This window comes from Shewanella sp. FeAMO (genome assembly GCF_053653955.1).
This window is the reverse complement of sequence record NZ_CM132201.1, coordinates 689,347-747,017: the sequence shown is the minus strand read 5'-3', so window position 1 is coordinate 747,017 and position 57,671 is coordinate 689,347. Positions and strand designations below refer to the sequence as shown.

Sequence of the window (57,671 nt, the reverse complement as noted above, 5' to 3'; positions counted from 1 at the left end):
GTGCCAGCTCACAGCAAAGTGTTGCTGCTATAGCCTGAGGCCGGGGTTCTGGGCTATCATCTGGCCCCATAAATTCAGCGTATTCCAAAGCAGTATTCATGATCACCATTTCCGATGCCCAGTTGATCCGTGGCACCAAGACCTTGCTTGACGAGGCCTCATTGACTATTTATCCCGGCCACAAGGTGGGATTAGTCGGCGCCAACGGTACGGGCAAGTCCTCATTGCTGGCCCTGATTTTAGGGCAACTACACCTGGACAAAGGCGAGATCAGCGTGCCATCCCAGTGGCGCATTGCAACCGTTGCCCAGGAAACCCCGGCGCTGGAGGTATCGGCACTGGAATATGTGCTCGATGGCGATCGTGAGTTTCGCGAGCTCGAAACCCAGCTGGCGAAAGCTGAAGCAGAGGATAATGGCCACAGGATAGCCGAACTGCACGGCAAGCTTGATGCCGTAGGCGGCTACAGCATACGCGCCCGTGCCGGTACCCTACTGGCAGGTCTTGGCTTTACCGAGGCCCAGCAGAGCCATCCGGTGAAGAGTTTCTCCGGCGGCTGGCGGATGCGTCTCAATCTGGCGCAGGCACTGCTGTGTCGCTCGGAATTATTACTGCTCGATGAACCCACCAACCACCTGGATCTGGATACTATGTACTGGCTGGAGGGTTGGATTAAATCCTATCAGGGTACGCTGGTGCTGATCAGCCACGACCGTGACTTTATCGATGCCATAGTGGACGAAATCGTCCATGTGGAACACCAGAAACTCAACTTCTACAAGGGTAACTACAGCGCCTTTGAACACACTCGCGCCGAGCGTATGGCCCAGCAACAGGTGGCCTATGAGCGCCAGCAGCGAGAGCGTGCGCACATGCAGTCTTTTGTGGACCGCTTCCGTTACAAGGCCAGTAAGGCCAAACAGGCCCAAAGCCGCCTGAAAGCACTGGAAAGGATGACTGAGTTGATGCCTTCCAAGGCCGACAGCCCTTTCTATATGGAGTTTCGCGAGCCGGATGCGCTGCCCAACCCCTTGGTGAAGATGGAAGATGTGTCGGTCGGCTACGGCGACAAGGCTATTCTCAACAAGGTGCATCTCAATCTGGTACCCGGCGCCCGCATCGGTTTGCTGGGGCGCAACGGTGCCGGTAAGTCCACCCTGATTAAGTTGCTGTCTGAGCAACTCTCGCCCATGCGCGGCCTGTACGAGCCCAATCCCGGGCTCAATATCGGCTACTTTGCCCAGCATCAGATAGAGTTTCTACAGCTGGATGATACCCCGCTGCAGCATCTGCAGCGCCTGGCCCCCAATGCCCGCGAACAGGAGTTGAGAGACTTCCTCGGTGGTTTTGGGTTCCAGGGCGATATGGCACTTGCCCAAGTGCGTCCCTTCTCCGGTGGTGAAAAGGCCCGTCTGGTGCTGGCGCTGCTGGTTTGGCAACGCCCCAATCTATTGCTGCTCGATGAGCCCACCAACCACCTGGATCTGGAGATGCGCCACGCCCTGACCGTTGCGTTGCAGGGCTTTGAAGGCGCCATGGTGATAGTGTCCCACGACCGTCATCTGCTGAGACTCACCTGCAACGACTATTACCTGGTCGATGGCGGCGAAGTGCGGATGTTCGATGGCGATCTGGATGACTATCACCAGTGGTTGCTGGATGCCGCCAAAGCCGCAACGGCAAGTGTGTCTCAGGTTGACGAAGCCTCACCGGCCCAGGACAAGAAGCTGCAAAAGCGCCTGGAAGCTGAATTGAGGCAAAAGCTATCACCGCTGAAGAAACGTCAGGCCAAACTGGAAGCCGAGCAGAGCCAGGCTACCGACAGATTGGCGGAGCTGGAAAATCTGCTGGCGGATACTTCTCTCTACGAGGCCGAGCAAAAGCCCAGACTGACGGAGATCCTCGCCGAGCGCACCCGACTGTCGCAGGCGCTGGAAGAGAGTGAAATGAACTGGTTGGAACTTCAGGAAGAGATAGACACCATCGAAGCCGAGTCAGGCCTTTGAGCCGGGGAAACCCGGGTGTTGAGATTGCAAGCAAGGAGAAAAGCGTGCCACATACGAGTCTGTTTACCTCTAGTCTTTGGCAGGAATGTGAAACACTTTACCCGGCGCTGGAAAGCCTGCTGATAAAGCTGCAGGATGAACACGGCCTGATAGTCAACCTCTTGCTGCTGGCGCTGACCCTGGACAACAAAGGCGTTAGCCTCAACCAGGGCTCATGGGCCCAGCTCCACAGCGAAGTTGAGCAGTGGGAAAGCGGCATTCTGCGCCCCTATCGGCGGCTGAGACGCCTGGCCAAACCCAACCTGGGACAAGCCGAGTACCAACAGATGTTGGATGTCGAGCTGATGATGGAACGCAGAGGGCAGCAGCTGATATTGCACAAACTCAATGGCCTGCCTCGCAGCGTCACTGAAAACAAGCAACACAATCTCAGTACCTATCTGGCACAGTTCAACCTCAGCCCTCAGCAACATCCTGCTCTGCTGGCTCAGGCTTGAGCCTCCGGGCCAGCAAGCTGGCGTTGCGCGCAGTCAAACCATAGATACTCAGCTGTGGATTGGCTCCCAAACTGCTGGGGAATACAGAGCCATCCATCACCGACAGATTGCTGTAGTAATGCGCCTGGCCTTCGCTGCTCACCCAGGATAACTGCCTGTCTTCCCCCATGGCGCAGCCACCCATCACATGCGCCGAAGCCACTATGGTCTTCAGTGGCGCCAGCGGCATGTCGGCAATAACCTTTTTGGCCTCTTGCCAGGAGGACAAAATTCCGGCGCCCTCATTGATGGGCATAACCTGCTCGGCGCCTGCGGCAAACTGCAGCTCGGCCATGCTGGCAAAGGCCCTTCTGGCGGCGGCAAACAAGGCCGACGTCAGAGGGTAATCCAGGGCAGTGCCTTTATCTGTCAGTAATACCTGGCCACCGGGCAATTCCGGCGAAAAGCCATCCCGGATCAGGGCTATGGTGACCTGCAGATGATTGAACCAGGACATCAGCTCGGCATGCTGTGGCCCATAGCCCAAGGTCTTGGAGGCAATAAGCACAGGATGCACCGGCGGTACCTCCAGCTTATATCCTGGTTGACCAGTAGCACCATCTTGCCAAACAAACTGATCCGAATATATCGACTGCGGTGCCCCGGAGTGGGCATTGATTGCCTCCCGAAAGCGGGCGCCACTGAGCACGGTTGGGTGTAAACAGGTCTGCTTGCCGAGGCACTGATAGGGATCTGTCATTTGTGAACGCAGCAGTAATGCCGGAGTGTGGATTGCCCCGGCCGCCACCACATAATGACGAGCGCGGATCATCAATTTGACTCCAGTGGGCTTGTTATAGCCATCGAGCGCCTCGGCTCTGAGGGCAAAAACCCGCTCACCATGATGCTCGAAGCGCTCGGCGCGAACATGGCTGTATAACTCTGCTCCGGCATTCAGGGCAGCCGGTATTGTGGTGACCAGCATGGATTGCTTGGCATTCACCGGGCAGCCCATGCCGCAGTACCCCGTGTTCCAGCAGCCCAGCACATTGCGTTTGATAACAGTGTAGTCCCAGCCAAGCTCGACACAGCCATCCCTGAGGGCCTGGTTGTTGCGGTTAGGATCTATCGGCCAACGACTGATATTAAGCCTTTGCTCCATCTTGTCGAACCAGGGATCCAACTCGCTGCGGGACAAACCTTTAACCCCAAGGCTTTGCCAATAATCCAAGGTGGCTTTGGGGGTGCGAATCGAAGTGGTCCAGTTGACTGTGGTGGAGCCGCCGACCGACTTACCCTGGAAAATACTGATCCCCTTATCCTGGGTCTTCATGGCCGCCGCTTGCTGGTAGAGTTCTGGATAAGCGCGGCGCTCCTCCATGACAAAGTCAGAGGATGACTTGAGCGGCCCGGCCTCCAACAGCAAGACTCTGAGCCCAGCCTGAGTCAATACTTCAGCCGCCGTGCCACCGCCGGCACCTGTGCCTATGATGACAACATCCGTCTCCAATTCAAGATCCTCGGTCAAAGAGGCTCCATCTGTATGTTTCCAACCTGCGGCCAGCCCGGCCAAAATGGGATCAGCTATCGGCAAATGTGTCTCCAGTCGGGTATCAGAGTGCCAGTTTTGGCTTGTTATAGTTGAGTCTGTCCCAATGCTCAGGGCAGGCATAATAGCTTGCCATCAACAACTCTCTGAGACCGAGATAAGCTTGTTGCAGCAGCTCCATCCAAGAGCTGCGCCAGGATTCCAGCAACTCGACCAATTCATTGGGGCTGCGCAGCATCAGAGGCGTCATGCTGCCACTCAGCAAGAGTAAACCAAAGCGGTTTTCCAGGATGTCGAGCAGCTGTTCCAATTCCTGACGCTGGGCCTTAGGTAGCCATTTCAGGGTTTGATTGACCGCATCCAGAGTGCGATTGATGGCACTGCTTCTATGTTTGTTAATCTCCGGCAATGCCCCTTCCAGCAACACGGGGATCAAGGCACCAAGCAGAAGGTCATGGGGCTTTTCGTGCTCACTCAGGTTGGCGATTTCCTCCTCCTCATAGAGGCTGACACCCAATGCCAATGCACTGGTTCCCCCCAAAGCCCAAAGCAGAAACTGCCGTCTTTGCATGCCTGTCCTCCTGTCATTCCCCTGCACTCAGCTGTGCTGACATCTGTGTTACAATCCTGCCAATAACCAATTAACCACAGCAAAGTGCCCACGGCAATAGGCCATTTCGCAAGCGAGATCCCATGAGCAGTAGTTTTCGTCCGCCCTGGTGGGCCAGGAGCCCCCATTTTCAAACGATCATACCTGTTTTGACCAAGGTGGCAGGGCTACCGCTGCGGCGTGAGCGGCTGGAGCTGGAGGATGGCGACTTTATCGACCTCGACTGGCTCAAGACGCCAATCCCGGGTAAGCCCTTGTTGGTAATACTGCACGGGCTGGAAGGCAGCGCCGACTCCCACTATATCCGCCGCCTGCTGCGCGAGTGTCAGAAGCTGGAGCTGGCAGCCGTAGTGCACCATCACAGAGGCTGCTCGGGTGAAGACAATCGCCTGGCGCGCAGTTACCACAGTGGTGATACGGCCGATATCAGCCATAGCCTGCAAACCCTGAAGCAGCGCTATCCCCATTCGCCTCTGCTGGCGGTAGGTTACAGTCTCGGCGGCAATGTACTGGCCAAGTACCAGGGAGAATTTGCGGATAAAAGCTTGCTCAGCCGCGCCGCAGTGGTATCGGCACCGCTGGCGCTGGCATCCTGTGCCAAGCGGTTGGAGAAAGGCTTCTCCAAGGTTTATCAAAGTTATCTTATCCGCCAATTGCAGCAAAAAATGCTGCTGAAACTCGAGCGGGGCAACAGCCAGTTGCCGCTGAATGGTGAGGCCATCAAACGGCTGAACACCTTTTATGATTTTGACCATCAGGTGACTGCACCACTGCACGGTTTCAACGGAGTCGATGACTATTATCAAAGGGCCAGCGCCTTGCCTTTATTGGGTAAGATAGCCAAACCGACCCTGATACTGCATGCAGCAGACGACCCTTTTATGACTGACGCCGTAATCCCTTCATTGGAGCATTTGCCCGCCTGCGTCGAATATGAGCTGCATGCCAATGGCGGCCATGTGGGCTTTATCGAGGGCGGCACACCGTGGCAGCCACGCTATTATCTGGAGCAGCGATTGCTGCGTTATCTGACGGAGTCGACCCATGCTGATACCCTATGAATCCCTGCTGCAACTGCCCAAGGAAACCCTGGATAACCTGATTAAGGAATACCTGCTTTCCCAGGTGGAAGACGGCAGTTTCGATGCCCTGGGTGACAAGGCGTTGGAGCAGGCCATCGGCAAGTGCCGCCTGGCGCTCAAGAGCGGCCATTTACTGGTAGAATTCAGCGAAGATGACGAGTCTGTTGCCATCCGCTCCCGCGAGGAGATCGTGCGGCGTACCCCACTTGTCGACGATTGACCCGTCCCCCTGCATTCCTTTATAAGTAGTTAACTAAAGGTTAACGGGTCAGATAACCACAGCGTCGGCCTGCAGCCCAAGTTCTTTGAAACAGGTAGGAAAAATGTCTGCAAAACATCCAATTATCGCAGTGACAGGTTCATCGGGTGCCGGAACCACGACTACCACAACCGCCTTCAGTCACATCTTCAGACAACTGGGGATCAATGCGGCCATGGTGGAAGGGGACAGCTTTCACCACTATACCCGCGCCGAAATGGAAGTGATGATCCGCAAAGCCAAGGCCGAGAACCGCAACATCAGCTATTTTGGCCCGGAAGCCAATGACTTTGCCCGTCTGGAGAAGTGTTTTTCCGACTATGCTGGCACGGGACAAGGGGAAACCCGCTCCTACCTGCATACCTTCGATGAAGCCGTGCCTTACAACCAGATGCCGGGTACCTTTACTCAGTGGCGACCGCTGCCGGAAGACACGGATATGCTCTACTACGAGGGGCTGCACGGCGGTGTAGTGACCGGCGAAAGCAATGTTGCCCAGCACGTGGATCTCTTGATTGGCATGGTACCCATAGTCAACCTGGAGTGGATCCAGAAGATCATTCGCGATACCTCTGAGCGCGGCCATACCCGTGAAAAAGTGATGGGCTCAATCGTGCGTTCGATGGACGACTATATCAATCATATGACGCCGCAATTCTCCCGCACCCATATCAACTTTCAGCGAGTCCCTACGGTAGATACCTCCAACCCCTTCAGCGCCAAGGATATTCCCAGCCTGGACGAGAGCTTTGTGGTGATCCGCTTTCGCGGCATCAACAATGTCGACTTCCCCTATTATTTGAAGATGATCCAGGGGGCTTTTATGTCCAGGGTTAACACCCTGGTCGTGCCGGGAGGCAAGATGTCACTGGCAATGGAGCTTATTCTGACACCGCTGATCAAAGACCTGATGGATAAGCGCCAAGCCCTGCTGGAGCAGGATATTGAATAGGCTGGATGCAGATAAATTTTGGCTTCAGACTCGATTAAGTTTGATTTAAGTCTAAAGGGGTAAATTACTGTCATCGGGATTTCAGGCGAAATACTGATGGTTGACATACTCTTGGGGATAGATTCCCCCATCTTGATCTGTTTGTTCCCTCGAGTATGTCAACAACCTACCCTATTTTAGATGCCCATAATGGGCATTTTTTATTACCCGAATTCTTGCTCCCCATCCAAGCTTCAGTCTCTTCCTCTGACGCAAGCACAATCAATCACAGTAAAACTTCAACCAAAACCCAGCGTTCAGCAAAGGGATTATCCGTATCGGCTTGAAGCATTCACAATGGGCGTTATTCCATCAAGGGCACCACTTCACGGTAAGGCTTGTGACTGCGATAACTCTCCAGTCGCTGCCGGAATTCAAGCGCCTTACTGAGATCCTGCGACTGCTCCAGCGCTGCAATGGCCTGCTGCTGAGTCGCCACCGCGGCGGTAAAATCCCCTAATTCGGCGTAAGCTGCCGCCAAGTTATCGAGATTGGTGGGGTCCTGATTGTTGTCTTCCAGTAGTTGCTTGGCAAGCGCCAACGCCCGACCACCATCGCGGTACTTGGCTTCGGGGCAAGTGGCCAGGATCCAGGCGGCATTACCAAGAGAGATGTCATCACCGGCCGAGCTGAAAAACGCCACAGCCTTGCCGCAATGGCGGTTAACCCCTTCACCACCTGAAGCATAGAGGAAACCCAGTCTGAACCTGGCCCAATGGTTGCCCTGCTCCGCCAACGGCAGATACCAACGCTCGGCCAGCGCCAAATCCCGCTGCATCAACTTGCCTTCAAATGCCAGGTCTGCCAGGGTTTGCTGCGCCTTGGTTTCGCCCCCTTCGGCAGCCTTGGTCAGCCAAGCGAGGCCGGCAATTTTGTCCTCGGCAACGAAGCGGCCGGAGAGATACATCAAACCTAGCAGGTACTGAGCTTCCACTTCACCATTGGCGGCATTGAGCTGAATATAGGCCAGTTTGCTGGCGGCAATTTCCTTGCTTGGCTGGGGAATGGCAAAGGCCTGTAACTGTCCGCTGAACAGACTCAAGGCCAACATGGCAGCCGCTGCAATTAAGGGAGATTTCACTCTGATACCCTTTGATAATCTATGCATACAGACTCATAAATTAGCCCGAACCCGGCGTGAAAGTCGAGGTCAATCCACCAATAAAACGCTAATAGTAGCTCTCAATGGGCTTGGCGAATTGTGAGCAAGGTGAAGAAGATGTGATTTAACCTACAGACTGGAGCGATTCCAGGGGCTTTTAATCTGTATTGGTTGACATGTATCACTAAAGTATCAGAATGATAACCAAGATTAGCGATTTAATTGCGTTGATTCACTCAGTCTAAACTAAGACTTGGTTCAAAGTTTACTCTTTGATATTGACGTAAAATCCTTATTTAGAATATCCTTACTTTCGTTTTAATCAATCGAGGAACATAGGCATGGCTCTGATTGGTAAGCCAAAACCAGATCCGACTTTGGAGTGGTTTTTATCACACTGTCACATTCATAAGTATCCAGCCAAAAGCACTCTGATCCATGCTGGTGAAGATTCAGACACTCTGTATTACATAGTAAAAGGGTCTGTTGCCGTATTGATTAAAGATGAAGAAGGTAAGGAAATGATCCTCTCTTACCTGAATCAGGGCGACTTTATCGGTGAACTGGGTCTGTTTGAAGAGCAAGCCGAGCGTACCGCTTGGGTTCGCGCCAAGCAAGCCTGTGAAATTGCTGAGATCTCTTACAAGAAGTTCAAGCAGCTGATCCAGGTTAACCCTGAGATCCTGATGAAGCTGGCCGCTCAGATGGCACACCGTCTGCAAAGCACCAGCCAGAAAGTGGGCAACCTGGCCTTCCTCGACGTGGCCGGTCGCATCGCTCAGACCCTGTTGCATCTGGCTAAACAGCCTGACGCCATGACACATCCAGACGGCATGCAGATCAAGATCACCCGTCAGGAAATCGGTCAGATTGTTGGCTGCTCCCGCGAAACCGTGGGCCGCATCCTCAAGATGCTGGAAGAGCAGAACCTGATCCAGGCGCACGGTAAAACCATAGTAGTTTACGGTACCCGCTAAGCCAGCTTCAGCTTGATTTAAGCCTGATTCTATAGAGTGGCCAAGGTAATAACCTTGGCCACTTTTGTTTTTCAGGAGCATCAATTGAGAGGGCTATTTTTCATTTGCTTTATTAGCCTGACTTTGAGCACTGCAAAGGCTGAAGTGGCCAGTCCCCACCTGGAACCCGATCACGATATCGCCAAGGAATTAGTGAAATCCGGGACGATCCTCTCCCTGGATGCCACTCTCTCTCAGCTACAATGGGTGTGCCATGGCAAATTGATTGACGCTCATCTCTATCAGAAAGAGGGTGAATGGCGTTATGATTTGCAGATAAAAGTCGAACATGGCCATATCGTCAGTCTGAGTCTGAATGCAGGCACAGGTTTACACGATGATCTAATCCCATTACCGAGCGAATGTCGTCCCAATGAAACTTCTACTCGTTGAAGATAATGCCCTGCTGGTTGAAGAACTGGCAAAACAACTAAAGCAAGCAGGCTATGTCACGGATGTGACCGACAAAGCCATAGAAGCCGACTATCTGGTCAAAGAAACCCAGTATGACTGCATCATTCTCGATATCGGCCTGCCCGATGGCAACGGCTTGCAGTTGCTGGAAAAATGGCGTCAGCAGGGGCTGACCACTCCTGTGATTATGCTGACCGCCCGCAGCCAGTGGCATGAAAAGGTTGAAGGCTTCAATGCCGGTGCCGACGACTATCTGGGCAAACCCTTTCACACCCAGGAACTGCTGGCCAGACTGCAGGCGATAATCCACCGCACCCATGGCCGTGCCACTGTGCCCGGCAAGCAATTGAACTTCGGTGGCGTCAGTCTGGATGAAGCCGAGCAGACTGTGACTGTCAATGGTCAACGTTTCGACCTGACCGCCATGGAGTTTCGCTTGCTGCGGATCTTCTTGATGTCGCCCAAGAAGCTGCTTTCCAAGGCACAGATCACCGACAAGCTGTACCAGTTTGATGATGAGAAAGAGAGCAATGTGGTCGAGGTCTATGTCACCCATCTGCGCAAGAAACTGGGTAAGACAGCGATAGAAACCCGTCGCGGCCAAGGTTATATCTTTCACGGCAGCCAATCCTGATGATGTCCATCCGCACCAAGCTGAGCCTGTGGCTGACAGCACTGGTGTTACTGAGTACCCTGATAGGCCTGGCGTTTATGGAATCCATGCTGCGCCAGGCATTTCACGACTCTATTATCAACCGCTTGCAGGAAGATCTGGAGCAAGTGGCGCTGGCCACTCACCTCAATGACGGTGAGATCCTGATAGATCAGAGCCTGCTTTCCGGCTTCTACAAACCCGCCTATTCCGGGCGCTACTACCAGCTCAATCTGCCGGATCAGGAGATCCGCTCCCGCTCCTTGTGGGATCAACGCCTGGAAATAGTGCAATTGGAGCCAGGGCAAACCCGTGCCTGGCAAACCAAGGGGCCACAGAATCACGACATTCAACTGTTGTCTTTGGGGCTGACCTCAAGTAGCAAGAAGATCAATGCCACCCTGACGGTGGCACAGGATCTCAGCATAGGCCGCAAGGTATTTACCGAGGTTTATGGCACCAAACTGAGTGTCAATCTGGCCATGTTGCTGGCAATGATCCTGGGAATATTTCTGGTATTGCGGCAATCCTTCAAGCCGGTGAAGCAGATAAAACAGGCGCTGGCCAAACTCAGGGAGGGGGAGATCAACTCGCTGTCGCTGGAGACCATTCCCCCAGAAGTCAAACCTCTGGCCGAAACCTACAACGAGCTGCTTGAATACACGAGTAACCAAATTCAGCGCAGCCGCAATAATCTGGGCAATCTCAGCCACGGCCTGAAGACGCCACTGGCAGTGATGCGCCAGCAAGTAGAAGCGCTGGGGCTGAAAGATCCCGATACCGCCAGGGCACTGGAGCAACAACTGGATCAGATCCACAAGATGATAGAGCGTAAACTGGCGGCGGCGCGGATCACAGGCGATATGCTGCCGGCGGCACAGTTGGTACTGCCAAGGGATTTGGAGAGCCTGTGCCAGACCCTGGACAAGGTGCATAGACACAAGCAGATTAGCTGGCGCTTCGATATCAGTGATGGTATTCCCAGGCTACCAATCCACAGAGAAGACGGCATGGAACTGCTCGGTAACCTGTTGGACAACGCCTATAAGTGGGCCTCAAGCCAGGTGTTGGTGAGGGTGTGGCAACATCAGGGACTGGTGTATGTCAGCGTCGAAGATGACGGCCCTGGGGTGGCAGAGGAAAACATGCAAACCCTCACCCGCCGCGGCAATCGCCTGGATGAAGAGATCAATGGTCATGGGCTGGGGTTGTCGATAGTCAAGGATATTGCCGAGCAGTATCAGTTGGATATCGACTTCTGCAAGAGCCCGGCACTGGGCGGACTCAAGGTTTCACTGACCTTCAAGGCCTGAAGGTTAGCCTGGCTCCTCAAGGAGTCACTCAGACAAAAATAAAGAACCCAGCCTAGGCTGGGTTCTTTGTTATCAAGCTGTCAGGCCTTGGCTCAATCAAGCACAGGCAGGTAGCTCAGAGCCAGGCGGTCACGGCTCAGTTGACCATTGAGTATCTCACCCACAGTGCCGCCCTTGAGCTGCTGCGCCAGCAGTTCAGGAGAAGCCGAGGCGATAAACTGCTCCACTTCCTTAATGCGGGCAATCAGCGCCAGCGCCAACTTATTCTCGGCTGTCGCGGCGTAGATTTTACCGTTCAGGGACACTTGGGCCTGCATATCCAGCCCAGGGGCAGCCTGATGAATACCGACATATTCACGCCATACCCTGGCCTTCTGCTCACCCTGATAGTCGCTGTCGACCGATGCCAACACCACTTGTCTCAGCATCATCTGCAGCAGGTTGCTCTTGCCTTTGGGTTGACCATTGACGGTATCAAAGCCGAAGAAGCGTGATACTGTGCGGTCATAATTGGGCAGAGGCTCTATGCTCTGGCTGGCAAAATCGCTGTAGTAAGGCAGATACGTTTCCAGATCAGGGCTACTGTTGCAGGCATCGGCAAACAAAGGCTTGCCATTGCTGACCAGATCCGGGCCATTACCCAGCGCCATGCGGCAAAGCATATCTTGGAACAGCTTGCCGGTTTGTGGCAGATCCACCAGCGCCTTGTGACCACGGCTGGAAGTCGATCTCGGAGTCGTGCGACTTACCAAGGCACGCACTGCCAGCAGTTTGTCCGGCCATACCCCAAGCACATCACGCTCGTTGACATAAGGATGGTTGGGCGAGCCTTCAGGCGCCTTGATCCCGTTCAGCAAACGACCGGCGAAGGTCACATCGGCGCTCAACATATCCCGGAACTCTTCCTTGATACCATAGTTGATGATCAGTTCCTTCAATGCCTCTGGAGAGTCGGCAAACCTGCTGATCACTTCACCCGGAGCAAACTTCATGGTCATGTCGGCGCTCTTGAAGCGATACTGTTCCAGCAACTTGGCAAAGTTGTACTGCTGTCTCAGGGCTGCCTGGCCATCTGCAGTACGGAAGGTGACATCTACCACAGCATCGTTCTCACCGGCAAGGCGCAGGAACAGGTCGGCCGCCTTGTTCATCGCCCTTTGGTTGGCACAATACCAGGCATCCTGGCCGGCTGCGGCTTTCAGCTGACAGTCGTTGGCGAAGAAGTTTTCCGGCAAGTCGAACAGCCCCTCGAGGAAGCTGACATCTTCAATAAACTGGCGGATCTCATCAAACTGACGTTTGCGGGCAATGGTGTAACCCAGGCTGTGGTCTTCATAAAGCGACTGACGGTTATGTCTCAGGTTACTGGTTTCATAGCTGTCCTGATATCTGTCGATATAGAACTGGGCGATGTCATCCAGGTTCTGACCGGCATCACTGCGGTTACAGTTGCTGTTGAGCGACACATGCTCGTCGGTACAGAAGGCATAGCTGCGCAGCTTGTGGTCGCGGGCAATGTTGTAGAGCGCACCGAAACGTGTCTCGCCCTGGATCACTCCTTTTTGCAGCTCATCACGACGCTTGGCATCTTCGTCTTTAAGGGAGACAAAGTCGCCGTTGTCGGCCTCAACTTCACGGGCATAACCGAAACGCAGCGCCGCCAGGTCATAGGGCTCAAAAGTGGTCGCAAAACGGTTGACGTTGTAGTCCATCTGGCTGGAGAACTCGGCGTTCACTTTCAGATCAGGATAACCGGCACCGGCAAAGGCCTGGTTCAGTGTTTCCATTTCCTGTTGGTTGAAGGTGTTGTCACCATCGCGGCTACCGGCGAAGTTGTGTCTCAGGCCGAAGTTGTGGCCCAGTTCATGGGTCAGGGTACCGGCAAAGGCCTGGGCGGCCAGCGCAGTGCTCAGGCTATCCTGCAGATCCAGGCTCAGCTTCTCGAATGCCTGCAGCTTACCGCCAACATCACCATTGACCCACAACTCGGCATTCTGCCAATCAATCTTGTGGTCCTTGACACCGGCCGGCAGCATTCTTTGCTGACCACCTGCGGCAAACACAGTGTCGACATGCATCAAAGTATGCTCGGACCAATAGTCACGGCTGGCTTCATCGAAGTCGGCCAAGGCGTTGAACTGCTGCTCAGCGGGCTTGAGTGGCAGAGCTGCCGGAGTGGCGGCGACCATCACATCGGCGGGCTTGTCCAGCGCCGCAGGCACAGCTTGCAATGTGGTGGAAGCCGCTGGCTTAACCACGGCTTGCTGATAAGGCACGCCGGTGAGCGCTTCGACCGAAGCCGCATCCAACTTGCCGCGGTTATAATCCAGCATCAGTTGCCGATAGTAACGCACCGCGCCTTGCTTGAGGTTGGAGCTGTATTGGTTAACCCTGGCGCTGACAATCTCCCCTGTCAGTGGGTTGGCTGCTGATGGACCGTAACCGGCCAGACCGTTATCCAGAGGCTCATCAAACAGAGTGATATGGTTATAACGCAGATCACCATGGCGTTTATCGCCCGCCTGCTCCAGCTTAATCTGTGGCAAGCCGGTATGATAACGACTGTTGGCGATATTCATCGCGGTCACAGATTCGATAGCCGCATCCAGGAAAGGCTTGTTCTTGGCTTCATAGAAGTTGTTGGACAAGTAGTACACCAACTCACTCTTAGCCGGGTTGAAGCGGTTCAGGTAGGTACGAACATAGCCATCCACCCCTTCTGAGTCGGTTCTGTCCCGATAGCTGTGACTGGAGTTGAAGAAACCAAAGGTGCCCTTCTCATGCTCGCTGTAAGGAATGGCTTGATAATCTTCACTGGCCAGCTGATCCAGCGCCACTATGGAGATAAATTCCGTGGTGGTGAACGACAGATTATCCAGATTGCCACCGTAAAACTGATTGAAACACTGGCCCGATGCCTGATAGGTGTGTTCAATCTCGAAGTTGATCACGCCCTTGTCCAGGTCCATTTCATAGCCTTTGTAGGCTCCGGCATTGACCAGTTTTGGGGATTCAGTTTCGGTGACGCACTCACCAAACATAAAGATATCGTTGATCCCCAGCTCGGCAATCTTGGTGTCGGCAAAGTCAGGCACAAAGAAGCGCTTATCCTGCCAGGTCAGGTTGGCATCTGTATTGACCTGCTCAACGTTGATGCATTCACGCCACTTGTCTTCGGTACATCTGAAGTCTATATACTCACCGGGGATAGTCAGTACCGGGGCCTGGTTGATGCCCTCCTGGTAGCGGCTGTCATGACCAAGACCTATGGCGTCCCGGTCCAACTGGCGAACCTGAATACCATTCTCTGTCTTGTGCAGGGTCACCAACTTGGGATCCCCCTGGCTGAAGCCGCGGATAGCGGCGGCATAACGCGGCGCCTTGCCGACACTGCGGATATAGAGGTATTGGCGCTCACCGGCCTTCTCTATCGAGTCGCTGCTAATCTGTTTCTCATCTTTGGGCAACTCCTTGTACGGTTCTTCTCCTGCCCCACATCCTGCGAGTGCCAGGCTGGCTGCTATCGCCAGGCTCAGACTTGACTTCTTCATTTAATCCTCTGAATAAATTGAGTTTATAGGTATTTTGTTACTGAGAAATAGAAGGTGGAGCTGCGCTTGTCATACAGCTCAAAGCCTTCGGAAGGCCCCAGTTCCGGGTGGTAGAAACGGCCGCTGTTGTTATGACCAATGGCCAATGTCCAGCTCTCGGCAGGCATCCATCCCAGTTCCTGGGCAAAGGTGAATTGGTCATCCATACGACGACCACGGTAATTCTTCGACATCCGATAGCGACCGCTGATATCCAGGTACCAATTATTGGCAAACTGCCAATAGGCATCGGCCACCAGATCGACCTGATGTTCAATCAGCACCCGCTCACCGGCGGTCTTGTACTTGTAGGCGTTGTACCTGTATCTGGGAGACAGGTAGAAGCTGAAGTTGCCCTCAGGGCGATAGAAGAGATAGGCCGCCACTCTGGGGGCATACTCCAGCCTATCCAGCTTGGTGTAATGCGCCGCCGGCAGATAGACACCGACACTGCCCTTGAGCGACAGAGTGTCGGTCAGAGAATAGAGTGGCGTTCGATACTCGAGCAAGGGGTCAAAAAAGCTCGACTCCCTACCGTGCAGCGTCTCTTTTTCACCGCCAAAGGTCAGCAGCACACTGCCCCAATCACTGTTGTAATCGACTCTGGCATCCAGGCTATAAGCCCGATACGCATCGAAGGCCGACTCACTGTAGACATTGCGGGTATAAGACGCATTGAAATAGGCAGTCCATTCGCCGAATTCTTCCTGTTTGAGTTCAAACTCATTAACCGCCTGAGCTTGTCCCGCAAGCAATAGTAAGCCCAGCAAAGGGAAGCTCGTCTTTGCTTTTTTACTTTTTATTATGCGTGACAAGGCCAGATCGCGGTGATATTTACCGGATCTCATATTTAAAAGCCTTAATTTATTTAAAACGAATTAATCTGGAGATAATTCCAGTCTAAGAGGTACTGCCACGAATAGGTTTTACCCATTCGAGGAGTAATTGCGCCCAATAGGGCATCCAACCAAAGGAAAGTTGCGGGACACCCAGGTTGGGAATACGGGGCCCGCATAAGAACAAAATAAACCAACTGACTGTAATGGCTTTAAACACTTCGGCCAAGACGGCGTTATCCGCCAGTTTAACGGCCATAATACAAGGCAAGGAGAGTGAATAGATTGCCAACTGATTTACCGGTGACGCGTTCTGTTTGGCAATAGATATCAGCGTATTAACTTCTTCAAACTCATTAGATATCGCTGCATTAGAAAAAGCCAAAAACAACAGCAAAGGCATGGCCAACTTGACCAAGCTCTGCAATTTACTATTCGACTTATTTCTCTTATTCATGTGATTTTCCGCCGCCCCAAACGGAATAGCGTCTCGATATTAGCTCGAATGCATTCAATACATATTGTTACTTATGTAAACAGCATAATCATGAAAAACACAGTGATCAACACCAACACTTAATGACTAGTCTAAATAGATTAAAAACTGGGTATATATCATAAAAAACATCATAAAAATAAATTAACCTTGGCAAATTAACACCAATATAAAACATAATCAAAACATCATAAAAACATTAATGCTTCACTATATTAAGCATGATGTTTTGTTTACTTACAAAAAAGCCTCCTTAATTAAGGAGGCCATTCTGTAACTAATTAAGCACTGTTACGACTTGACGTTGGTACTCTCAAAAATCTTATCTGCCGAGGCAGCAACAAAGCCGGTATAGAGTTCACCATCGGCTTTGGGATAACGCAGGGCAAATTCATAGAAACAACTGGGGATCTCTACCGTCTTGTCATCGAAGGCGACGGGGATTCTGTCGGCCATGGTGGAAGACTGTTCCAGCAAGACTTCGGCCGAGCCCTTGATCTCACCGCCAACACTGTTGAGGGTAAAACCAGCCTCCTTGAGCGCGGTATTGACGGCAGCCAGGGTGCTGAATTCGGCCAGGTGGTTCACAGACACGGTAAAGTGGTTGGCACGATAACCAAAGGCGGCAACCCAGGCAGCATACTCACTCTCGGCGAGCAGGGCTTGGTAGGTGTCATAGTCAAGCTGCCAGTGTCTGCCTGAATAAGTAAAGTTATCTGCGGTCAAAGCCTGGGTTGGGATCTGCTCAACCAAGTCGGCAACCCGCTGTTGCAACTCTGGGCTGAACTCTTCCACCAGCAGCTCAGAAATAAAGACCTTGGGCTGAGTCGGGTCCGGATGCTCAAAGTGCTTTGCCACCAGCTTTTTCTGCTCAAAGCGATAATCGCCGCAAGCCACATAGCCCAGCGCTTCGAAATGGGCTGCCAGCACATCCAAGCCCACCTTGGGCAGATTGAATGTACGCAAGGCGATATGGTCGTTAATAATCGCCTTGCCTTGCCCCAACAGCTGGTGCACTTTGGCCGCCGATGGCGTCATCTTGATATAGTCCTGCCACATGGCATTGAACAGCGCATTGATATCTGTATGCATGGTTATTCCCTGTGTAATGCAGTTTGCCCAAAGGCAAATGGTATGTTCAAAAAAGGGAAGCGCCACTGCGCTTCCCTTCACTGTCAGAGGCTAAGTCCCGGACTCAATGCCTGTGGCAAACTCAGACCATCGGCCTCCATGGAAGCCACGGGATAAGCACAATAGTCGGCCGCATAGAAGGCGCTGGCTCTGTGGTTACCCGATGCCCCGACACCGCCGAATGGCGCCGCACCTGAGGCTCCGGTGATCTGCTTGTTCCAGTTCACTATGCCGGCACGAATCCGTGCTAGGAAATAGTCATAGTCTTCACGGCTATCGGCCAGCAATCCGGCAGAAAGGCCATAGCGGGTATCATTGGCCAGCGAAATCGCCCGGTCAAAGCTGCTGTAACGCACCAGTTGCAACAAGGGTCCGAAATACTCTTCATCAGGTAGTTCAATCACCTCGGTAACATCAATCAACCCTGGAGACACCAGGCCGGTACCGCTCTCAATATGGGTTAGTTCCACCAGCGAGACCCCGCCGAGATTCTGCAGATTACGCTGCGCCGTGACCATTCCCTTGGCTGCTGCTTCAGAGATCATCGAGCCCATAAAGGGCTGAGGTTCGGCATTCCAAGGGCCGACAGCTATCGCTTTGACCGCCGCAACCAGTGCGGCAATCAAAGCATCGCCCTGCTCACCTTTCTCTATGTAGAGTCGGCGGGCACAGGTACAGCGCTGGCCACTGGAGATATAGGCAGATTGAATTATTTCGTGCACGGCCGCCTTGATATCACTGATCCCTTTGACGATGAGCGGATTGTTACCGCCCATTTCCAGGGCAAGGATCTTGCCCGGATGACCGGCGTACTGCTGATGCAGCAAGTGGCCGGTGCGGGAGCTGCCGGTAAAGAACAGACCATCAAGCTGAGGATGTGAAGCCAGCGCTTTGCCGGTTTCCACTTCGCCCTGCACCAGATTGATAACCCCGGCGGGCAGGCCGGCTTTCTCCCACAGCTTGAGCATCAGCTCTGCCACTTTTGGCGTCAGTTCCGATGGCTTGAATACCACGGTATTGCCCGCCAGCAGAGCCGGTACTATATGGCCGTTGGGCAGATGCCCAGGGAAGTTATAAGGCCCGAAGACCGCTACTACGCCGTGTGGCTTGTGTCTCAGCACGGCCCGCCCGGCAGGCAGTTCATTTTCAGTTTCGCCGGTACGCTTGTGATAAGCCGCGACCGACAGACCGATTTTGCCTATCATGGCACCCGCCTCGGTGGCCGTTTCCCACAGTGGCTTGCCGGTTTCCTGCGCTATGGTGTCGGCGATTTCCGCCTTATGGGCTTCCAGCTGATCGCGATAGGCCTCTATCACCTGCAAGCGGCCGTCAAAGCCGAGCATAAACCAGTCAAACTGCGCCTCTCTGGCGGCTGCAACGGCAGCTTCAACTTGAGCCGGGGTAGCGGCATTACCCTGCCACAGGGTTTCGCCGTTGGCCGGGTTGCTTGAACTCATTGCCTGGCCTTCGCCAGCGAGCCATTGGCCCTTGATAAATTGTGTCATTATGCTGTTCCTATATTGCCAATACCCTGACCGATTGCCCGTCTGCCACCAAGAGTGCGGCGGCCAACTCGCTCGACAGGATCACTTCTTCACTGTCGTCTGTCAGCGCCAACTTGGCCGAACCGGCACGGTAGTCTGCCAAATGGGTGTTGGAGAGAATAAAGCTGTCCTTTGATTGGGGCATATCGCCGATACGCACCGTCAGCAGGCGACTCTCGCGCACGGAGCGAATGTCCGCCAGATTGCATTCAACCGTGGGGCCACCATCAAAAATATCCACATAGTTGCGCCAGCGGAAACCTTCCGCCTGTAACAGGCTCAGGGCCGGGCGTGTATTGGTGTGCACTTCACCGATAACCTTCTGCGCCGCTTCGGGCAACAGGCAGACATAGACAGGGCTGCGGGGCATCATCTCGGCCATAAAGGCCTTCTGCCCCAGACCTGAGAGGTAATCGGCTTGAATAAAGTCTATGCCGAGGAAGTTTTGCTGCAGCCAGCCGTAGAAAGGGGAATTACCGTTTTCATCGCTGACCCCGCGCATCTCGGCAATAACAGTTTCACCGAACCGATTGGCATGCTGGGCCAAAAACAGAAAGCGGCTGCGTGACAGCATGCGGCCATTGTTGCCCTTGCGGTAGGAGTCTCTCAGAAACAGGGTGCAGAGCTCGGCGGCACCAGTGTAGTCATGACACAGGCTGAGGGTTTCAACCTCGTTACGCACTTCTATCTGCGACGAATGATAAACCTCTGTGCCCAAACGGTAATGGTAGAAGGCATCTTCCATTCCCACCGCGGCTTCCAGACCACAGGTGCCCACGACCTCCTGGGTCTCTGTGTCTTCCAACACCATGAGGTAGCCTTCATCAAAAGGCGTTTCCACCGCCTTGGCGAAAGAAGCTTCCGAACGGGCAATCTTGCGGGTCAGCAGCTCATCATTGACCGGCAGCGAGGTGAATCCATGGCCCGATTCTTCGGCGATACAGCGCAGCGCCGGGAAATCTGAGGCTCGGATAGGCCGTATGATTAACATGGTTAAATCTCCACTCATCCACAGTTGCTGCTCCGTCGGGCCGGCCCGTCAGAACAGCAGCTGTGAGTCTATTGCGCTAAGTGGGCCTGGGCCCACGGGGATCAGGCGGCAACCACCTTGGCGACCGCTTTTTCAAAGCGTGCCAGACCCTCGGCAATATCACTTTCAGGGATGATCAAAGAAGGAGTAAAACGAACCACATTGGCACCGGCCATCAGTGTCATCAGGCCATTGTCGACCGAGGCCAACAGAAACTCACGGCTGCGTCCCTGATACTGTTCATTCAACACGGCGCCGAGCAACAGTCCCTTGCCGCGTACCTCGGAAAACACCTGGTACTTGGCATTGATTTTTTCCAGGCCATCACGCAGCAGTTGCTCACGACGCTTAACGCCCTGCAGCACTTCGGGGGTATTGACTACATCAAATACCGCGTTGCTGACGGCGCAGGCCAGAGGGTTACCACCATAGGTGGAACCATGAGTGCCCACTTTAAGATGAGCGGCAATCTTGTCAGTGGTCAGCATGGCCGCGATGGGGAAACCGCCGCCCAGAGCCTTGGCAGTGGTGAGAATGTCCGGCACTATATCTGTCCCCATGTAGGCATACAGCTCGCCGGTACGACCAACGCCGGTTTGCACTTCATCGAACACCACCAACGCATTGTGCTTGTCGGCCAGTTCACGCACCTTGGCCAGAAACTCTGGAGTGGCGTTTATGATACCGCCCTCACCCTGCAGCGGCTCCAGCATGATGGCACAGGTCTTGTCCGACACCGCGGCTTCCAATGCGGCAACATCGTTGAATGGCAGGTGTGTGATCCCCTGCGGCTTGGGGCCAAAACCATCTGAGTAGGCGGCCTGGCCACCGACACTGACGGTAAAGAAGGTTCTGCCGTGGAAGGCCTTGTCGAAGGCGATAATCTGATCTTTTTCGGCGCCGAAATTATCCAGAGCATAGCGGCGGGCCAGTTTCAGGGCCGCTTCATTGGCTTCGGCACCTGAGTTGGCGAAATAGACCTTGTCGGCAAAAGTGGCGTTAACCAGTTTGGTCGCCAATGCCAGTGCCGGCTCATTGGTCATCACATTGGACAAGTGCCAGAGTTTTTCGCCCTGCGCCTTAAGCGCCTCAACGGCGGCTGGATGACAGTGGCCCAAACAGTTAACTGCAATACCACCGGCAAAGTCGACATACTCTTTGCCTTCCTGATCCCAAACACGACTGCCATCGCCACGAACCGGGATAACGGGTGACGGTGCATAATTAGGCACCATGACTTCATCAAACTGGGCACGTGTCAAATTCATGTTTACACTCATTCCTTCTCATCCTTTGTGTTGTCGGCGGCTCTGTCGGCCACCGTTTTAAGCAGTTAATCTTTATTTTTTGTGAGTAAAACTGCACTTACTTGTGTTGCTTAGGTGTCATTATTAGCGAAATTGTGATCAAAATACCAGTTTGATCAATATGCAGGAGCAATGCCTTGGCCTATAAGTGCATAAAGATCTGAGTTTGAGAATTAAGCAGGCAAATATCTGCCGTTTAACGGCATAAATAGTCACAAAAAATCTCAACTGACACCGAATCCGTTAACTATTCACCTATTTTGAATAGTTAACGACAATCATAACAGTAGATTATTGCGTATAAAAGCAGCGATTTGGCCCCTGGCTTCCATGGCCTCGGGCAAGAGTTCAAATAGTGGAAAGACATGAGGCATATTGAGGTAGAAGCCAGCTTCTATCCGGCCTCCGTCGCGCAATACCGCCTGTTGCAGGCGCTCGGCATCCTGTAGCAGCAGCTCACGGGTACCGGCCAGCAGCAAGATGGGCGGCAAGTCCTTAAAGCAACCATAAAGCGGCGAAACCCGCTCAGACATGGGGTTACTACCGGCGAGATACGCCCCTCTGAGTCTGAGCAGTGATTCAATGGTGAACAAGGGATCATCGGCAGCCAGTATGCGCTCGGTATCACCTGTGATGGCGAGATCCAGCGCTGGAGAGAGCAACACGCAGGCTCTCGGCAACGGCAACTCGAGCTGTTTCAGCTGCAATAACAGGCTCAAGGCCAAATTGCCTCCGGCAGAGTCGCCCATCAGCACCAGTTTGCCCGGGTCACAATGCTCAAGTGTCATCCGATAAGCTTCCAGCACATCATCACAGGCTGCCGGAAACGGGTGCTCCGGCGCCAGACGATAATCGGGCACATAGCAGTCCGCCAGACTGCGCCGCATAATATCGGCCAGGAAACGGGCATGGGCATGGGGAGTCTTGAAACAGAAGCCGCCGCCGCGAATATAGAAGAGGCTGACTTCTCTTGGCTGCGGCAACTGGTAATGGATGAGCGGCGAGTGGCTCAGCGGCCAGTGCTCGACCTTGAGCTCCTGCGGCCAGCCCAACCAGCGGCGATCCATCTCCAGTAAGCGCCGGCGAATGCCGCACAGAGGCACTTTGGCACTGCCGCGACTGACCGATGGCCGCGCCACATAAGTTAACAACCGGTTCAATACCGAGGCTTGCCAACTGGGCATAGCTCCTCCATGGAAGGCCTACAAGCTCCGCAACGGCTTAAAGCAGCTCGGGTTTGCGGTAATTCTGGCCTTTGAGACGAATGAGTTCCTGTTCCGTGAGCTCATGATACGCCATCATGATCCGCCTGTCCCTGAATTCCAGTTGCCGCATCTCTTCCAGTAAAAAACACTTGGCAAAACAATCGGCTTTGGCCAGCACTGCCGCATTGGGTGACAACTGACTGAAGCCAAGGGCCGTGTCCCGCTCCTTGAGCAGAGTCACCATGGCCGCATCCGCAAACCCAAGCTGGGTTGGCAGTTGCCAATTGAGTGATAGCGCATGCTGCTTGACCAGGGAATAGACCAAGGCGGCGGGGAAATCACACAGGGCTATGGCATCATAGAGCGCCTTATCCCTGTCGCTGCTCGCCTCTCTGAGCCATGAGCCGCGCAACTGCTCAAACAGCTTGGCGCTCATGGAGAGCAGCACTGAGCTCCCCAGTTGCTGCATCAAGGAAACCGCGTACAGCATTGGGGCATCCAAGTCATGCAACTTGGCCAGGGTTCTGGCGGCAATGCCCTGCACCTGAGAGAAACGCCATAGCTTGCGCACAGTCCAAAGCAAACTGGCGTGGCCTGTAGGCAGCCAATGACGACAGCTGTAGTAAGGGAGCAATACCCGCAAGTGCTCAACGCCTATATAGCTGAGCACCAGCTTGAGATCTGTCAGTTGCACATCCAGATTCTGCGGCCTGCGGGCCCTGAAGGAAGGGCTGTTCACCAGAGAACTCAAGTCTCTCACCAGCCAACTCTGCTCGGCAACGACCGGACGAAGGCGTGCCAGATCAAGCCTTGGGTGCTGCAATAACTCCAGCAGCAAGATCTGTTTATCTGTGATGCCCGACAGGCGTGTCACTTCTTCGATGGAAGCCAGACGGTTGCCAAGCTCAGCCGCCAGGGTATCGGTCAATTGAGCCGACACTCTTTGATAAAGCGCCTTGGCCTGTTGCTGCCTGGCGAGCCGCTCCAGAGTCGCCTCGCGTTCAACCTCAAGCTTGAAGGCCACCGCCTCCAGCTCAGGTTCAAGCTCATCGTCACCACTGTCAATGCGTTGCTTGCCCAGTATCAACTGCTGATACAGACGCTGCTCTATCTCTATTACACTGCCGGGTTTGACCCCACCCGCTACCGACAAGCCCAAAATGTTGCCTTCCTGCCACGCCCGCACCCGGGCCCTGTGTTTTTATGTTAGTCCCTTTAGGGTTATATATATAGCGGTCACACCGGCAAAATCTTGATACCAAAAAGAAACAGGCCTCGAATGAGGCCTGTAAAGTGACTATTTCAGCTCTTGTTCAAACAACTTATAGATGCGGCGATACTCGTCCAGCCAGCTCGATGGCTGTCTGAAGCCATGGGGTTCAACCGGGTAGATAGCCGTCTCAAACATCGGCTTTTCCAGCTCTATCAGTCGCTGCACCAGGCGGACACTGTCCTGGAAGAACACGTTGTCGTCCATTACCCCGCTCATGATCAGCAGCGGCTTTTGCAAGCCCTCGGCATGATAGATGGGCGAGCTGCGTTCATAGGCAATGTGGTCAACGTCCGGGGTGTTGAGTATGTTCGAGGTATAAGGCGCATTATAGTGAGCCCAGTCGGTCACAGGCCGCAGCGCGGCGCCGGCCTGGAACAACTCGGGTTCGGTAAACAGTGCCATAAAGGTCAAAAAGCCACCGTAAGAACCACCATAGGTGCCCACACGTTTGGCATCAACATTGGCATGCTGGCTCATCCATTTGACGCCATCGGCCAAGTCTTCCACTTCCGGATGCCCCATATTACGGTAGATGGCGGTGCGCCAGTCGCGGCCATAGCCTTTGGAGCCGCGATAATCCATGTCCATCACCACATATCCCTGCTGTGCCAGCAGGTTATGGAACATGAACTCACGGAAATAACCGGAAAACCCATAATGGGCATTCTGCAGATAACCGGCACCATGATTGAAGATCACCGCCGGATATGATTCGGCGCGATCCTTGTCGAAACCAGCCGGCAGATACACCCTGGCATAGACGTTACCTGCGCCATGGCTGGAAGGCACGGCAACCACCTCAGGCGCCTGCCAAGGATAGCTCTTGAAGCTGTCGCTGGTGTAATGGGTCAGTTGGGTCAGCTCACCGCCTATGGCTTGAATATAGAGCTCATCCGGCTGGGTCAGGCTGGAGGCGGTCAACAGCAGCGAACGGCCATCCGGGCTCAGGCTGTAGTCGAGCACTCCGTTCCACTGGGTCAACTGTTCATCCTTGCCGCTACTTATCTCAACCCGATAAACATTGTACTTGCCGGGGTGTTCTTTGTTGGCCTTGTAGTAGATATAACGGTTATCCGGGCTCAGGGTGATGTCACTGACCACGAACTTGCCCGAGGTCAAAGCCCGCGCCTTGCCACCGAGCGGCTTGAGATACAGCTGCGAATAACCACTCTCTTCCGACAGGTAGTAAAGGGTGTCACTGCCGGGTAACCAACCGTACTGATTGTAGTCATAGTTGACCCAGGCATCGTCATGCAGTCTGTGCTCAGTGACCAGCTTGCCCTTGGCCAGATCGACACTGGCCAGCCACCGGTCTTTGTTGTCCACGGCTTCCAGCATTACGGCCAAGCGCTTGCCTGAGTCTTGCCATTGAATGGCGCTCTGACTCCAGCCCCAATCCTGCATCAGTTGGATCTTGCGCGGGGCTTTTTCACTTTCGTAGCGTTCCCCCTTCGCCTTGGCGTTTTCTGCCTTGACGCTGGCCAACACATCCTGGTTGTAACCGAGCAAACCTTCGATGGTTATCTCTTTCTTACTCTGCTGCTGCAAGTCCAGCAGTACCAAGCGCTGCCCCGGTGCCTTGTCTTCAGCCACTCTGGCTCGCACAGGCACAGGATCGACATAGCCATCTTTGCCAAGATAGTTGGGCATGATGTCATGTTCGCCACGCCAGTTGTAACTCTTGTCCTGCAACGCCAGCAGCACATAGCGGCCATCCGGCGACAGGCTCAGTTCCACCAGCTGCTCACTCTCACCCAGATACCAAGGCTTGGCCGACAGGGTCGGGTCTTCATTCCGTAACTGCTGCTGATATGTCTCCCGAGCCTTGGCGTTTTCCTGCTGCTTTGCCACATAGCGGATCAGCTTGTGTTGCTCCTTGGCGAGATAAGTTTCCGGCTCTTTGGTCTGTGCCGGCTCTTTGGTCATCTTGATATCCGCGAGCTGCTCCACAAGGCCTGAGTCTGCATGCAATCTGAATATCTGCCCCGCCTGCCAATAGGCAAGATCGCCATTCGCTAAAAAACGCAGCCCTTCAACCTTGGTATTTTGTCGGGTCAACTGAGTGATCTCACCACTATCGAGCGCCTTCACAAACAGGTTGCCTTGATAGATATAAGCCTTGCGGCGCTTATCCGGGCTCAGAATACCGTCTCGTTGTGAGACGGTATGCAGTTCAGACAACGCCAGCTCCTGCGCCTGTTTGTCTGTCACTCCCTGACGATAGTAACTGCGCAGCACAGATGCACTCTGCTGGCGGGCGAACAGCACAGCGTGGCTGTCATCGCTCCAGTAGGCACCTTTGGGGGCGAGTCCCATCCAATCTGGATCCGCCATAATTTGATTCAGAGTTAACGGCTTGTCGGCCACAGGAGGCGCTGCCAAGGGTACTGTTTGGCTGGGGTTGGTGATCTCTTGGGTGGTGAGTTGCGGCTCGGTGGCGGCGCAGCCGCTGAGAACGGCCAGAGTCAAAACACTCAGACCGGCATGACGCATCAGGCTTTTCATCATCCTTCCTTTTTTATAGTTATCTTGGCCGCCGGGAAGCGACATATGACAGAAAACAAGCGATTGCGGCCTGTTATACCATATTTGCCAGAGGATGTTGTTCTGCAAAAGCTGAAAACTTGTAAAGGCTTGTTAAGGATGGAGCCTTGGTACGAATCCGGGACTGACTCACTGCTCCTTAAGCCAGACGCAGGAAATTATTGAGCAGTTCAAGCCCCTGTTGGGTCAGAATGGATTCAGGATGAAACTGCACGCCGTAGAGGCGTTTTTGTGCATGGCTGATGGCCATGATTTCCCGCCCGTGTACCGGGTCATCATACCAGGCATCCAGACTGAAGCCTTCGGGCACGCTGTCAATCAGCAGCGAGTGATAGCGGGTCACGGTCAAGGGGTTGGCCAGACCTTGAAACAGCCCGCGACCATTGTGACTGATTGCCGATGTCTTGCCATGCATCACCCGCTTGGCCCGAACCACCTTGGCACCGAATACCTGAGCCAGCGACTGGTGTCCAAGACAGACACCCAAGATAGGCAACTTACCGGCAAAATATTCGATGGCGGCCAGCGAGATCCCCGCCTGATCCGGGCTACAGGGCCCGGGAGAGATCACCAGATAATCCGGTGCCAGCTCGCGGATCTCATCGAGCCCAATCTCATCGTTGCGCTTGATAACAGGCTGCTGCCCCAACTGCTGAAAATACTGCACCAGATTGAAGGTAAAGGAATCATAGTTGTCGATCATCAGCAGCATATAACGGGAACCGATTGATTTAAGAGATAGGGCTTACAGTGCCGCAAACAAGATACCGCTGTAGGTATTCCATCTTTTTTCAGGCGCCATCTTTTTGCGCACGCTATGTTACGTTTAACGCTGAGCAGGTTCAACCTGGGGATGAACAAGGATAGCTTTATTCGGTCAGCTATTGGTTCATTCAAACGACAAACTTATTGTATCCCGAATAGATGCCTTGGGCCGGTTCTCCTCGAGGCCAGTTCAATCCTTACCCTCATACCTGAGTCTGTCGATAACCAACCTGAATGCCGAACTGATATTACGCCGCCCGGAATAACACAGGCAGTATCCTTCAAACGGCGGACACCAATCGGCCAACACCCGCCGAAGGGATCCATTCTCTATCTCTTCCGTCACTTCGGCTTCGGTAACAAAGGCAATGCCGTGCCCGGCCTTGGCCGCTTCAATACACACATCACTCTCACTGAAAATAAAGGGGCCGGATACGTGTTTGACTATCTCTTCGCCCTCTTTTTCAAACTCCCAGTCATAGACAGGTGCATGAGCATGAAACCTCAATACCAGGCAAGCATGCTCGTCCAAGTCATGGGGGTGCTTTGGCACGCCATGGCGTTTGAAGTATTCAGGGGTGGCCACGGCTGCCAATCGCACAGCGGGGCCAATTTTCACGGCAATCATGTCCGGGCCGACAAACTCCCGCAGCCTTACCCCGGCATCGAAACGTTCTTCGGTCAAATCCGTGAGGCGACTTTCCAGATTCAGCTCAATCTGCACTTCCGGGTAGTCACGCACTATCTGTGACAAATTGGGCCACAGCAGGGTTCGCAGCGCAGGTTTACTGGTAGCCAGTCTCACCAATCCTCTAGGGGCATCACCCAATAGTCGCAACTCTTCAATTCTCGCATTGATCATCCCCAGCCCGGGCTTGAGGGCCGCCAACAATTTTTCACCTGCATCTGTGGTGGACACTTTACGGGAAGTACGATTGAGTAATTTGATACCAACCCCCTCTTCCAGGCGCCTTATTGCATGGCTGACCGCGGATTGGGACAGCTCGAGTCGGGTCGCCGCGCGAGTAAAACTGCGCTCTTCAGCGACCGCCATAAATAGAGTTAAATCACTCAATTCTTCCCGCTTCATATTATTCCCCTGCTTGGCCTTCAGCTCACCAAATCAATCAAATATTCACAAGAATACTTCGAAAACTGGGCCAATATAACCGAAAAACATCCGTTATTAATGAATTGGATTCATAGTTTCAATGAATTTAGAGCGCTTGTTACCACAGGCGTCCAGGCCTATTCTGCTGGTCATAAATTCATCCAACAACGGCTACCAGCGCCAGCTACTCCAGAGGGGAAATTCTCAATCTATGAGCCATTCAGTTACAGATCCGCTTCCAACCACTGAAGATACCGCCTGCTGGAGTGGTGTCTTTGCCATGTCGTTATGTGTCTTCGTCCTAATTGCGTCTGAATTTATGCCGGTCAGCCTGTTGACTCCTATAGCCTCATCCCTGCAGATAACCGAAGGAATGGCCGGCCAAGGGATAGCCATTTCCGGCATATTGGCCGTGGTGACCAGCTTACTTATCCCGGTACTGGCCGGTAAGATAAACCGTAAAACACTGCTTCTGGGACTGACTGGGCTGATGGGGATTTCCGGCCTCATCATAGGTCTGTCCGATAGCTATGCCAGTTACTTGCTGGGCCGGGCACTGATCGGTGTCGTCATAGGTGGATTCTGGTCCATGTCGGCAGCTATTGCCATGCGCTTGGTACCGAGTGAACAAGTCCCCAAGGCGCTGGCCATCTTCAATGGCGGGAACGCCTTGGCGATGATTTTGGCAGCCCCTCTCGGCGCTTATCTGGGCTCACTGCTTGGTTGGCGTGGCGCCTTTCTCTGTTTATTGCCAATAGCTGTCATCACCCTGATTTGGCAATGGCTTAGCCTGCCGTCCATGCCGGTTAGAGAGCGTTCAGCGAGGATCCGCGGCACTTTTGCGGTACTGGGCTTGTTACGCACTCCAGTAGTACTGTCCGGTATGCTCGCGATTGCCAGTTTGTTTATGGGGCAGTTTACCCTATTCACTTATGTTCGCCCGTTTCTGGAAAGCGTCACACAAGTGGCTGTAAAGCCATTATCCCTGATCCTGTTGCTCATAGGCCTGGCCGGGCTCATAGGTACCAGCCTTATCAATGGGGCTCTGAAACGACAATTTTATCTGACGCTGAAAATCATGCCCTTGTTGATGGCTGTCAGCGCACTCGGTTTGGCGTTCTTTGGCACTCAATTGATCTTGGTGATTGTGTTGTTACTCCTCTGGGGACTTATCGCCACAGCCGCCCCTGTGGGTTGGTGGGCCTGGGTGCCACGGACTATTCCGCAATCGGCCGAAACAGCCGGTGGCCTGATGGTCGCAGTCATTCAGCTCTCTATCGCCTTGGGTTCTACCTTGGGAGGTGTGTTATTCGACATTGGTGGCCACCAACTCTGTTTTGGTATCAGCGCCCTGCTGCTGTTGCTATCCACAGCTTTGGTCGGGGTAACACAAGGCTACGAAACCCCGAAAAGCCAAAAGGATAGGGTCTAACGATGACATGGACAAAGCCTTTGACCAATACAGCCTGTTTAAAGATAACCAAGGCATTTATGTTTGTCCTGCCTTTCCTTGGAGGACAAATGTCTCTGGCTCAAGACCAGTTACCCACTCAGATTGAGGAGACAAAAATCATGCACAGCATAACTCTGTTACTGGGCTGCAAAACCCTGGTCGCGAGCCTGGAAGACAACTCTGCCAGCCGGGATTTTCTTGCCTTATTACCCCTTGAACTTGAACTGAGCGACTATGGCGCCAGTGAGAAAATAGCGGACTTACCCAAAAAGCTCTCCACCTTGGATGTCCCCAGCGGGCATTCGGCCAAAGTTGGCGACCTCACCTATTACGCCCCTTGGGGAAATCTGGCCATTTTCTATCGTGATCACGGCTACGCCCAAGGCTTGATCCCGCTAGGGCGGATAGACACTGGCAAAGAGCTGATGAAATTTTCAGGCAAGCAGGAAATTCGCATAGAAAAATCGGGGCTTATCGAAAGTAAACAGCTCAAGTCTCACTTTAACAAGGAGTAAAGCAATGAAACTCAACTTCATATTCACTTGCACATTATTGCTCATTTCGCTGCCAAATGTGGCTGCTCAGCCAAAGCAAAGTATCTCAGAAGCAGGTTCCCGGCCTTCAATTGCCGGGCCAGAGCAATTTTTCACTGGTGCAGCACGTATCGACCCACTGTTTCCTGCGACCGATGAAATCAATGCATCTGCAGCCTATGTCACCTTTGAGCCTGGTACCCGCACAGCCTGGCATATCCATCCCAAAGGCCAACAAATTATTGTGACTCAGGGCGTAGGCTACACACAGGAATGGGGCAAACCTCGACAACAGATAAAGCCAGGCGATGTGATCTGGTGTCCTGCAGGCATAAAGCACTGGCATGGCGCAGCTCCCAAGACTGCGATGACACATCTTGTGGTCACGGGTCAAGACAATGAAGGCCGTAATGTCAGTTGGCTGGAAAAGGTCAGCGATGAACAGTATCTGGGACAGGATCAAGCAGACAAGACAGGGAAGCACCCATGAAACCCGGGATTAGTTATTGGCCGCTGATACTGTGTCTTTGCATCCCAATATTTCAGACTGCCGGACAAACACCCCATACGTTCCAATCGAGGACACCCACTATGACAGAACCAGAGCCTTTAACCTCAAGACAGCAAGCGATAGTACCTATTGCGGCTTTTGCCGCCGAAGGTAACTTGGCCAAGCTGGATACCGCCCTGGAACAGGGACTGGATGCCGGACTCACTATCAACGATACCAAGGAAATACTGGTACAGGTTTATGCCTACGCCGGCTTTCCCCGTAGCCTCAATGCGCTGGGAACTCTTATGTCAGTAGTAGAGACACGCAAGGCTCGCGGCGTGACAGATGAAATTGGCAAGTTGCCCAGTCATCCGCTCCCCAAAGGTGATGCGTTACTCTCAACGGGTACAGCCAACCAGACACAACTGGCTGGAGGCGTTGTCCAAGGCCCTCTGTTTGACTTTGCACCGGCCATTGATGAGTTTCTCAAGACCCATTTATTCGGTGATATTTTCAGCCGCGATAACCTGAGCTGGCATGACAGGGAAATCGCAACGCTGGCCATGTTGGCGGTTTTGCCTGGCGCTGAACCCCAACTTCAGGCCCACATAGCCATTGCCATGAATCTGGGACTAACACCTGAGCAACTCACATCTGTGATCACCGGCTTGAAGCAACTGGTGAATCAAGCCAGCGCCGAGCGCGCGCAAACCGCGCTGAACCAGCACCTGGAGCACCAGCCCTACAACCAAGAGTAACACCAGCATGAACAACCTAGACACAGCAAAATCCCCCTCTGAGACGCTCGATAATGGGCGTCGTGAACTATTGAAAATGACAGGAGCCGGTATCGCCATGACCATTGCAACCACCATCCCCACTCCGGCATTGGCCGAGTCTGAATTGAAGCTCAGTGACAGTTGGGACAAGACCTTCAGCAAGAGTGACAAGGTCGAACATCAAAAAGTCACCTTTAAAAATCGCTACGGCATCACCCTGGCCGCCGACTTCTACCTGCCAAAAGCAAGGCAGGGCAAGCTGGCCGCAATCGCAATAAGTGGCCCCTTCGGCGCGGTGAAAGAACAATCATCAGGCCTATACGCCCAAAAGATGGCCGAATACGGCTTTGCCACATTGGCGTTTGACCCCTCCTATACAGGTGAAAGTGGTGGAGAACCCAGGAACGTCGCATCCCCGGATATCAATACCGAAGATTTCAGTGCCGCCGTGGATTTTCTCGGCTTGCAAAGCCAGGTGGATCGCCAACGAATTGGCATTATCGGCATATGTGGCTGGGGTGGCATGGCACTGAACGCTGCCGCAGTGGATCAACGCATCAAGGCCGTGGTAACCAGCACCATGTATGACATGTCCCGGGTCATGTCCAAGGGCTACAACGACAGCATGACTCATGAGCAGCGCAAAGAAATTCTGGGCCAGTTGAGCCAACAGCGCTGGTTGGATGCCGAAAATGGCTCACCCGGCTATGGCCCAATCTCTCTGGAACTTAAGGGAGGTGAACCCCGGTTTGTGCAGGAATACGCCGATTACTACAAGACCTCGCGTGGTTTTCACCCAAGGGCCATCAACTCCAATGCTTCCTGGACCATCACCAACCCTATGTCATTTATGAATCAACCTCTGCTGACTCATATCGCCGAAATCTCTCCCAGGCCTATTTTGTTGATCCACGGTGAGAAGGCGCATTCCCGCTATTTCAGTGAAACAGCTTTCGCTGAAGCCGCCTCTCCCAAGGAGCTGCTGATTATCGAAGACGCCAACCATGTTGACCTCTATGACCAATTGGAGCGGATCCCCTTCGATAAGTTGAACGCATTCTTCGGTGAGTATTTATAACTTTCAAGCGGACAGAGGCTCTCCTCTGTCCAGCCTTCATCTTTAATGGAGTTTGTTGATGCACATTTTGTTAATCGGTGCCAATGGCCGTTCGGCGCAAGCCATCTTGCCGCGTTTGTTGGAGATAAAGGAAGTGCAACTGACGCTTTTTCTTCGAAGATCTGAACGACTGCAACACCTTTACAATGACAGAGTTCGGCTGGTAGAGGGGGATGCCAACAAAGTCGATGACCTGGTCTCGGCATTGACCGGAATCGATCTGGTGATAAACACCATGGGTGGAATGGATTTGGACCGCAAGACCCGAAATCTGGTGCACGCCATGGAAAATGCTCAGGTGCAGCGCCTCGTTGCACTCAATGCCGGCGGTATCTATGAAGAACTTCCTGAACCCTTCAATAGCTGGGACAAGAGTATGGTGGGTTTCACCCGGCCTGTTAACCTCAGAAGTGCCAATGTTATCGAAGCTTCATCACTCGACTACACCATACTGCGCCCCGTCTGGTTAACCGATAAACCGATAGAAGAGTTTCAACTTACTCAAAAAGGCGAGTGCTTTCTGGGGACCGAAACTTCCCGCGCCAGCTTGGGTAGATTTATTGCCATTTTGGCCAAGAATCCTAACCTTTATAGCCGCTGTAATCTGGGAATAAGCCAAAGTGGCACAGAGGGGGAGATGCCTGCCGCTTACCGCTGAAAGACATTGGCCGTTCCGCCAAACTTCACCGGCAATCCGCTGCTATCTGGCGCCAAGACTGGTTCAACAACGGGGTTTGAATTAAGCTGATATTTCGAGTGGCTTATAAAAGTGCTTTGCCTATGCCCAATATGACCAGGTTGCTGAATTTTTTGCTGATGCTGGGGTGTGATAGATGTGCTATCAAGACCCGGGAGCGTAAAGTCATTCAGGTCAACTTGGGCGTACTGGTTTCCGTAACAACTATATTGCTGTTTATTTTGGGTTTTTATATCAGCGGTAACCAAGGCTTTATTCTTTCCGGCTTGAATCAGCTGCCCTTTATTGCCCTGCTGCCTCTGGTGTTACTGCTCAACTACAAAGGAAAGTTCTTTGCCGCCAGGTGGTGTTTAATGTTGCTGTTGATGGCCGATGCCGCCACAGCTTTAATGACGGCCCAAGGTACCAGTATCAAAATCCACAGCTATTACCTGCTGTTTGCCATCATGTTGGTTGTACTGTTTGAGATCCGTGAATGGCGTTCCATCCTGATCCTGATGTTAGCCAATCTGGGATTGTTCAGCTTCTTTGAGCTGCATGGCTGGCCATCCCACCCTGATATCGCCCTGCTTTCTACACACACTCTGGCCATTTTAAAGGCCTTGGTGATCTGCTCATGTATTATCAGCTCCTGCGCCATACTACTGATCAGCGAAATGTATGCCGAGCGCGCCGAGCTGGTACTGCAACATCAGGCCGACACAGACACCTTGACCGGATTGCTTAACCGCCGCGCATTCATGCGCCAAGTCGCACTGCAAAGAGAGCAGCCGGGCTGCTGGGTACTTGCCCTGTTGGATCTGGATTTCTTCAAGAAGATAAACGATAACTTTGGCCATGATGCCGGCGATGTCGCCCTTATTCATGTCAGTAAGCTGCTCAAGAAAGCGCTCAAGCCTCAGGAGCGACTGGCCAGAATAGGCGGGGAAGAGTTTGCCTTACTGCTGAGGCTGGATGAAACCGGGACTCAGGCCCTGCAGCAAAGAGGCGAGCAACTCCTTGAGTCCCTCAGACAACAAGGCCTGGAATATCAAAGTCATTACCTACAACTGACAGCTTCTGTTGGCCTGGCAACTCTCGATCCTGGAGATAGTGCAAGCGAGGCACTCAAACAGGCTGACAAGGCTCTGTATCAGGCCAAGATAAATGGTCGTAACCGAGTGGAGCTGGCAGGCGCGGTATTGCAGCCACTGAAAAGAAAAAGCCAGTCATAGTGACTGGCTTTTTGCAATGCTTTAGCTGAAGCGTCAACCCGGCTTTATTTAACCAAAGTCAGGTGGCCACGCCGTTTGGGCTTGTCTGCTGTAGGTTCAGTTTCGGCTTCAGTCCGTGGCTGTTCAACCTCTTCAACCACATTCAGCAGTGATTCTTCACCCTCTTCAAGCAGATAGGCGTCTTCCATATCGAATACTGTGCCGGCACCATTTTCACGGGCATAGATGGCAACAATAGAAGCCATAGGCAGCAGCACTTGCTGTGGCACACCACCGAAACGAGCATTGAACTCGACAAACTCGTTGCCGAGCTGCAGGCCACCGACAGCACTGCCGGCGACATTCAGTACTATTTGACCATCCTTAACATACTGCAGCGGTACCTGAATATCCGGCACAGTGGCATCCACTACCAGATGTGGGGTCAGCTGATTATCCATCAGCCATTCATAGTAAGCTCTAAGCAGATATGGACGACTTGGGGTCAAATCTTTCATCAGATACCCATGCGCATTTCGCGCTCGGCTTCGGTCAGAGAGGCCTTAAAGGACTCACGCTCGAAAATACGGTTCATATAGGCTTTGATGTCTTTACCCGCGCGGTTATCCAGTTCGATACCCAGCACTGGCAGACGCCACAACAAGGGGCCGAGATAACAGTCAGCCAAACCGAACTCTTCACTCATGAAGTAAGGCATTTCGGCAAACACAGGCGCGATAGACAGCAGGCTTTCCTGCAACTCTTTACGGGCCGCATCGGCGCGGTCACCCTTACGGATACGGTCGACCAGGCAATACCAGTCTGTATCGATGCGATGCATCATCAGACGGCTTTGACCACGGGAAACTGGGTAAACGGGCATCAGCGGCGGGTGCGGGAAGCGCTCGTCCAGATACTCCATGATAATACGGCTTTCGTACAACACCAGTTCACGGTCTACCAGTGTAGGCACTGAGTTGTAAGGGTTGAGTTCCAGCAGATCCTCTGGCATATCATTGGGATCCACCTGCAACACATCAACAGTTACCCCTTTTTCAGCCAATACGATGCGAACCTGATGGCTATAGAGATCATCGGCACCTGAGAACAGGGTCATGATAGAGCGTTTATTGGCAGCAACAGCCATTGATACCCTCCGGAATTGAAAAAAACAAATGTAAACGAGGGGCAATGCCCCCCGTTTACATTATGCGGATAATATATTCTACCCCTTTCTAAGGGTTAGTGTACATCCTTCCAATATTCTTTCTTGAGCAGGTATGCGATCACGAAGAATATGAACAGGAAGCCGAGTACCCATTTACCCAGGTTTTCGCGCTCCAGTTTAACCGGCTCAGCCGAGTAAACCAGAAAACCGGTAAGGTCGCGAACAACCTGATCGTACTCTTCCGCAGACAGACTACCACCTTCAGCTGGATTCACACCTTTAACCTTAGTAACTTCTTTGCCATCAACAACTTCAGTTTCAATAACTGGAGTTGCGATGCCTTGCAGGCCTTCCAGCACATGCGGCATACCGACTGACGGGAACACAGTGTTGTTCACGCCGAAAGGACGACTTGGGTCTTTGTAGAACCCTTTGAGGTAGGAATATACCCAATCTTCACCACGGACACGGGCTACCAGAGTCAGGTCCGGTGGCGCAGCACCGAACCACTTGGCCGCATCTTTGGTTTCAATCGAGTTTTCCATCAGCTCGCCGATCTTGGCATCTGTGTGGATCAGCTTGCGCATCTCATCGACAGGAATATCCAGATCTTCGGCGACACGTTGGTAACGTTGATATTGAGTGCTGTGACAACCGGCGCAGTTGTTTTGAAACAGCTCCACACCACGACGCAGCGACTCTTTATCGGTCAGATCAATATTGGCATCTTCCAGGTGCACATTGTGACCACTGGCGGCAGACACCATACCAGGCACAAAGGCAACCAAAGCAATCAATAACTTTTTCATTTGAATGTCACCCTTTCTGGTACTGGCTTGGTCTTTTCACTCTTGCTGTAGATGAACAACAGCAGGAAGAAACCGAAGTAAGTGAAAGTAAAGATTCGGGCAACAATGGTCAGCGTTGGTGTCGCAGGCACCGCCCCCAGGTAACCCAGGACGATAAAGGACACAGCAAACTGAGCAATGTTCAGCTTGTGAATCATGCTGCGGTAGCGAACCGACTTGACCTTACAGCGATCCAGCCATGGCAGAACAAAGAGTACGGCAATCGCCAGACCCATCATAACGACACCACCCAGCTTGTCCGGTACAGCCCGCAAGATGGCGTAGAACGGAGTGAAGTACCATACAGGTGCAATATGCTCAGGCGTCTTCATTGGGTTAGCAGCTTCGAAGTTAGGCTTCTCGAGGAAGTAACCACCACCTTCAGGCATAAAGAACAGCACGTAGCAGAAGACAATCAGGAAGCCGGCAACGCCCATGATATCTTTTACAGTGAAGTAAGGATGGAATGGGATGCCATCGACAGGCCAGCCATTTTCATCTTTGTTCTTCTTGATTTCGATACCATCCGGGTTGTTGGAACCCACTTCATGCAGCGCAATCAGGTGCAGGAATACCAGTACCACAAGTACCAGAGGCAACGCGATAACGTGCAGAGCGAAGAAGCGGTTCAGGGTTGCACCTGAGATCACATAGTCACCACGGATCCACAGGGTCAAGTCATCACCGATAACCGGAATAGCACCGAACAGTGAGATAATTACCTGAGCGCCCCAGTAGGACATCTGGCCCCATGGCAGCAGATAACCCATAAAGGCTTCGGCCATCAGCACCAGGAAGATCAACATACCGAACAGCCACAGCAGTTCACGAGGCTTCTGGTAAGAACCGTAGAGCAGGCCACGGAACATGTGCAGGTAAACCACCACAAAGAAGGCCGAGGCCCCGGTGGAATGCATGTAACGCAGCAACCAGCCGTACTCGACATCACGCATGATGTATTCGATGGAGGCAAATGCACCTTCGGCGGTAGGCACATAGTTCATGGTCAGCCAGATACCGGTCAACAGCTGGTTTACCAGAACCAACAGTGCCAGAGAGCCGAAGAAATACCAGAAGTTAAAATTCTTGGGGGTGGCGTACTGACCAACATGGCGGTTATAAGTTGCCGTCATAGGGATACGCGCATCGATCCAGTCAATTATATTCTTAACCATTATGCAGCTCCCTGGTCTACGCCGATGAGCACGTTACCATCATCAATGTATTGATGTGGAGGAATCACCAGGTTCAGTGGAGCAGGTACGCCCTGGAAGACGCGACCAGCCATATCGAACTTGGAACCGTGACATGGACAGAAGAAACCTGAAGTCACACCTTCAACCTGCTCTGAGAAAGAGTCTGGCAGGTAAGTAGGTGAACAACCCAGGTGAGTACAAATACCTACGGCAATAAAGTACTCAGGCTTAATCGAACGTACGCCATTTTGGGCGTAATCAGGCTGCTGTAATTCGTCAGAAGCCGGGTCCCGCAGTCTGTCATCGTGGGTTGGGAGCTCGTTAAGAACTTCCTCTGTACGGCGGACAATCCATACGGGTTTGCCACGCCATTCCACACGGATCAGCTGACCTGGTTCTAGCTTACTGATATTTACTTCTACCGGCGCACCTGCAGCTTTCGCTTTGGCACTCGGATTCCATGACTTTATAAAGGGAACCGCTACAGCGACGGCACCAGCACCGCCCACTACGGCGGTTGCAGCTGTCAGGAATCTGCGACGTCCGGTATCGACTGGCGCATTGCTCATCCACTTATCTCCCAGAGGGTGTTGGAATTTTTGTTTTTCAAGACTTTAGGCCTCTTAGTTCTCACTAAAGGGAAAAGTCGAATTTTGAGGCGGGGCTCATTATAGCGAAAAATTAGAAGCAGATCATAGTCAAAAGACACAAGTTGGTTAGGGAGATTACAGTTTTTTAGCAGATGGGGTTAAAAAAACAGCAGATTTAGGCTGCAAAATCTGAGCATCTCGAGAGTAATTTAACCATAGCTAAAACATAACCAATTGACTATTAACAGTATATTTTGGCTTTACACATTAATGCCAATAATTCTGTGACTTTCGCATCAAGCCGAGAAAAAGATAAAAAAAGACCCGGAACCAGTCCGGGTCTTTCAAGCAGTGCAATTACTTGCCTTTTTGCTTCATGTATTTGAAGAATTCGCTGTCCGGCTCCAACACCATGACATCAGACTTACCGGCGAAGCTGGCCTTGTAGGCCTCCAGGCTACGCAGGAAACTGAAGAATTCAGGATCCTTGGTATAAGCATCGGCGTAAATCTTGGCAGCAATGGCGTCGCCTTCACCGCGGATGTTCTCTGCATCGCGACGGGCATTGGCCAGAGTCACTACCACGTCGGCATCGGTCAGTGCACGGATTTTCTCAGCCGCTTCCTTACCTTCTGCCCTGTGTTTCTTGGCTACCGCCTGACGCTCGGCACGCATCCGCTGGAAGATACTGTGGCTAACGTTGGATGGCAGATTAATCTGCTTCACCCTGACATCGACCACTTCTATACCCAGACCTTCAGCACTCTTGGCAGCATTTTCCAGGGTGATACGCATCAGGTCATCACGACTGCTGCTCTCAGACAAGCTTGTGCTGCCTTCACTGGTACCGGAAACAATCTGTTTAATGGTCAGCTTACCGAACTCGGTACGCAGGTCACTGTTAATCTTACGCTGCAACAGTGACTCGGCCTTGGACTTGTTGCCACCATCTGTAGCCAGATAGTACTTTTCAAAGTCTTTGATCCGCCATTTGACATAAGAGTCGACCATAAGGTCTTTCTTCTCAGAGGTCACAAAGCGGTCGGCGGCGCCATCCAGAGTCTGGATACGGGCATCCATATAGCGGACTTTGTCGATCAACGGGATCTTAACGTTGAGACCCGGGCCATAGACTCGGGGCACCATTTTACCGTCGACCTTGTCTTTCAACACTTCACCAAAGCGGGAAACAATAGCGCGCTCCCCTTCGTTGACGACCATCAGCGAAGACACACCAACGACCGCCAGCAGGGCAATAATAATGAGTACGAATCTGCTCATGGTTTACTCCCTTCCCTGACGCATACGCTCTTCGCGGGACATGCGTCCGTTGAAACTGCTGCTGTTAGTGTTTCTTTGACTACTGACGGCATCCACTTGCTGCTCGGGTTCCTGTTCAGTTTTGGGTTTAGACTTGCCTTCCTGAGACATCAGCTTATCCAGTGGCAGATACATCAAATTGCCATTATTCTTGGCATCAATCAGTACCTTATTGGTATCACTGAACACCTGCTGCATCGCATCGATATAGAGGCGATCGCGAGTCACTTCAGGGGCCTGCTTATACTCGGGCAGCAGCTTGTTGAACTTGGCCACGGCACCTTCGGCATCCTGGATAACACGTTCTTTGTATGCACGGGCGTCCTGCTTGATACGCTCCACCTGACCACGGGCCTTAGGCTCAATTTCCAGCTGATAAGCTTCGGCCTGACGGATATAAGTGTGCTCATCTTCCTGTGCTGAAATCGCGTCATCGAAGGCGTCTTTCACCTCTTCAGGCGGTCTGGCCGGCAGGAAGTTAACGTCTTCAATCTGCAGTCCCAGGTTGTAAGGCGCGATAATACGTTCAATCTCGGCGCGGGTGTCGTCACGAACTTTGGCACGCCCTGTGGTCAAAATGTCATTCATTTTTGAATGACCTATAACATAACGCAGCGCACTGTCGGTAGCTTCACGCAGGCTCGAGTTGGCATCAACGGCACTGAACAGATACTGGTAGGCATCTTTCACCTTGTACTGCACATCGAGTTCAACCACGACCATGTTTTCATCGGCTGTCAGCATGCTGCCGGAAGCAGGAATAGAGCGAACCGTTGAGACATCTACCGGTAAAACCGAATCGACAAAAGTAGCTTTCCAGTGCAGGCCGGGACCAACTTCGCCGACATGTTCACCGAAACGCAGCACGACACCCTGCTCCGCTTCCTTGATAGTGTAGAAACCGGAAAAACCCCATACTGCCAGGGCAATACCTGCAACTATGGCCAGAGTCCCCATGCTGAAGCCAGAACCACCGTTGCCCTTGCCGCCAAAGCGTTTGGTCAGATTGCGAAATACATCGTCCAGATCCGGTGGCCCCTTGTCGTTGCCACCTTTGTTTCCCCAAGGATCATTACCCTTGTTACCGGGCTCGTTCCAAGCCATTTAACTCTCCATAAGTGGATGAATAAACGAGATTATTAACAAACTACTTTATCAATCTCGGGTTCGAGGATAAAGGTTTCCAACTCACCTTGACTCTGTTTAACCAGCCGATGCCAGTCCGGCTGTGGTAAACGAATAGACAAGATACAGTTCCCCAGGTCGTCATACTCTTTCTGCTGTATCGCATCCAGTCGATAAAACTGGCCAAGATAATGTCCGGCCATTGCCGGTATTCTCAAGCTAAGCTCAACTATAGTGGCAGCGGTCAGTTGATCCACCGCCTGCTTGAGAAGGTCCAGTCCCAACCCTTTTTGGGCCGAAATCCATACTCTGTATGGCCGGCCTTCGGGGTCGAAATCTATTTTTGGGCCTATCTCTTCCAGCAGATCTATCTTGTTGCAGACCAGAAGCTGCGGAATTTCATCGGCCTCAATCTCTTTGAGCACTTCTTGCACCTGCTCAAAGTTGTCATTCATATTGTCGTCGGCGCAGTCCACCACGTGCAGCAGGAGGTCAGCCTGGCGGGTTTCCTGTAATGTCGCCTTGAACGCCGCCACCAACTCATGGGGCAAATGACGAATAAACCCCACAGTGTCGGCTAAAAATACGGCGCCGTTGTCCAACTCCAGCTTACGCAGCGTCGGATCCAGGGTCGCAAACAACTGATCGGCGGCATAGACCTCCGATGTTGTCAAAGCGTTGAATAGAGTGGACTTTCCGGCGTTGGTATAACCGACCAGTGACACAGTAGCCAAGTCGCTTCGCTGTCTGGCCCGGCGACTTTGTTCCCGCTGTTTGTCCACTTTTTCCAAACGACGATTGATGGACTTGATCCGCCCCCGCAGCAATCGCCGGTCAGTTTCCAGCTGGGTTTCCCCGGGGCCGCGCAAACCTATCCCGCCCTTTTGACGTTCAAGGTGAGTCCAGCCCCGTACCAGGCGAGTCGACATGTGGCGCAACTGCGCTAGCTCCACCTGCAACTTACCCTCATGGGTACGGGCCCGCTGAGCAAAGATATCGAGGATAAGCGTGGTTCTGTCCAACACCCGGCATTGACACAGGATTTCAAGATTTCTTTCCTGTGCAGGACTCAATGCGTGGTTGAAGATCACCACATTTGCCTCGGTCGCAGCTACCAAAGCTGCCAGTTCTTCCGCCTTTCCCGTCCCCAAGAAAAACTTGCGGTCAGGTGCCCGGCGGCTTCCTGTTATCACCCCTACCGAACGTGCTCCAGCCGAATCGACCAAGAGTTGCAATTCGAGAAGGTCTTCCCGACTGTCTTCGTCGGAAAAGTCGATATGAACAAGTACTGCAGTTTCTCCCGCCTCATAGCGATCAAACAAGAAGTGAACTCCTTAACTTATTACTGTTCGCTGCTATCATCATGCTGCGAGTTATAGCCCTGCTGGCCGCCGCCCTGGTGATTGCTCACGTTGAATGGACGAGAAGGCACAACAGTTGAAATGGCATGCTTGTATACCATCTGGCTAACCGTGTTTTTCAGCAAGATAACGAACTGGTCAAAAGATTCCACCTGTCCCTGCAACTTGATACCGTTGACCAGGTAGATGGAAACAGGAACGCGCTCACGGCGTAGTGCGTTCAGAAATGGGTCTTGTAAAGATTGCCCCTTAGCCATGTTTTTATTTCCTTTTTTTAATTTATATAAAATCTAACAAAAAGCTTTCTTGTTCGGTTTGAGTATTATACAGCAAGGGCTATTAAGCTAGCGGCAGTGGCGTATAAGCTGAACTATATTCCCTTGCGCCCCGCTCTCCAGCCAATTCAACTCTGGCCATCCTCGCAACCATGTTAATTGACGCTTTGCCAATTGCCTAGTAGCAGCGACGGCTTTTTCGACCATAGTATCATGGTCAAATTCACCCTCCAGATATTGCCAACACTGACGATATCCAACACATCGCATAGAGGGCATATCCAGGTGCAGATCGCCCCTTTGCTTCAGCTTGGCCACTTCGTCTGTGAATCCGGCCTGCAGCATCTGCATAAATCTTGTCTCAATCAGCCCATGCAGCGTCTTGCGCTCCTGTGGCGCAATGGCAAACTGCACCACATCATAGGGAAGCTCTGGAGATTTGGATTGAGTCAGCTCAGTTAAACTCTTACCGCTGATACGATATACCTCCAGTGCCCGAGCCAGTCGCTGTGGGTCATTGGGATGAATGCGTGCGGCCGAAACCGGGTCAATCCGCGCCAACTCCTGATGCAGCATTTGCCAGCCTTGCTGCTCGGCTTCCTGCTGTATCTGAGCCCTTATCCCCTCATCGGCACTGGGAAGTGGCGATAAGCCTTCCAATAATGCTTTAAAATACAACATGGTACCACCCACCAAAAGCGGGGTTTTTCCCATGCTGATTATCTGCTCAATCTCCCGCAGACAATCGCTGCGAAAATCGGCAGCTGAATAACTTTCGCGGGGATCGCGGATATCTATCAGCCTGTGCGGCCCGCGAGCCAGCTCTTCCGCGCTGGGCTTAGCCGTGCCTATATCCATTTCCCGATAGATAAGTGCCGAATCTACCGAGATGATCTCGCAGTTGTGATGTTCGGCGAGTTCCAGCGCCAACGCTGTTTTTCCTGAGGCAGTGGGCCCCATCAATGTCAGCACTCTTGGCTGTTTCGCCTTACTCACTGCCTTCTTCTTCCAACCATTGCTGCCAGGGCAATACCTTGGCCAGCTGTAAAATTTCTTGTCGAGCTTGCTCGTCCAATGCAGAGATCCCCTGCCATATCAATGGTGCCGAAACAAAGCTACTTAAGCTGCTCTGCGCCAGCCAATTAGCCAAGGCCGCTTCCTGGGGCTGCTCAAATCTGAGCCATTGCAGCAGCTCAGGGATCAAACTCGCCAGCTGCGTGTCCCTCAGATATGGGGGCACTTTTTTGATTATCAACTGCGAATGACGAATACTGAGATCCAGCCCTAGCTGCCTCAGCAGAGTAGCCCTTTCACCCAGTAATACCGGCCATTCAGGGTCGGCATCCACAGCAACCGGCATCAACAGGGGCTGACCGGTCAACCCGGTAGGGAGGCGAGCGATAATCTCAATATATCTCAATCGCTTGGCAGCAGCTTTCACCTTGAGCAGTTTAATTTGCTCATCTTCGACCAACACCCAATGCTCGCCATCCAACAGAGGTGGCATGACGGTCATCTTAGCTTCTGGGCTTGCTTCATTGACCACGCCAGGCGTCGACAATAAGGCGCCATAACTGCTGATGGCCGACTTGGACGGGGCAGCGGCTCCCTGACGGGGATTGCCCCCAGAATATGAACCCGATGCCTTACCGCCTAAAGGGGGGCTGTCGCTATATTGGCTTTGATATCCAGCGTTGCCGCCGCTTGACTCGGGCTCTCGAAAACGTGGCTCGGCACGGCTGCCATCTGTCGTCCCACCTTGGGTGAAGCTTGTGCCAGCAGCGTCTGAACGCGTATCAATGGGCGCAGCATAATCTGTTTGGCTTAAATGCGGATTAACGTCATCGACCGGCAGTTGCTGCGCTTGCTGCAGGGCAGAGCTCAAGGCCTGCAGAATATAATCGTGCACATATCTGGCCTGATGGAAACGCACCTCATGCTTGGCCGGGTGCACATTGACATCTACCTGGTGGGGATCCAGCTCCAGCATCAGCACATAGCCGGGTTGTTCCAACTCGGCCAAACCGGCAAAGGCCTGCCTGACCGCATGGTTCACCAAACGGTCTCTGACCAGGCGGCCATTGACATAAAAATAGTGAGTATCACAAGGCTCAACTTGCCAGGGTGACTGCAGGTAGCCACTGAGGCGCATGTCGTCATGCTGACATTCCACCTTCAACGCCTGCTCGGCAAACGGACGACCACAAACCTGAGCCAGACGCTGCAGATATTGGGCTTCATTCTCTGCCGGACGATAGTTGCGCACCTGTTTGCCATTGTGTTTCAAAGTCAGGTGAATTTCCGGCCTGGCCAGCGCAATCCTTTTCAGCCACTCATCGATATGGGTGAATTCTGTCTTGTCACTCTTGAGGAAACGTCTGCGCGCCGGGGTATTGAAGAAGAGATCGACCACTTCAATACTGGTACCCACTGGATGGGCCGCAGGCAGTATCTTAACCCCCATATCCGTGCCTTCGGCGTAAGCAAGCCAGGCCTCGGATTGTTCGGCCGTGCGAGATGTCAGGGTCAGGCGGGAAACCGAACTGATACTGGCCAGCGCCTCGCCTCGAAAGCCAAAGCTGAGAATGGCTTCGAGATCATCCAGTGTATGCACCTTGGAAGTGGCGTGACGGGACAGCGCCAGTGCCAGTTCCTCCTTGGCGATACCGCCGCCATTGTCCTGAATTCGAATAAGCTTGGCACCGCCCTTATCGATCTCGATATCGACTCGGGTTGCACCGGCATCCAGGCTGTTTTCCACCAGCTCCTTCACAACGGAGGCCGGCCTCTCTACCACTTCGCCCGCCGCAATCTGGTTGGCCAGTTGTGGGGGTAATATCTGAATTGCCATTTCTTCCTCAGGCTCTGGGGATAACCAGTTGCTGACCTATACGCACTACATCCGATTTCAGGTTATTGGCTTTCTTGATATCGGCCACCGACACCTCATAACGATTGGCGATTACCGACAGAGATTCACCTCTGACAACCTTGTGTTTAATCACGCCCTGTTTGGCCAGCATGGTACCGGCCGGCGGATTGGCTTCAAAATACTTGAGCACGCCTTTATGAATCGCCTTGGCCAGCTTGTCCTGATGGTTGGCATTACTGAGCAACTTCTCTTCCTGAGGGTTGGAGATAAAACCAGTCTCCACCAGAATGGACGGGATATCCGGCGACTTGAGTACCGCCAGGCTCGCCGACTCGGGCTTGTGCTTGTGCAGTTTGGTCACCTTACCCAAACCAGAAAGTATGTCGCTGGCCACTGTGTGACTCATCGCCATGGATCTATCCATCGACATATCCAGCAAGGTCATCGCCAGATACTGCTCATTGTCGGTATTTTGAATAATCTCACCGGCACCGCCGAGCAGCTCTGAATGTTTCTCTTTCTGCTCCAGCCAGCGGCCGATCTCGGTATTGGCTCTGCGCATGGAGAGCACCCATACAGAGGCGCCTCTGGGCTGAGGTGAAGTAAAGGCATCGGCGTGGATTGAGATCAGCAGATCGGCCTTACTCTGTCGCGCCAGTTCCGAGCGACGGTTCAGGTTAACAAAGTAGTCACCGGTGCGAATCATCACGGCTTTAAGTCCGGGAGTCGCGTTGATTTTCTGCTCGACTCGCTTGGCAATCGCCAGTGATACCTTTTTCTCGTACAAACCGGAAGGCCCGATAGAGCCTGGGTCATCACCGCCATGACCGGCATCGATGGCAATAATCACATCCCGCACCGCTTCAGTGGCTGTCGGGGTTACCCTGGCTTTGGCCGAAGTGCTCTTGTCATCGAGATCCACCACCAAACGGTTGCCGTATGGTGCAGTTGGCGGCAGGGAGAACAGATTAGCCTTAGCGGCCCGCTTGAGATCTATGACCACCCGCAAGGTGCCTTTCTCCGGCGGCTGGCTCAAACGCACCCTTTTGACCAAGGGGCTGTTGTTTTCAACTTTTTCCAGTTTGACGCCATTGGTGCTCTTTTTCAGATCCACCACAAGTCTGTCAGGGTTGCTCAGTGTGAAATAGCTGTAATCAGGCGCCTGGCTTAAGTCAAATACCACCCGGGTAGACTCGGGCGCCGCCCAAATACGCACACCGTCGAGTTTATTGGCTGCCCAAGTTGGCGCCGCCATTACCCAACAGATAACAAAAAAAGTCAGTTTAAATAAGATGTTATTAGTCTTTACCATTGTTTGTTATTTTTCTTAATAGCACCTTACCCTTGTCGGAACCGGCTTGCAGAGAGACTTCGCGACCAGTATTAGCATATTTGATATGCAGATGTATATCGGCAGCGGGCAAGCACCCCATTCCCTGTTCCGGCCATTCAATAATGCAAAGGCTGCGCTCGTTGAAGTAATCCCGGATCCCCATAAACTCCAGTTCTTCAGGGTCGCTGAGTCGATAAAGGTCGAAATGATATACTTCGATTCCTTCAAGCTCATAAGGTTCCACGAGTGTATAGGTCGGACTCTTAACCGCACCTTGATGACCCAAGGCTTGAATTAAGCCACGGCTGAAAGTTGTTTTGCCGGCACCAAGTTCTCCGGTCAGATAAATGGTCAGCGGCGCACTGATCAAGGCCGCCAATTGCCGCCCGAAGGCGACAGTTTGAGTCTCATCTGCCAATTGCAGAGTCAAGCTGTGTTCGATAGTCATTTAAGTGTGGATCCACGCCTTACATTGGCCCATTAAGCTTACAAGTCAGTGTTTACCAGATGGCGGATCCAGGGCATAAGATCGCTGGCGAGCATGCCTCTCTCCCCGTCACGGGCAGCAAGGTCGGCAGCGCCGCCGTGAACTATCACGCCTGCCACAGTCGCGCGGGTGTTGTCCAGCCCCTGAGCCATCAGCGCGCCGATTATACCAGATAACACATCGCCGCACCCACCGCTGGCGAGCCCGGGATTCCCCACAGGGGCAACAAACAGCTGTTTACCATCATAAATGAGAGTACCTGCGCCCTTGAGCAGTACCACACCACCATATTGAGCCTGCAGCTTTCTAACCGCTGCAAACCTGTCGGCTTCGACATCAGCAATATCCGTTGCCAGCAACCTGGCGGCTTCCCCCGGATGAGGGGTCAGAACCCTGTTGTCCTGGGAGCGTTTTTCCTGGCTCAAGAGATTGAGCGCATCGGCATCCAGCACGCAGGGCTTATCGCTCAGACTGACCGCCTTGAACAGATTGTATCCCCAGTCGGCGCGGCCAAGCCCTGGCCCCAACACCAGTACCTGTGCCCAGCCAAGGCGCAGATAAACTTCCATATCCACCAATTCACAGCCCCAGAACATCAGTTCCGGCCTGTTGGCATTGACCGTGAGCTGATGCTCCGGCCGGCTCACCACAGTGACCAAACCGGCGCCGGCCCGGAGACAGGCTTCGCCCGCCAGTCTGACTGCCCCCCCCATGCCATAATCGCCGCCTATAACAGTGACCTTACCCGATTTGCCCTTGTGGCTGTCCCTGGGACGGGAATCGAAAAGCCCCTTGAGATACTCAGCGCCGACTCTGACCACATCCGATGGTGGCAGGAAGTCACTCAGCCCCAAGTCAACAAAATGCAGTTCGCCGCAGCAGTGCCTGGCCCTGCCGGTCAGTAGCCCTTGCTTAAGGGCCGCAAAGCAGAGTGTCTGCTCGGCTTCGACTGCCGCCCCTAGAGCTGCGCCGGTATCGGCATCTATGCCGGAAGGCAAATCCAGACTCAGCACCTTGGCCCGCGCGGCATTTATCCGGGCTATCATGACGGCGGCTTCCGGCCGGACATCGCCCTTGAGGCCGGTTCCCAACAGGCCGTCCACTATCCAATCATATTCGGCTGCGGTTATCTCTGATACCTGAGCCACCTTCGGCGCGGATTGCTGCAACTTATCCCAGGCTTGCTGCCACTCGGTGCTGTGCTGACTGGCGGGAAAGATAAACAGGCTGGCGTTGAAACCCGAGTTCAATAACCAGCGCAAACAAACCAAAGCATCGGCGCCGTTGTTTCCCTGCCCGGCAATGACCAGTACCCGGCTGCCTTGAGTCAGCTTGGCCGCCAATAACTCAAAGGCAGCTCTCCCTGCCCGCTCGACCAACTCATAGAGGCTGCCCTGTCCGGCAGCCACCCAGTCCAATTCGGCCTGGCGCACGGCCTTGGCGCTATACAGCTGACGGGGCATATCTGACAAATCCTGGGCCATATCGATTCTCCTATATCCTGACTGACAGATACTGATGACTTGTTAACTCGAAAAAATCCACTCGTTCACTAAACTTATGCTGTGGCAAAGGATGCCGGAAGGAAGCACAGGGATGATGCTGCTGACACTGCTTATTTTAATACTCTGCGTATTACTGCTGGGATTACCCTTTAACGGGGCATTTCCCTGGTTCTGGCTCCTGGCTCTCTGCGCCTTATTGGTCGCCGTTGGCATCTTTCGGGCGCTGACACTACCGATAAAAAATCAGCATAAAGACTGTGATGATTGATAACACACTAGCAGCAAAGTTAGTGAGTATTTATGACTTGAATCAGAACAAGTTGATAAAAATGAAAAAGCCCGGTCTGGGCCGGGCAGAACTAACGGCAGACCCAAGCAGATCCGCCAAGTCTGGGAGACGTTAAATATCGTCCATACGTATGGTACTGTGCACCAGTCGTTGCTGCTGGATCTTCTCGACCCGCACCAAATCCTCCAAAGCCCCTTTTACCTCGGCCGAAGCCGACGAACCGGCAGTTTTTTCCAGTAAGGCAATCAAGCGGTTTTCCAGATCCAGATGCAGATTCAGCACATCATCCTCTGTCATATTGGCCGCCAGCATGGTATCGCGGCAGCGCTTGCCAAAGTCATCAAAAACAATGTCTTTGTACCAGGTATCGAGGATCTTGTTTGGCGCATCATCGATATAGTCTTCGAGAGTTTCAGCAATATGTTTCTGATGCTGTTCAAAATATTCCAGCATTAGTTTGACCCTGGATGAGTCGGCCTGAGTGTGTAATCTGTGATAGAGCTGAGCCATATCAAGACGACATTTCGCTACAAATTCAAGGAGTTCACGTAACTGTTGAATACGCATCTGCCTATCTCCATTCTTCTGCCGTCAACGGCACAATTCAATTCGGTATGGAGACATTATGGAAGTAAAAAAAATGGGAATATTTGAACAAGGTCATAAATCAGTGCTTACAAATGTCGCTACATTAGACAAAACGCAAGAAACCTGCGGCAGATCACGAAAAGCACTTTTTAAGAATTTTGAAGGGGAAATAAAGATTGGAGCGACATATCGGGTTCGAACCGATGACCTGTACCTTGGCAAGGTACCGCTCTACCAACTGAGCTAATGTCGCATTGCTTATTTGCTTCATCATCCGAGCTGATAATCAACAAAGGTACCGACCTTCTATTTTATCAACTGAGCTAATGTCGCATCGCTTATTTGCTTCATCATCCGAGCTGATGCTCAACAAAGATACCGACCTTCTGTTTTATCAACCGAACTAATGTCGCATTGCAATAATGCATCCACCTTTAAAGACAGTGGGAGTCTGGAATTTGGAGCGACATATCGGGTTCGAACCGATGACCTGTACCTTGGCAAGGTACCGCTCTACCAACTGAGCTAATGTCGCATCATTTAAGTCCACATTTAAAGACCGTGAGCGTCTGGAATTTGGAGCGACATATCGGGTTCGAACCGATGACCTGTACCTTGGCAAGGTACCGCTCTACCAACTGAGCTAATGTCGCATCGCTTGTTTGCTGCATCATCCGAGCTGATAATCAACAAAGGTACCGACCTCTGTTTTATCAACTGAGCTAATGTCGCATCACTTAAGTCCACATTTAAAGACAGTGGGTGTCTGGAATTTGGAGCGACATATCGGGTTCGAACCGATGACCTGTACCTTGGCAAGGTACCGCTCTACCAACTGAGCTAATGTCGCATCAAACTGTAAACTCTTACCACTTTACCAATTCACACTAGTTACCACCAGCGGAAAGGTGAGGCCGCATTATATGGAAATTTCCATCTGCTGCAACCCCCTGAAACAGATTTATCTACCGATCGCTCAAATTTTAAATACCCGTTCACGATAGAATTTCAGTTCGGCGATCGACTCCTGAATATCCATCAAAGCCTGGTGAGTATTTTGCTTTTTGAAATCCTTCATGATTTCCGGCTGCCAACGCTTGGTCAGTTCCTTGACCGTACTGACATCGATATTGCGGTAATGGAAGTAATCTTCCAGCTCACGCATATACTTGTTCAGAAAGCGTCTGTCCTGACCAACACTGTTGCCACACATGGGGGACACGCCTTTAGGCACGTACTGGCTCAAAAAAGCTATGGTCTCGGCTATGGCGTCAGCCTCTGTGTGTTTCGAAGCTTTCACCCGTTCAATTAGCCCGGAAGCGCCATGATGCTGTTGATTCCAATCATCCATGGCAGCCAACACTTCATCGCTCTGGTGAATCGCTATCACAGGCCCTTCACCGATAATGTTCAGCTCCTTGTCTGTAACCAAGGTGGCTATTTCCAGTACTCTATCGGTTTCAGGCTCCAGCCCGGACATCTCGAGATCTATCCAAATCAGGTTATTTGCATCCGCAACCATAGCTCAGCCTATCGCTCCTGTTCGCCTAAATTCAGGCTTTTTTGTTTAAGACCGTGTATCATACTGCTTTTTGCCAAGACACAAAATCACCTTATACCGCGAAGAACAGCCTGTGAGTAAAAAGAAACCATTGAGTCATGGCCAACTGCGCCGTATGAAAGCCAATCATCAGAAGCGTCTGCAACGTGGAAAGAACGCTACAGAGGCCGCTCCTGAAATACAGGATAGCTCACTCGGCCCCGAGCTGGAGGCCACGGTTATTTCCCGTTTCGGTCAGCATGCCGATATTGAAACCCATGATGGCCAACTGGTTCGTTGTAATCTTCGCCGCACCATAGGCAGCCTGGTTACCGGCGATAAAGTAGTGGTACGTCTGGCGACCGATCCACAAACTACTGTCGCCGGTGTGGTTGAAGCCGTCCACCCGCGTAGCTCGTCACTGACCCGGCCCGATCTCTATGATGGCGTTAAAGTCATTGCCGCCAATATAGATCAAATTTTTATAGTGTCATCTGTGCTGCCGAGCTTTACTACCCAGATTATTGACCGCTATCTGGTGGCGGCTGAAGACACAGAAATTCCGCCGGTGATCATTCTCAACAAGGTCGACTTGCTGGACGAGACTCAGGCTGTTGAAGTGGAAACCGCCCTGGCCCGTTACCGAGCTATCGGCTACCCGGTCTATAAAGTCAGCAGTAAAACCGCTGAAGGGATAGAGCAACTGAAAACCCTGTTGCAAGGCAAAACCAGTGTATTTGCCGGGCAATCCGGGGTAGGTAAATCGTCTATTGTCAATGCCCTGCTGCCACAGGCGCAGTTACAAACCGGGGAAGTCTCGGAAAACTCAGGCCTGGGTCAACACACTACCACCACGGCCAAACTGGTTCACCTTCCCAGCGGCGGCGATCTGATTGACTCTCCCGGAGTTCGCGAATTTGCCCTCTGGCACTTACCTGCCGACCGTGTCGGCTGGTGCTTCGTGGAGTTCAGGGATTTTCTCGGCGGCTGTAAATTCCGCGATTGCAAACATCTGGACGATCCCGGCTGCGCATTGCGTAAAGCGGTAGAGGAAGGCAAAATTGCCGAAGACAGATTCAACAATTATCACAGAATTATCACCAGTCTGGATGAACAGCGTCACGCCCGCCACTTCCGCGCCGGCATGGACGACATTTAAGCTGGCAAAGCCCATTTGAAGGAAGCAAAAATTGGATAAAGTGAAGATTGCACTGCAGTACATGCTGCCAAAACACCTGTTGTCCCGTCTGGTCGGGAAACTGGCCGCGGCCGAAGCCGGCAAGCTGACCACCTGGGCTATTCGCTGGTTTATCAAACAGTACAAGATAGATATGTCAGAAGCGGCTCAGAGTGAGCCTGAAGCCTACAAAAGCTTCAACGCTTTTTTCACCCGCGCCCTGAAGGACGGCGTTCGCCCTCTGCATCAGGACGCAGAATATATAGTGCACCCGGTCGATGGCGCCGTGAGTCAGTGTGGTCCCATTGAAGACGGCCGCATTTTTCAAGCCAAAGGTCACCACTATTCGGCTCTGACCCTGCTGGGCAATCAGGCCAAAGACGCCGAACGCTTCGAAGAAGGTGACTTTGCTACCATTTATTTGGCGCCCAAGGACTATCACAGAATCCATATGCCCATCAAAGGCACGCTGTCGAAAATGACTTATGTGCCCGGCGAACTCTTCTCGGTCAATCCGTTAACCGCCCGCAATGTACCCGGGCTGTTTGCCCGTAACGAGCGAGTGGTAGCCATATTCGAAACCGAGATTGGCCCCCTGGCCATGGTATTGGTCGGCGCCACCATAGTGGCCAGTATAGAAACCGTTTGGGCCGGCACTGTCACTCCGCCAACAGGCAAACGCGTCTTTACCTGGGAATACCCCACCACAGGGCCGGATGCGATCACATTGGAGAAAGGTGCCGAGATGGGCCGCTTCAAATTGGGCAGTACCGTGGTCATGCTGTTTGCCAAAGACGCCCTGGATGAATTTGCCGATGGTGTTGAGCCCGGCGCCGTGACCCGTATGGGTGCACCTTTTGCCAAAATAGAGGACTGAACTTGTCTGCCAAGGGGCAAGCTCGTACAGGCCTGGCAGAACTGCATCTGGCGGTACTCCTGTTCGGGGGAACCGCCCTGTTCTCCCGACTTATTCCCTTGAGCGCCCTCGATATCACTCTGCTGCGCTGCGTTATCGCCGCCATCGTTCTGGCGCTGCTGGTTAAACTCAGCCGTCAACGCCTGCGCTTGCTGCGCGGCAAAGATTACCTTATTGCCCTGTTACTTGGAGTGATTGTCAGCCTCCATTGGGTGACCTACTTTGCGGCGATGCAACTCTCCTCTGTCGCCATCGGCATGATAGCCTTTTTCACCTATCCCGTGATGACAGTGCTGGTCGAACCCTGGTTTACCGGCAGTCGCTTGCACCTTAGAGACATTGTCAGCGGTTTGGCGGTGCTGCTGGGGGTGATTCTGCTGATCCCCGAGCCGTCATTGGGCAATGATGTTACCCTTGGGATCCTGGTTGGCGTTGTTTCCGCCATCTTGTTCACCGCCCGTAACCTGTTGCACAAACGCTACTTCACCGCCTACAGCGGCCAGCAGGCGATGTTTTATCAAACCGCGGTGGCAGTGCTGGTGTTGGCTCCATGGCACAGTCTTGATACCGCTGACATCAGCAACCAAACCTGGGGATTGCTGCTGCTTTTGGGAGTCGTCTTTACCGCGGCGCCCCATGCCTTGTTTACTTCGGCACTCAGATACCTGAGCGCCAAGACTGTCGGTTTGGTTGCCTGTTTACAACCCTTCTATGGCGCCATGCTCGCCTGGTTGCTGCTGGATGAATCGCTGACTCTGGCAACCGCTATCGGTGGCACTTTAGTGGTAGCTACCGCCTTGTTTGAAACATCACAGAGTCACAAATCACAAGCCCCGAAAAAGAACCTTGGCTGACATATCAAAACCCGCTTAACTTAGCTAATATGAGCTGTCGATTAACTCTTTGAATTTAACTATGGTTCGAGCCTGCCTTCTGCTGTTTTGTCTATTTATCGCCTCCGCCCAGGCCAACTCACCACTGGGGTTGGATAAACGTCTGGGTCTCAACCAACAAAACACTGAAACCCTGTCGCAGGAGCAACAACTGGCGCAGCTGGAAAAGAGCATTCAGCAACTTGCCAACACCAACCGCAGTTATCAGGAACTGCAACTCAATTTCGAAAGCCGGCGCCAGCATCTTTATGATCAGCTGCAGGAAGCCGCCGCGCCACTTAAGCCCGAACTCCATCAGGATCTGGATCAGCAGGCCTCCATGGCCTACCTGCGTCTTTCCGAACTGAAAGAGAGTGAAACCAGCCTAAGCCAGGCCAACAGCGCCATGCTCAAGCGCCACAGCGAGTTACCTGCCGAAATAGTCAAAATCAGACAGGCACTGCTGCAACAGCAAAAGGCCCAGGCAGTGGCCACTGACAATGCCGCCAAAGAGCTGCAACAGGCACAGTTGTTATTGCTGGAACAACAACTCACCACGCTGGAAAGCGAACTGGCAGTCAGCCAACAAAAGCGCGAACTGCATCAGTTACAACTGCAACTGGTACGCAAGCAGTTGCAGCAACAAGAGCTGCTTATCGAACAGCTTAACCGCGCCATTACCGATGCCAGGCAGCAGCAGGTCAATGCCACACTGGCCGAAACCCTCAATGCCGAGGCTGATGGCCGCGATCGCCTGACCACAGAGCTGAGTCTGGCCAACCAGAGATATGGCCAGCAATTGCAGCTACTGACTGAGCAGACCGCGCAGACCATAGCCCTGCAGGAACAAGCGGAGAAGCTGGATCAGTCCCACAGCAAGCAACTGGACAACATCAAGGAGCAGATAAGCTGGGTCAAGATGAACCCGGTTTTCGGTGAGCGTTTTTTGCAGATCCTGCAGTCACTGCCAAAGCCCCCCAACCAAGAACACCTGCAGACCCAGATAGCCGATGCCAGACTCAATCGCTATCAGATTGAGCAGCAGTTTGCCGCCAATGAGCAACTGCTAACGACCCAGGCCTACAGCAATGAATCTCAGCTGCGGCTGCTTGAGTCGCAACAGGCTTTGCTGAATCAACTATTGAAAGGCTACGACACTTATCTCAGTGAACTGGCCAAGCTCAAGAGCAAGTATGAGCTGCTCACTGACAGCTACCAGAGGCTCAAGTCCACCCTCAATGAACACCTGTTCTGGGTACCCAATGCCTACAGCATCAGCAAGCTGTGGCTGACGGATCTGCAGCGCTCCAGTCTCTGGCTCTGGCAACAAACAAGTCTGCCTGAGATAAAGCAGGGACTGACCGAACTGAGTCCTTACTGGTCCTGGTGGATCATCCTAGTGGTGTTGTGTCTGGTGGCCCAGGATATCCTCACCCCCAGATTCAAGACCATGATGCGCGAATGTGAGGCGCCGGTCGGCAAGGTGACCCAGGATAAGTTCATCTACACCATCCAGACATTAGTGATCAGCGCCGGTTACAGTCTATTCAAACCCTTTCCCATAGTGGCTGCTGGCTTGATTATGCTGCAGTCAGACAGTAATCCCATTCAGGCCATAGGCATGGGTGTACTGGCCATAGGCAGCCTGTACCAGCTCTATCGCTTCATCTATCTGCTGGCGCTGGACAAGGGCCTGCTCATAGGCCATTTCAAACGGCCGCAAGAGGTGATCCGTCAAGGCCAACAGCGTTTTCGCCGCTTTGTCATCATGGCCATGCCTCTGGTGGGCGTCATGGGCTTTACCGAAATTCTCGACTCCTCTCTGGTGCGCAACAGCATAGGCCGCGGTGCCTTTATTCTGTTCTGTATCATGCTGTTTATGCTCTATCGGGACGTACTGACTCTGTCCCGTCGCTACCGTGAAAGCCATCTGGACGACAAGAACAAGCGCCTGCTGCAAAAGCTGCTGTGGCTGCTGCTGTTGCTGGTGCCGCCACTGAGCGCCGTGTTGGCATTCAGGGGCTACTATTTCACCGCCTTCCAGATGCTGCTGCAGCTGCAGCTTTCTTTACTGCTGGGACTCGGCTTCCTGTTGCTGTACCAGTTGCTGAAACGTTGGATGTTGATTGAAAGGCGCCGCATCGCCTTCGATCGCGCCAAGGCCCGCCGAGCCGAACGTCTGGCGCAGCGGGAAAAAGGCGATACCTCATCGGGCACCAACGATCATCAGGACACCTATGAAGAGCCGGTAGTCGATTTGGAAACCATGTCCAGCCAATCACTGGGTTTGGTGAGATCCCTGCTGCTGCTGGCGTTTCTCGCCTGTTTGGTCGGCCTGTGGACCCAAACCCATACCGCCCTATTCAGCTTCCTCGACGGCATTACTCTTTGGACAACAACGACTACCGGGGTAGGCGGAGTCGAGCAACCTCTGCCCATCACCATGAAGTCGCTGGTATTTGGCGCCATTGTGGTCGGCTTTTCCATGATGATAGCCACCAACCTGCCCGGCCTGTTGGAGCTGACTGTGCTGCAAAAGCTGGATCTCACCCCGGGAACCGGCTTTGCCATCACCACTGTGACCCGTTACCTAGTGGTCTTTATCGGTATCGTCATCGGCTTTGCCACCCTGGGGATGGAGTGGTCCAAGCTGCAATGGTTGATTGCGGCCTTGACTCTGGGTCTGGGTTTTGGTCTGCAGGAGATCTTCGCCAACTTTATCTCGGGCCTTATCATACTGTTTGAAAAGCCGGTGCGTATCGGCGATACCGTCACTATTCGCGAGCTAACAGGCACGGTTTCCAAGATCAAAATTCGCGCAACCACCATCATAGATTGGGACAGGAAAGAGATTATCATCCCCAACAAGGCCTTTATCACAGAGCAGTTAATTAACTGGTCGCTGTCAGATCCCATTACCCGGGTGATCATCTATGTTTCGGTCGCCAGGGATTCAGATCCTGCCCGGGTGGAGGCCGCGCTCTATCAGGCAGTGAAAGAGTGTGAGAACGCGCTGGAAACCCCTGAGCCGGAAGTCTGGTTTGCCGGTTTCGGCAAACACACTCAGGACTATGAAGTCAGGGCTTACGCCAAAGATATGTCTTCCCGCTGGCCGCTGCGCCACGATCTGCACAAGCGGATCAGCAAGAAGCTCAAGGAGAACCAGCTGGAGCTAGCTTATCCTCAGTTGGAAGTGCATATCAGCAACACGCACAACAAAGACACCAGCGGTATTATCAGAGGTTAATCGCAGATGTTGATTTTCGCGCACCGTGGCGCCAGTGGTTATGCGCCGGAAAACACCCTTAAGGCTATGGCGCTGGCACTAGAGCTTGGTTGTGAGGCAGTTGAGCTGGATGTACATCATGCCGATGGTGAGCTCTGGGTCTTCCATGACCGCCGCCTGAGCCCCAAGAGCGACGGCAAAGGGCTGCTCGCGCAGCAAAGCAGCAGCTATCTACGGCAGCTGAGGGTCGAGGGAGAACCTATCCCGACCCTGCGCCAGGTACTTGAGCTTATCAAGGGGCGCATGACGGTCAACATAGAGCTCAAGGGAGTGGGTTGCGTCGAGCCTTTTATCCAGCAATACCCTCAGCTACTGCAACTCGGCTACCAGCCAGAGCAGCTGCTGGTGTCTTCATT

The 57,671-nt window shown here is 52.9% G+C and carries 53 protein-coding genes and 4 tRNA genes (1 of these 57 running past the window's edge); 22 read left to right on the top strand and 35 right to left on the bottom strand.

The genetic code is table 11. The annotated features are described in order from the left end of the window. Positions 1-98: 98 nt before the first annotated feature. Positions 99-2,006 carry an ABC transporter ATP-binding protein gene (locus ACWAU4_RS03465; RefSeq protein WP_107110094.1) on the top strand — a complete coding sequence of 636 codons (1,908 nt, stop codon included), beginning with the start codon at positions 99-101 and terminating at the stop codon, positions 2,004-2,006. Between the two features lie 44 nt (positions 2,007-2,050). Further along, positions 2,051-2,503 carry a DUF2390 domain-containing protein gene (locus ACWAU4_RS03460; RefSeq protein WP_208125494.1) on the top strand — a complete coding sequence of 151 codons (453 nt, stop codon included), beginning with the start codon at positions 2,051-2,053 and terminating at the stop codon, positions 2,501-2,503. On the opposite strand, the gene ACWAU4_RS03455 is transcribed toward ACWAU4_RS03460, so the two are convergent. Next, positions 2,463-4,076 carry a GMC family oxidoreductase gene (locus ACWAU4_RS03455; protein WP_144224939.1) on the bottom strand — a complete coding sequence of 538 codons (1,614 nt, stop codon included), beginning with the start codon at positions 4,074-4,076 and terminating at the stop codon, positions 2,463-2,465. The genes ACWAU4_RS03460 and ACWAU4_RS03455 overlap by 41 nt on opposite strands. Before the next feature lie 19 nt (positions 4,077-4,095). Continuing rightward, entirely contained in the window at positions 4,096-4,602 is a 507-nt protein-coding gene (locus tag ACWAU4_RS03450; protein WP_028779710.1) for a hypothetical protein, read from the bottom strand. A gap of 122 nt (positions 4,603-4,724) precedes the next feature. On the opposite strand from ACWAU4_RS03450, the gene ACWAU4_RS03445 reads away from it, so the two are divergent. The 3 genes from ACWAU4_RS03445 to ACWAU4_RS03435 all read left to right on the top strand — a co-directional run bounded on the left by ACWAU4_RS03445 (position 4,725) and on the right by ACWAU4_RS03435 (position 6,934). Beyond that, positions 4,725-5,702, top strand: a complete 978-nt coding sequence (locus ACWAU4_RS03445; RefSeq protein WP_144168361.1) for a hydrolase — start codon at positions 4,725-4,727, stop codon at positions 5,700-5,702. Beyond that, positions 5,686-5,943 carry a YheU family protein gene (locus ACWAU4_RS03440; protein WP_107110097.1) on the top strand — a complete coding sequence of 86 codons (258 nt, stop codon included), beginning with the start codon at positions 5,686-5,688 and terminating at the stop codon, positions 5,941-5,943. Before ACWAU4_RS03445 ends, ACWAU4_RS03440 begins: the two co-directional genes overlap by 17 nt. Before the next feature lie 103 nt (positions 5,944-6,046). Continuing rightward, positions 6,047-6,934: a phosphoribulokinase gene (locus ACWAU4_RS03435; RefSeq protein WP_025011301.1), complete on the top strand. Its 888-nt coding sequence runs from the start codon at positions 6,047-6,049 to the stop codon at positions 6,932-6,934. 343 nt (positions 6,935-7,277) lie between these two features. Here ACWAU4_RS03435 and ACWAU4_RS03430 read toward each other — a convergent pair whose 3' ends face one another. Then, entirely contained in the window at positions 7,278-8,060 is a 783-nt protein-coding gene (locus tag ACWAU4_RS03430) for a tetratricopeptide repeat protein (RefSeq protein ID WP_025011302.1), read from the bottom strand. Positions 8,061-8,416: 356 nt separating this feature from the next. On the opposite strand from ACWAU4_RS03430, the gene crp reads away from it, so the two are divergent. The 4 genes from crp to ACWAU4_RS03410 all read left to right on the top strand — a co-directional run bounded on the left by crp (position 8,417) and on the right by ACWAU4_RS03410 (position 11,470). Continuing rightward, on the top strand, positions 8,417-9,052 hold the full coding sequence (crp, locus tag ACWAU4_RS03425) for a cAMP-activated global transcriptional regulator CRP (RefSeq protein ID WP_025011303.1): 636 nt from the start codon (positions 8,417-8,419) through the stop codon (positions 9,050-9,052). 84 nt (positions 9,053-9,136) lie between these two features. Continuing rightward, positions 9,137-9,484 carry a PepSY domain-containing protein gene (locus ACWAU4_RS03420; RefSeq protein WP_025011304.1) on the top strand — a complete coding sequence of 116 codons (348 nt, stop codon included), beginning with the start codon at positions 9,137-9,139 and terminating at the stop codon, positions 9,482-9,484. Beyond that, entirely contained in the window at positions 9,465-10,139 is a 675-nt protein-coding gene (locus tag ACWAU4_RS03415) for a response regulator transcription factor (RefSeq protein WP_025011305.1), read from the top strand. Before ACWAU4_RS03420 ends, ACWAU4_RS03415 begins: the two co-directional genes overlap by 20 nt. Further along, positions 10,139-11,470: an ATP-binding protein gene (locus ACWAU4_RS03410; RefSeq protein ID WP_208125493.1), complete on the top strand. Its 1,332-nt coding sequence runs from the start codon at positions 10,139-10,141 to the stop codon at positions 11,468-11,470. Before ACWAU4_RS03415 ends, ACWAU4_RS03410 begins: the two co-directional genes overlap by 1 nt. Before the next feature lie 92 nt (positions 11,471-11,562). On the opposite strand, the gene ACWAU4_RS03405 is transcribed toward ACWAU4_RS03410, so the two are convergent. The 12 genes from ACWAU4_RS03405 to ACWAU4_RS03350 all read right to left on the bottom strand — a co-directional run bounded on the left by ACWAU4_RS03405 (position 11,563) and on the right by ACWAU4_RS03350 (position 28,281). After that, positions 11,563-15,021 carry a zinc-dependent metalloprotease gene (locus ACWAU4_RS03405; protein WP_096141985.1) on the bottom strand — a complete coding sequence of 1,153 codons (3,459 nt, stop codon included), beginning with the start codon at positions 15,019-15,021 and terminating at the stop codon, positions 11,563-11,565. A 23-nt stretch (positions 15,022-15,044) separates the two neighbouring features. Continuing rightward, entirely contained in the window at positions 15,045-15,908 is an 864-nt protein-coding gene (locus tag ACWAU4_RS03400; protein ID WP_317058508.1) for a hypothetical protein, read from the bottom strand. Positions 15,909-15,960: 52 nt separating this feature from the next. Next, positions 15,961-16,353 carry a hypothetical protein gene (locus ACWAU4_RS03395; protein WP_025889173.1) on the bottom strand — a complete coding sequence of 131 codons (393 nt, stop codon included), beginning with the start codon at positions 16,351-16,353 and terminating at the stop codon, positions 15,961-15,963. Positions 16,354-16,683: 330 nt separating this feature from the next. Next, positions 16,684-17,484, bottom strand: coding sequence for a DUF1338 domain-containing protein (locus ACWAU4_RS03390; protein WP_025011309.1), 801 nt, complete (start codon positions 17,482-17,484; stop codon positions 16,684-16,686). A gap of 83 nt (positions 17,485-17,567) precedes the next feature. Next, positions 17,568-19,028 (bottom strand): succinylglutamate-semialdehyde dehydrogenase, encoded by a 1,461-nt coding sequence (gene astD, locus ACWAU4_RS03385; RefSeq protein WP_454290451.1) that lies wholly within the window; start codon positions 19,026-19,028, stop codon positions 17,568-17,570. Between the two features lie 10 nt (positions 19,029-19,038). Then, a complete protein-coding gene (gene astA, locus ACWAU4_RS03380; protein ID WP_025011311.1) occupies positions 19,039-20,058 on the bottom strand; it encodes an arginine N-succinyltransferase in 1,020 nt (339 codons plus the stop codon). Positions 20,059-20,159: 101 nt separating this feature from the next. Beyond that, the gene (locus ACWAU4_RS03375) at positions 20,160-21,377 is read right to left on the bottom strand and encodes an aspartate aminotransferase family protein (RefSeq protein ID WP_028779706.1); all 1,218 of its coding nucleotides are present in this window, start codon (positions 21,375-21,377) and stop codon (positions 20,160-20,162) included. 305 nt (positions 21,378-21,682) lie between these two features. Continuing rightward, the gene (locus tag ACWAU4_RS03370) at positions 21,683-22,588 is read right to left on the bottom strand and encodes an alpha/beta hydrolase (RefSeq protein WP_071239090.1); all 906 of its coding nucleotides are present in this window, start codon (positions 22,586-22,588) and stop codon (positions 21,683-21,685) included. A 37-nt stretch (positions 22,589-22,625) separates the two neighbouring features. Further along, positions 22,626-23,768 (bottom strand): HDOD domain-containing protein, encoded by a 1,143-nt coding sequence (locus tag ACWAU4_RS03365; RefSeq protein WP_208125489.1) that lies wholly within the window; start codon positions 23,766-23,768, stop codon positions 22,626-22,628. A 138-nt stretch (positions 23,769-23,906) separates the two neighbouring features. Continuing rightward, on the bottom strand, positions 23,907-26,387 hold the full coding sequence (locus tag ACWAU4_RS03360; protein WP_208126087.1) for a S9 family peptidase: 2,481 nt from the start codon (positions 26,385-26,387) through the stop codon (positions 23,907-23,909). A 178-nt stretch (positions 26,388-26,565) separates the two neighbouring features. Further along, positions 26,566-27,138 (bottom strand): aminodeoxychorismate/anthranilate synthase component II, encoded by a 573-nt coding sequence (locus ACWAU4_RS03355; protein WP_025889168.1) that lies wholly within the window; start codon positions 27,136-27,138, stop codon positions 26,566-26,568. 243 nt (positions 27,139-27,381) lie between these two features. Then, positions 27,382-28,281 carry a LysR family transcriptional regulator gene (locus ACWAU4_RS03350; RefSeq protein ID WP_208125488.1) on the bottom strand — a complete coding sequence of 300 codons (900 nt, stop codon included), beginning with the start codon at positions 28,279-28,281 and terminating at the stop codon, positions 27,382-27,384. A 232-nt stretch (positions 28,282-28,513) separates the two neighbouring features. Here ACWAU4_RS03350 and ACWAU4_RS03345 point away from each other — a divergent pair, with 232 nt between their 5' ends. The 7 genes from ACWAU4_RS03345 to ACWAU4_RS03315 all read left to right on the top strand — a co-directional run bounded on the left by ACWAU4_RS03345 (position 28,514) and on the right by ACWAU4_RS03315 (position 34,588). Then, positions 28,514-29,734: an MFS transporter gene (locus tag ACWAU4_RS03345; protein ID WP_454290450.1), complete on the top strand. Its 1,221-nt coding sequence runs from the start codon at positions 28,514-28,516 to the stop codon at positions 29,732-29,734. 140 nt (positions 29,735-29,874) lie between these two features. Beyond that, positions 29,875-30,270 carry a cyclophilin-like fold protein gene (locus tag ACWAU4_RS03340; protein ID WP_208125487.1) on the top strand — a complete coding sequence of 132 codons (396 nt, stop codon included), beginning with the start codon at positions 29,875-29,877 and terminating at the stop codon, positions 30,268-30,270. Between the two features lie 4 nt (positions 30,271-30,274). Next, the gene (locus tag ACWAU4_RS03335; protein WP_101059276.1) at positions 30,275-30,778 is read left to right on the top strand and encodes a (R)-mandelonitrile lyase; all 504 of its coding nucleotides are present in this window, start codon (positions 30,275-30,277) and stop codon (positions 30,776-30,778) included. Positions 30,779-30,879: 101 nt separating this feature from the next. Further along, a complete protein-coding gene (locus ACWAU4_RS03330) occupies positions 30,880-31,539 on the top strand; it encodes a carboxymuconolactone decarboxylase family protein (protein WP_071239094.1) in 660 nt (219 codons plus the stop codon). Between the two features lie 7 nt (positions 31,540-31,546). Further along, positions 31,547-32,638 (top strand): alpha/beta hydrolase, encoded by a 1,092-nt coding sequence (locus ACWAU4_RS03325; RefSeq protein ID WP_025011317.1) that lies wholly within the window; start codon positions 31,547-31,549, stop codon positions 32,636-32,638. Positions 32,639-32,696: 58 nt separating this feature from the next. Then, positions 32,697-33,335, top strand: coding sequence for an NAD(P)H-binding protein (locus ACWAU4_RS03320; RefSeq protein ID WP_208125486.1), 639 nt, complete (start codon positions 32,697-32,699; stop codon positions 33,333-33,335). A gap of 122 nt (positions 33,336-33,457) precedes the next feature. Further along, entirely contained in the window at positions 33,458-34,588 is a 1,131-nt protein-coding gene (locus ACWAU4_RS03315; RefSeq protein WP_071239095.1) for a GGDEF domain-containing protein, read from the top strand. Between the two features lie 44 nt (positions 34,589-34,632). Here ACWAU4_RS03315 and ACWAU4_RS03310 read toward each other — a convergent pair whose 3' ends face one another. From ACWAU4_RS03310 to ACWAU4_RS03245, 14 genes are all read right to left on the bottom strand, one after another. Further along, positions 34,633-35,085, bottom strand: coding sequence for a ClpXP protease specificity-enhancing factor (locus ACWAU4_RS03310; RefSeq protein ID WP_025011320.1), 453 nt, complete (start codon positions 35,083-35,085; stop codon positions 34,633-34,635). Further along, complete coding sequence (sspA, locus tag ACWAU4_RS03305) at positions 35,085-35,714, bottom strand: stringent starvation protein SspA (RefSeq protein ID WP_025011321.1); 630 nt, start codon at positions 35,712-35,714, stop codon at positions 35,085-35,087. The genes ACWAU4_RS03310 and sspA overlap by 1 nt, the downstream gene beginning before the upstream one ends. A gap of 95 nt (positions 35,715-35,809) precedes the next feature. Further along, positions 35,810-36,544, bottom strand: a complete 735-nt coding sequence (locus ACWAU4_RS03300) for a cytochrome c1 (protein ID WP_107005505.1) — start codon at positions 36,542-36,544, stop codon at positions 35,810-35,812. Continuing rightward, on the bottom strand, positions 36,541-37,758 hold the full coding sequence (locus ACWAU4_RS03295; protein ID WP_025011323.1) for a cytochrome b: 1,218 nt from the start codon (positions 37,756-37,758) through the stop codon (positions 36,541-36,543). The genes ACWAU4_RS03300 and ACWAU4_RS03295 overlap by 4 nt, the downstream gene beginning before the upstream one ends. Continuing rightward, positions 37,758-38,348 (bottom strand): ubiquinol-cytochrome c reductase iron-sulfur subunit, encoded by a 591-nt coding sequence (gene petA / locus ACWAU4_RS03290; protein WP_025011324.1) that lies wholly within the window; start codon positions 38,346-38,348, stop codon positions 37,758-37,760. The genes ACWAU4_RS03295 and petA overlap by 1 nt, the downstream gene beginning before the upstream one ends. A 378-nt stretch (positions 38,349-38,726) precedes the next feature. Further along, positions 38,727-39,650, bottom strand: a complete 924-nt coding sequence (gene hflC, locus ACWAU4_RS03285; protein ID WP_025011325.1) for a protease modulator HflC — start codon at positions 39,648-39,650, stop codon at positions 38,727-38,729. A gap of 3 nt (positions 39,651-39,653) precedes the next feature. Next, complete coding sequence (gene hflK, locus ACWAU4_RS03280; protein WP_025011326.1) at positions 39,654-40,793, bottom strand: FtsH protease activity modulator HflK; 1,140 nt, start codon at positions 40,791-40,793, stop codon at positions 39,654-39,656. 35 nt (positions 40,794-40,828) lie between these two features. Beyond that, positions 40,829-42,136, bottom strand: coding sequence for a ribosome rescue GTPase HflX (gene hflX, locus ACWAU4_RS03275; protein ID WP_028779698.1), 1,308 nt, complete (start codon positions 42,134-42,136; stop codon positions 40,829-40,831). Positions 42,137-42,156: 20 nt separating this feature from the next. Further along, entirely contained in the window at positions 42,157-42,432 is a 276-nt protein-coding gene (gene hfq / locus ACWAU4_RS03270) for an RNA chaperone Hfq (protein WP_025011327.1), read from the bottom strand. An 87-nt stretch (positions 42,433-42,519) separates the two neighbouring features. After that, a complete protein-coding gene (miaA, locus tag ACWAU4_RS03265; RefSeq protein WP_208125485.1) occupies positions 42,520-43,446 on the bottom strand; it encodes a tRNA (adenosine(37)-N6)-dimethylallyltransferase MiaA in 927 nt (308 codons plus the stop codon). After that, positions 43,439-45,301 carry a DNA mismatch repair endonuclease MutL gene (mutL, locus tag ACWAU4_RS03260; protein ID WP_144161433.1) on the bottom strand — a complete coding sequence of 621 codons (1,863 nt, stop codon included), beginning with the start codon at positions 45,299-45,301 and terminating at the stop codon, positions 43,439-43,441. The genes miaA and mutL overlap by 8 nt, the downstream gene beginning before the upstream one ends. Before the next feature lie 7 nt (positions 45,302-45,308). Then, positions 45,309-46,634, bottom strand: coding sequence for an N-acetylmuramoyl-L-alanine amidase (locus tag ACWAU4_RS03255; protein WP_028779695.1), 1,326 nt, complete (start codon positions 46,632-46,634; stop codon positions 45,309-45,311). Beyond that, entirely contained in the window at positions 46,621-47,103 is a 483-nt protein-coding gene (tsaE, locus tag ACWAU4_RS03250) for a tRNA (adenosine(37)-N6)-threonylcarbamoyltransferase complex ATPase subunit type 1 TsaE (protein WP_028779694.1), read from the bottom strand. The genes ACWAU4_RS03255 and tsaE overlap by 14 nt, the downstream gene beginning before the upstream one ends. A 38-nt stretch (positions 47,104-47,141) precedes the next feature. Beyond that, on the bottom strand, positions 47,142-48,626 hold the full coding sequence (locus tag ACWAU4_RS03245; RefSeq protein ID WP_208125484.1) for an NAD(P)H-hydrate dehydratase: 1,485 nt from the start codon (positions 48,624-48,626) through the stop codon (positions 47,142-47,144). Positions 48,627-48,738: 112 nt separating this feature from the next. On the opposite strand from ACWAU4_RS03245, the gene ACWAU4_RS03240 reads away from it, so the two are divergent. Then, positions 48,739-48,915 carry a hypothetical protein gene (locus tag ACWAU4_RS03240; RefSeq protein ID WP_156029077.1) on the top strand — a complete coding sequence of 59 codons (177 nt, stop codon included), beginning with the start codon at positions 48,739-48,741 and terminating at the stop codon, positions 48,913-48,915. Positions 48,916-49,047: 132 nt separating this feature from the next. Here ACWAU4_RS03240 and ACWAU4_RS03235 read toward each other — a convergent pair whose 3' ends face one another. The 6 genes from ACWAU4_RS03235 to orn all read right to left on the bottom strand — a co-directional run bounded on the left by ACWAU4_RS03235 (position 49,048) and on the right by orn (position 51,046). Then, positions 49,048-49,503 (bottom strand): ferritin family protein, encoded by a 456-nt coding sequence (locus tag ACWAU4_RS03235; RefSeq protein ID WP_208125483.1) that lies wholly within the window; start codon positions 49,501-49,503, stop codon positions 49,048-49,050. Positions 49,504-49,701: 198 nt separating this feature from the next. Continuing rightward, a tRNA-Gly gene (locus tag ACWAU4_RS03230) sits at positions 49,702-49,777 on the bottom strand. 206 nt (positions 49,778-49,983) lie between these two features. After that, positions 49,984-50,059, bottom strand: a tRNA-Gly gene (locus tag ACWAU4_RS03225). Between the two features lie 42 nt (positions 50,060-50,101). Beyond that, positions 50,102-50,177, bottom strand: a tRNA-Gly gene (locus ACWAU4_RS03220). Positions 50,178-50,298: 121 nt separating this feature from the next. Continuing rightward, positions 50,299-50,374 (bottom strand) — tRNA-Gly (locus tag ACWAU4_RS03215). A 126-nt stretch (positions 50,375-50,500) separates the two neighbouring features. Beyond that, positions 50,501-51,046 carry an oligoribonuclease gene (orn, locus tag ACWAU4_RS03210; protein WP_025009371.1) on the bottom strand — a complete coding sequence of 182 codons (546 nt, stop codon included), beginning with the start codon at positions 51,044-51,046 and terminating at the stop codon, positions 50,501-50,503. Positions 51,047-51,158: 112 nt separating this feature from the next. Here orn and rsgA point away from each other — a divergent pair, with 112 nt between their 5' ends. The 5 genes from rsgA to ACWAU4_RS03185 form a co-directional block, all read left to right on the top strand. Further along, positions 51,159-52,223, top strand: a complete 1,065-nt coding sequence (rsgA, locus tag ACWAU4_RS03205; RefSeq protein ID WP_025009370.1) for a small ribosomal subunit biogenesis GTPase RsgA — start codon at positions 51,159-51,161, stop codon at positions 52,221-52,223. A 31-nt stretch (positions 52,224-52,254) separates the two neighbouring features. Then, positions 52,255-53,118 carry an archaetidylserine decarboxylase gene (asd, locus tag ACWAU4_RS03200; protein ID WP_208125482.1) on the top strand — a complete coding sequence of 288 codons (864 nt, stop codon included), beginning with the start codon at positions 52,255-52,257 and terminating at the stop codon, positions 53,116-53,118. Positions 53,119-53,120: 2 nt separating this feature from the next. Beyond that, positions 53,121-54,011, top strand: coding sequence for a DMT family transporter (locus ACWAU4_RS03195; RefSeq protein ID WP_420908003.1), 891 nt, complete (start codon positions 53,121-53,123; stop codon positions 54,009-54,011). 61 nt (positions 54,012-54,072) lie between these two features. Then, complete coding sequence (locus ACWAU4_RS03190; RefSeq protein WP_208125481.1) at positions 54,073-57,276, top strand: mechanosensitive ion channel domain-containing protein; 3,204 nt, start codon at positions 54,073-54,075, stop codon at positions 57,274-57,276. 6 nt (positions 57,277-57,282) lie between these two features. Next, positions 57,283-57,671 carry the 5' portion of a glycerophosphodiester phosphodiesterase gene (locus ACWAU4_RS03185; RefSeq protein WP_208125480.1) on the top strand. It continues 331 nt past the right edge of the window, so 389 of the gene's 720 nt are visible here — the first part of the coding sequence; it begins with the start codon at positions 57,283-57,285; its stop codon lies off the right edge, out of view.

Excerpts from the sequence above, each read along its gene's own strand:
- ACWAU4_RS03465 (WP_107110094.1), top strand. The coding sequence starts at position 99 with ATGATCACCATTTCCGATGCCCAGTTGATCCGTGGCACCAAGACCTTG.
- ACWAU4_RS03450 (WP_028779710.1), bottom strand. The coding sequence starts at position 4,602 with ATGCAAAGACGGCAGTTTCTGCTTTGGGCTTTGGGGGGAACCAGTGCA.
- ACWAU4_RS03445 (WP_144168361.1), top strand. The coding sequence starts at position 4,725 with ATGAGCAGTAGTTTTCGTCCGCCCTGGTGGGCCAGGAGCCCCCATTTT.
- ACWAU4_RS03440 (WP_107110097.1), top strand. The coding sequence starts at position 5,686 with ATGCTGATACCCTATGAATCCCTGCTGCAACTGCCCAAGGAAACCCTG.
- ACWAU4_RS03435 (WP_025011301.1), top strand. The coding sequence starts at position 6,047 with ATGTCTGCAAAACATCCAATTATCGCAGTGACAGGTTCATCGGGTGCC.
- crp (WP_025011303.1), top strand. The coding sequence starts at position 8,417 with ATGGCTCTGATTGGTAAGCCAAAACCAGATCCGACTTTGGAGTGGTTT.
- ACWAU4_RS03415 (WP_025011305.1), top strand. The coding sequence starts at position 9,465 with ATGAAACTTCTACTCGTTGAAGATAATGCCCTGCTGGTTGAAGAACTG.
- ACWAU4_RS03410 (WP_208125493.1), top strand. The coding sequence starts at position 10,139 with ATGATGTCCATCCGCACCAAGCTGAGCCTGTGGCTGACAGCACTGGTG.
- ACWAU4_RS03405 (WP_096141985.1), bottom strand. The coding sequence starts at position 15,021 with ATGAAGAAGTCAAGTCTGAGCCTGGCGATAGCAGCCAGCCTGGCACTC.
- ACWAU4_RS03400 (WP_317058508.1), bottom strand. The coding sequence starts at position 15,908 with ATGAGATCCGGTAAATATCACCGCGATCTGGCCTTGTCACGCATAATA.
- ACWAU4_RS03395 (WP_025889173.1), bottom strand. The coding sequence starts at position 16,353 with ATGAATAAGAGAAATAAGTCGAATAGTAAATTGCAGAGCTTGGTCAAG.
- ACWAU4_RS03390 (WP_025011309.1), bottom strand. The coding sequence starts at position 17,484 with ATGCATACAGATATCAATGCGCTGTTCAATGCCATGTGGCAGGACTAT.
- astD (WP_454290451.1), bottom strand. The coding sequence starts at position 19,028 with ATGACACAATTTATCAAGGGCCAATGGCTCGCTGGCGAAGGCCAGGCA.
- astA (WP_025011311.1), bottom strand. The coding sequence starts at position 20,058 with ATGTTAATCATACGGCCTATCCGAGCCTCAGATTTCCCGGCGCTGCGC.
- ACWAU4_RS03375 (WP_028779706.1), bottom strand. The coding sequence starts at position 21,377 with ATGAGTGTAAACATGAATTTGACACGTGCCCAGTTTGATGAAGTCATG.
- ACWAU4_RS03370 (WP_071239090.1), bottom strand. The coding sequence starts at position 22,588 with ATGCCCAGTTGGCAAGCCTCGGTATTGAACCGGTTGTTAACTTATGTG.
- ACWAU4_RS03360 (WP_208126087.1), bottom strand. The coding sequence starts at position 26,387 with ATGAAAAGCCTGATGCGTCATGCCGGTCTGAGTGTTTTGACTCTGGCC.
- ACWAU4_RS03355 (WP_025889168.1), bottom strand. The coding sequence starts at position 27,138 with ATGCTGCTGATGATCGACAACTATGATTCCTTTACCTTCAATCTGGTG.
- ACWAU4_RS03350 (WP_208125488.1), bottom strand. The coding sequence starts at position 28,281 with ATGAAGCGGGAAGAATTGAGTGATTTAACTCTATTTATGGCGGTCGCT.
- ACWAU4_RS03345 (WP_454290450.1), top strand. The coding sequence starts at position 28,514 with ATGAGCCATTCAGTTACAGATCCGCTTCCAACCACTGAAGATACCGCC.
- ACWAU4_RS03340 (WP_208125487.1), top strand. The coding sequence starts at position 29,875 with ATGCACAGCATAACTCTGTTACTGGGCTGCAAAACCCTGGTCGCGAGC.
- ACWAU4_RS03335 (WP_101059276.1), top strand. The coding sequence starts at position 30,275 with ATGAAACTCAACTTCATATTCACTTGCACATTATTGCTCATTTCGCTG.
- ACWAU4_RS03330 (WP_071239094.1), top strand. The coding sequence starts at position 30,880 with ATGACAGAACCAGAGCCTTTAACCTCAAGACAGCAAGCGATAGTACCT.
- ACWAU4_RS03325 (WP_025011317.1), top strand. The coding sequence starts at position 31,547 with ATGAACAACCTAGACACAGCAAAATCCCCCTCTGAGACGCTCGATAAT.
- ACWAU4_RS03320 (WP_208125486.1), top strand. The coding sequence starts at position 32,697 with ATGCACATTTTGTTAATCGGTGCCAATGGCCGTTCGGCGCAAGCCATC.
- ACWAU4_RS03315 (WP_071239095.1), top strand. The coding sequence starts at position 33,458 with ATGCCCAATATGACCAGGTTGCTGAATTTTTTGCTGATGCTGGGGTGT.
- ACWAU4_RS03310 (WP_025011320.1), bottom strand. The coding sequence starts at position 35,085 with ATGAAAGATTTGACCCCAAGTCGTCCATATCTGCTTAGAGCTTACTAT.
- sspA (WP_025011321.1), bottom strand. The coding sequence starts at position 35,714 with ATGGCTGTTGCTGCCAATAAACGCTCTATCATGACCCTGTTCTCAGGT.
- ACWAU4_RS03300 (WP_107005505.1), bottom strand. The coding sequence starts at position 36,544 with ATGAAAAAGTTATTGATTGCTTTGGTTGCCTTTGTGCCTGGTATGGTG.
- ACWAU4_RS03295 (WP_025011323.1), bottom strand. The coding sequence starts at position 37,758 with ATGGTTAAGAATATAATTGACTGGATCGATGCGCGTATCCCTATGACG.
- petA (WP_025011324.1), bottom strand. The coding sequence starts at position 38,348 with ATGAGCAATGCGCCAGTCGATACCGGACGTCGCAGATTCCTGACAGCT.
- hflC (WP_025011325.1), bottom strand. The coding sequence starts at position 39,650 with ATGAGCAGATTCGTACTCATTATTATTGCCCTGCTGGCGGTCGTTGGT.
- hflK (WP_025011326.1), bottom strand. The coding sequence starts at position 40,793 with ATGGCTTGGAACGAGCCCGGTAACAAGGGTAATGATCCTTGGGGAAAC.
- hfq (WP_025011327.1), bottom strand. The coding sequence starts at position 42,432 with ATGGCTAAGGGGCAATCTTTACAAGACCCATTTCTGAACGCACTACGC.
- mutL (WP_144161433.1), bottom strand. The coding sequence starts at position 45,301 with ATGGCAATTCAGATATTACCCCCACAACTGGCCAACCAGATTGCGGCG.
- ACWAU4_RS03255 (WP_028779695.1), bottom strand. The coding sequence starts at position 46,634 with ATGGTAAAGACTAATAACATCTTATTTAAACTGACTTTTTTTGTTATC.
- tsaE (WP_028779694.1), bottom strand. The coding sequence starts at position 47,103 with ATGACTATCGAACACAGCTTGACTCTGCAATTGGCAGATGAGACTCAA.
- ACWAU4_RS03245 (WP_208125484.1), bottom strand. The coding sequence starts at position 48,626 with ATGGCCCAGGATTTGTCAGATATGCCCCGTCAGCTGTATAGCGCCAAG.
- ACWAU4_RS03240 (WP_156029077.1), top strand. The coding sequence starts at position 48,739 with ATGATGCTGCTGACACTGCTTATTTTAATACTCTGCGTATTACTGCTG.
- ACWAU4_RS03235 (WP_208125483.1), bottom strand. The coding sequence starts at position 49,503 with ATGCGTATTCAACAGTTACGTGAACTCCTTGAATTTGTAGCGAAATGT.
- orn (WP_025009371.1), bottom strand. The coding sequence starts at position 51,046 with ATGGTTGCGGATGCAAATAACCTGATTTGGATAGATCTCGAGATGTCC.
- ACWAU4_RS03190 (WP_208125481.1), top strand. The coding sequence starts at position 54,073 with ATGGTTCGAGCCTGCCTTCTGCTGTTTTGTCTATTTATCGCCTCCGCC.